This is a genomic window from Escherichia sp. MOD1-EC6021 (assembly GCF_002965245.1).
GTDB classification, from domain to species: domain Bacteria; phylum Pseudomonadota; class Gammaproteobacteria; order Enterobacterales; family Enterobacteriaceae; genus Escherichia; species Escherichia coli_F.
In genome coordinates this window covers 57,672-115,342 of record NZ_PTRU01000013.1, presented here as the reverse complement: position 1 = coordinate 115,342, position 57,671 = coordinate 57,672, and the positions used below count along the sequence as shown (strand labels likewise).

Annotated in this window: 51 protein-coding genes and 1 pseudogene (2 of these 52 cut by a window edge); 30 read left to right on the top strand and 22 right to left on the bottom strand. The window is 51.0% G+C overall.

Annotated elements, in window-relative coordinates:
* On the bottom strand, nt 1-984 hold the 5' portion of the coding sequence (locus BEB54_RS16175; RefSeq protein ID WP_001004472.1) for a PTS fructose transporter subunit EIIC. Its footprint begins 96 nt before the window's first position; the window shows 984 of its 1,080 coding nt (coding positions 1-984); it begins with the start codon at nt 982-984; its stop codon lies beyond the left edge, outside the window.
* Nucleotides 985-1,292: 308 nt separating this feature from the next.
* On the opposite strand from BEB54_RS16175, the gene ptsP reads away from it, so the two are divergent.
* The 4 genes from ptsP (at nt 1,293) to BEB54_RS16155 (ending at nt 6,471) form a co-directional block, all read left to right on the top strand.
* Nucleotides 1,293-3,794 (top strand): phosphoenolpyruvate--protein phosphotransferase, encoded by a 2,502-nt coding sequence (gene ptsP, locus BEB54_RS16170; RefSeq protein WP_105277514.1) that lies wholly within the window; start codon nt 1,293-1,295, stop codon nt 3,792-3,794.
* An 11-nt stretch (nt 3,795-3,805) separates the two neighbouring features.
* Nucleotides 3,806-4,468, top strand: a complete 663-nt coding sequence (gene fsa, locus BEB54_RS16165) for a fructose-6-phosphate aldolase (RefSeq protein ID WP_000424845.1) — start codon at nt 3,806-3,808, stop codon at nt 4,466-4,468.
* 10 nt (nt 4,469-4,478) lie between these two features.
* Nucleotides 4,479-5,582, top strand: a complete 1,104-nt coding sequence (gldA, locus tag BEB54_RS16160) for a bifunctional L-1,2-propanediol dehydrogenase/glycerol dehydrogenase (RefSeq protein ID WP_000373986.1) — start codon at nt 4,479-4,481, stop codon at nt 5,580-5,582.
* Nucleotides 5,583-5,853: 271 nt separating this feature from the next.
* A complete protein-coding gene (locus BEB54_RS16155; RefSeq protein ID WP_032185645.1) occupies nt 5,854-6,471 on the top strand; it encodes a DUF1287 domain-containing protein in 618 nt (205 codons plus the stop codon).
* A 24-nt stretch (nt 6,472-6,495) separates the two neighbouring features.
* Here the strand turns inward: BEB54_RS16155 and yijE are convergent, their stop codons facing one another.
* The 4 genes from yijE to BEB54_RS16135 form a co-directional block, all read right to left on the bottom strand.
* Nucleotides 6,496-7,401, bottom strand: coding sequence for a cystine transporter YijE (gene yijE / locus BEB54_RS16150; protein ID WP_105277515.1), 906 nt, complete (start codon nt 7,399-7,401; stop codon nt 6,496-6,498).
* A 93-nt stretch (nt 7,402-7,494) separates the two neighbouring features.
* Nucleotides 7,495-9,675 (bottom strand): catalase/peroxidase HPI, encoded by a 2,181-nt coding sequence (gene katG, locus BEB54_RS16145; protein ID WP_002431808.1) that lies wholly within the window; start codon nt 9,673-9,675, stop codon nt 7,495-7,497.
* A 327-nt stretch (nt 9,676-10,002) separates the two neighbouring features.
* Nucleotides 10,003-10,893, bottom strand: coding sequence for a methylenetetrahydrofolate reductase (gene metF, locus BEB54_RS16140; RefSeq protein ID WP_000007523.1), 891 nt, complete (start codon nt 10,891-10,893; stop codon nt 10,003-10,005).
* Between the two features lie 382 nt (nt 10,894-11,275).
* Nucleotides 11,276-12,829 (bottom strand): bifunctional metallophosphatase/5'-nucleotidase, encoded by a 1,554-nt coding sequence (locus tag BEB54_RS16135; protein ID WP_105277516.1) that lies wholly within the window; start codon nt 12,827-12,829, stop codon nt 11,276-11,278.
* A 132-nt stretch (nt 12,830-12,961) separates the two neighbouring features.
* On the opposite strand from BEB54_RS16135, the gene BEB54_RS16130 reads away from it, so the two are divergent.
* From BEB54_RS16130 to BEB54_RS16115, 4 genes and pseudogenes are all read left to right on the top strand, one after another.
* Nucleotides 12,962-14,089 carry a hypothetical protein gene (locus BEB54_RS16130; RefSeq protein WP_000067197.1) on the top strand — a complete coding sequence of 376 codons (1,128 nt, stop codon included), beginning with the start codon at nt 12,962-12,964 and terminating at the stop codon, nt 14,087-14,089.
* Between the two features lie 232 nt (nt 14,090-14,321).
* A complete protein-coding gene (locus tag BEB54_RS16125) occupies nt 14,322-15,872 on the top strand; it encodes a bifunctional metallophosphatase/5'-nucleotidase (RefSeq protein WP_001261170.1) in 1,551 nt (516 codons plus the stop codon).
* Nucleotides 15,873-15,912: 40 nt separating this feature from the next.
* A complete protein-coding gene (locus tag BEB54_RS16120) occupies nt 15,913-17,532 on the top strand; it encodes a bifunctional metallophosphatase/5'-nucleotidase (protein WP_105272052.1) in 1,620 nt (539 codons plus the stop codon).
* 77 nt (nt 17,533-17,609) lie between these two features.
* A pseudogene (locus tag BEB54_RS16115) lies at nt 17,610-18,455 on the top strand (nucleoside-specific channel-forming protein Tsx); the annotation flags it as partial.
* Between the two features lie 231 nt (nt 18,456-18,686).
* Here BEB54_RS16115 and metL read toward each other — a convergent pair.
* Together metL and metB are read right to left on the bottom strand one after the other, a co-directional pair.
* Complete coding sequence (gene metL / locus BEB54_RS16110; RefSeq protein WP_000110774.1) at nt 18,687-21,119, bottom strand: bifunctional aspartate kinase/homoserine dehydrogenase II; 2,433 nt, start codon at nt 21,117-21,119, stop codon at nt 18,687-18,689.
* Nucleotides 21,120-21,121: 2 nt separating this feature from the next.
* On the bottom strand, nt 21,122-22,282 hold the full coding sequence (gene metB, locus BEB54_RS16105; RefSeq protein ID WP_105277517.1) for a cystathionine gamma-synthase: 1,161 nt from the start codon (nt 22,280-22,282) through the stop codon (nt 21,122-21,124).
* Between the two features lie 276 nt (nt 22,283-22,558).
* Between metB and metJ the strand changes: the two genes are divergently transcribed.
* The 3 genes from metJ to BEB54_RS16090 are packed head-to-tail and all read left to right on the top strand — an operon-like array spanning nt 22,559 to nt 24,174.
* The gene (metJ, locus tag BEB54_RS16100; RefSeq protein WP_000852812.1) at nt 22,559-22,876 is read left to right on the top strand and encodes a met regulon transcriptional regulator MetJ; all 318 of its coding nucleotides are present in this window, start codon (nt 22,559-22,561) and stop codon (nt 22,874-22,876) included.
* Nucleotides 22,877-22,935: 59 nt separating this feature from the next.
* A complete protein-coding gene (locus tag BEB54_RS16095; RefSeq protein WP_088542124.1) occupies nt 22,936-23,544 on the top strand; it encodes a YiiX family permuted papain-like enzyme in 609 nt (202 codons plus the stop codon).
* 6 nt (nt 23,545-23,550) lie between these two features.
* Nucleotides 23,551-24,174 (top strand): TIGR02117 family protein, encoded by a 624-nt coding sequence (locus BEB54_RS16090; RefSeq protein WP_000720775.1) that lies wholly within the window; start codon nt 23,551-23,553, stop codon nt 24,172-24,174.
* Between the two features lie 54 nt (nt 24,175-24,228).
* Here BEB54_RS16090 and rpmE read toward each other — a convergent pair whose 3' ends face one another.
* Nucleotides 24,229-24,441, bottom strand: coding sequence for a 50S ribosomal protein L31 (rpmE, locus tag BEB54_RS16085; RefSeq protein ID WP_000710769.1), 213 nt, complete (start codon nt 24,439-24,441; stop codon nt 24,229-24,231).
* A gap of 202 nt (nt 24,442-24,643) precedes the next feature.
* Between rpmE and priA the strand changes: the two genes are divergently transcribed.
* From priA to BEB54_RS16045, 8 genes are all read left to right on the top strand, one after another.
* Nucleotides 24,644-26,842: a primosomal protein N' gene (gene priA / locus BEB54_RS16080; protein ID WP_105277518.1), complete on the top strand. Its 2,199-nt coding sequence runs from the start codon at nt 24,644-24,646 to the stop codon at nt 26,840-26,842.
* 155 nt (nt 26,843-26,997) lie between these two features.
* Entirely contained in the window at nt 26,998-28,023 is a 1,026-nt protein-coding gene (gene cytR / locus BEB54_RS16075) for a DNA-binding transcriptional regulator CytR (RefSeq protein WP_000644899.1), read from the top strand.
* A gap of 91 nt (nt 28,024-28,114) precedes the next feature.
* A complete protein-coding gene (ftsN, locus tag BEB54_RS16070; protein WP_001353717.1) occupies nt 28,115-29,062 on the top strand; it encodes a cell division protein FtsN in 948 nt (315 codons plus the stop codon).
* A 92-nt stretch (nt 29,063-29,154) separates the two neighbouring features.
* Entirely contained in the window at nt 29,155-29,685 is a 531-nt protein-coding gene (gene hslV / locus BEB54_RS16065; protein WP_000208242.1) for an ATP-dependent protease subunit HslV, read from the top strand.
* A 9-nt stretch (nt 29,686-29,694) separates the two neighbouring features.
* Entirely contained in the window at nt 29,695-31,026 is a 1,332-nt protein-coding gene (hslU, locus tag BEB54_RS16060) for an HslU--HslV peptidase ATPase subunit (protein ID WP_001293344.1), read from the top strand.
* Between the two features lie 66 nt (nt 31,027-31,092).
* Nucleotides 31,093-32,019: a 1,4-dihydroxy-2-naphthoate polyprenyltransferase gene (gene menA / locus BEB54_RS16055; RefSeq protein ID WP_096002192.1), complete on the top strand. Its 927-nt coding sequence runs from the start codon at nt 31,093-31,095 to the stop codon at nt 32,017-32,019.
* Between the two features lie 92 nt (nt 32,020-32,111).
* Entirely contained in the window at nt 32,112-32,597 is a 486-nt protein-coding gene (gene rraA, locus BEB54_RS16050) for a ribonuclease E activity regulator RraA (RefSeq protein ID WP_000872908.1), read from the top strand.
* 348 nt (nt 32,598-32,945) lie between these two features.
* Complete coding sequence (locus tag BEB54_RS16045; RefSeq protein WP_123057342.1) at nt 32,946-33,572, top strand: hypothetical protein; 627 nt, start codon at nt 32,946-32,948, stop codon at nt 33,570-33,572.
* 38 nt (nt 33,573-33,610) lie between these two features.
* On the opposite strand, the gene zapB is transcribed toward BEB54_RS16045, so the two are convergent.
* Complete coding sequence (gene zapB, locus BEB54_RS16040) at nt 33,611-33,856, bottom strand: septal ring assembly protein ZapB (protein WP_001296623.1); 246 nt, start codon at nt 33,854-33,856, stop codon at nt 33,611-33,613.
* A 424-nt stretch (nt 33,857-34,280) separates the two neighbouring features.
* On the opposite strand from zapB, the gene glpF reads away from it, so the two are divergent.
* The 4 genes from glpF to fpr all read left to right on the top strand — a co-directional run bounded on the left by glpF (nt 34,281) and on the right by fpr (nt 38,741).
* Complete coding sequence (glpF, locus tag BEB54_RS16035) at nt 34,281-35,126, top strand: glycerol uptake facilitator protein GlpF (protein ID WP_000084268.1); 846 nt, start codon at nt 34,281-34,283, stop codon at nt 35,124-35,126.
* Between the two features lie 22 nt (nt 35,127-35,148).
* Nucleotides 35,149-36,657 (top strand): glycerol kinase GlpK, encoded by a 1,509-nt coding sequence (gene glpK, locus BEB54_RS16030; RefSeq protein WP_105277519.1) that lies wholly within the window; start codon nt 35,149-35,151, stop codon nt 36,655-36,657.
* Between the two features lie 230 nt (nt 36,658-36,887).
* Nucleotides 36,888-37,898 (top strand): class II fructose-bisphosphatase, encoded by a 1,011-nt coding sequence (gene glpX, locus BEB54_RS16025; RefSeq protein ID WP_105277520.1) that lies wholly within the window; start codon nt 36,888-36,890, stop codon nt 37,896-37,898.
* Between the two features lie 96 nt (nt 37,899-37,994).
* Complete coding sequence (gene fpr / locus BEB54_RS16020; protein ID WP_000796321.1) at nt 37,995-38,741, top strand: ferredoxin--NADP(+) reductase; 747 nt, start codon at nt 37,995-37,997, stop codon at nt 38,739-38,741.
* Nucleotides 38,742-38,745: 4 nt separating this feature from the next.
* On the opposite strand, the gene uspD is transcribed toward fpr, so the two are convergent.
* The 3 genes from uspD to BEB54_RS16005 form a co-directional block, all read right to left on the bottom strand.
* Complete coding sequence (uspD, locus tag BEB54_RS16015) at nt 38,746-39,174, bottom strand: universal stress protein UspD (RefSeq protein WP_000323553.1); 429 nt, start codon at nt 39,172-39,174, stop codon at nt 38,746-38,748.
* Between the two features lie 26 nt (nt 39,175-39,200).
* Nucleotides 39,201-39,500, bottom strand: a complete 300-nt coding sequence (locus BEB54_RS16010) for a DUF406 domain-containing protein (protein WP_000655986.1) — start codon at nt 39,498-39,500, stop codon at nt 39,201-39,203.
* A gap of 211 nt (nt 39,501-39,711) precedes the next feature.
* Complete coding sequence (locus BEB54_RS16005; protein WP_000155257.1) at nt 39,712-40,152, bottom strand: DUF805 domain-containing protein; 441 nt, start codon at nt 40,150-40,152, stop codon at nt 39,712-39,714.
* Nucleotides 40,153-40,252: 100 nt separating this feature from the next.
* Between BEB54_RS16005 and BEB54_RS16000 the strand changes: the two genes are divergently transcribed.
* Together BEB54_RS16000 and tpiA are read left to right on the top strand one after the other, a co-directional pair.
* Nucleotides 40,253-40,852, top strand: a complete 600-nt coding sequence (locus BEB54_RS16000) for a YiiQ family protein (protein WP_000802214.1) — start codon at nt 40,253-40,255, stop codon at nt 40,850-40,852.
* Nucleotides 40,853-40,959: 107 nt separating this feature from the next.
* The gene (gene tpiA, locus BEB54_RS15995; RefSeq protein WP_001216325.1) at nt 40,960-41,727 is read left to right on the top strand and encodes a triose-phosphate isomerase; all 768 of its coding nucleotides are present in this window, start codon (nt 40,960-40,962) and stop codon (nt 41,725-41,727) included.
* A 54-nt stretch (nt 41,728-41,781) separates the two neighbouring features.
* Here the strand turns inward: tpiA and cdh are convergent, their stop codons facing one another.
* From cdh to cpxP, 5 genes are all read right to left on the bottom strand, one after another.
* Nucleotides 41,782-42,537, bottom strand: a complete 756-nt coding sequence (gene cdh / locus BEB54_RS15990) for a CDP-diacylglycerol diphosphatase (RefSeq protein WP_001355351.1) — start codon at nt 42,535-42,537, stop codon at nt 41,782-41,784.
* A gap of 106 nt (nt 42,538-42,643) precedes the next feature.
* Nucleotides 42,644-43,633 carry a sulfate/thiosulfate ABC transporter substrate-binding protein Sbp gene (sbp, locus tag BEB54_RS15985; protein WP_001045689.1) on the bottom strand — a complete coding sequence of 330 codons (990 nt, stop codon included), beginning with the start codon at nt 43,631-43,633 and terminating at the stop codon, nt 42,644-42,646.
* Nucleotides 43,634-43,942: 309 nt separating this feature from the next.
* Nucleotides 43,943-44,905 carry a 6-phosphofructokinase gene (gene pfkA, locus BEB54_RS15980; protein ID WP_001318165.1) on the bottom strand — a complete coding sequence of 321 codons (963 nt, stop codon included), beginning with the start codon at nt 44,903-44,905 and terminating at the stop codon, nt 43,943-43,945.
* Nucleotides 44,906-45,085: 180 nt separating this feature from the next.
* Entirely contained in the window at nt 45,086-45,988 is a 903-nt protein-coding gene (gene fieF / locus BEB54_RS15975) for a CDF family cation-efflux transporter FieF (protein WP_001076748.1), read from the bottom strand.
* Nucleotides 45,989-46,136: 148 nt separating this feature from the next.
* Entirely contained in the window at nt 46,137-46,637 is a 501-nt protein-coding gene (gene cpxP / locus BEB54_RS15970) for a cell-envelope stress modulator CpxP (protein ID WP_001223800.1), read from the bottom strand.
* Nucleotides 46,638-46,786: 149 nt separating this feature from the next.
* Between cpxP and cpxR the strand changes: the two genes are divergently transcribed.
* Both cpxR and cpxA read left to right on the top strand, forming a co-directional pair.
* Nucleotides 46,787-47,485 (top strand): envelope stress response regulator transcription factor CpxR, encoded by a 699-nt coding sequence (cpxR, locus tag BEB54_RS15965; protein ID WP_105282233.1) that lies wholly within the window; start codon nt 46,787-46,789, stop codon nt 47,483-47,485.
* Nucleotides 47,482-48,855: an envelope stress sensor histidine kinase CpxA gene (gene cpxA, locus BEB54_RS15960; RefSeq protein WP_000580426.1), complete on the top strand. Its 1,374-nt coding sequence runs from the start codon at nt 47,482-47,484 to the stop codon at nt 48,853-48,855. Before cpxR ends, cpxA begins: the two co-directional genes overlap by 4 nt.
* A gap of 105 nt (nt 48,856-48,960) precedes the next feature.
* Here the strand turns inward: cpxA and yiiM are convergent, their stop codons facing one another.
* The 3 genes from yiiM to sodA form a co-directional block, all read right to left on the bottom strand.
* Nucleotides 48,961-49,635, bottom strand: a complete 675-nt coding sequence (gene yiiM / locus BEB54_RS15955) for a 6-hydroxyaminopurine reductase (RefSeq protein ID WP_105282232.1) — start codon at nt 49,633-49,635, stop codon at nt 48,961-48,963.
* Between the two features lie 148 nt (nt 49,636-49,783).
* On the bottom strand, nt 49,784-50,767 hold the full coding sequence (gene kdgT, locus BEB54_RS15950) for a 2-keto-3-deoxygluconate transporter (RefSeq protein WP_001166064.1): 984 nt from the start codon (nt 50,765-50,767) through the stop codon (nt 49,784-49,786).
* 259 nt (nt 50,768-51,026) lie between these two features.
* On the bottom strand, nt 51,027-51,647 hold the full coding sequence (sodA, locus tag BEB54_RS15940; protein WP_005015733.1) for a superoxide dismutase [Mn]: 621 nt from the start codon (nt 51,645-51,647) through the stop codon (nt 51,027-51,029).
* A gap of 284 nt (nt 51,648-51,931) precedes the next feature.
* Between sodA and rhaT the strand changes: the two genes are divergently transcribed.
* Nucleotides 51,932-52,966 carry an L-rhamnose/proton symporter RhaT gene (gene rhaT / locus BEB54_RS15935; protein WP_000063508.1) on the top strand — a complete coding sequence of 345 codons (1,035 nt, stop codon included), beginning with the start codon at nt 51,932-51,934 and terminating at the stop codon, nt 52,964-52,966.
* Here rhaT and rhaR read toward each other — a convergent pair.
* Complete coding sequence (gene rhaR, locus BEB54_RS15930) at nt 52,963-53,811, bottom strand: HTH-type transcriptional activator RhaR (protein WP_001361122.1); 849 nt, start codon at nt 53,809-53,811, stop codon at nt 52,963-52,965. The two genes, rhaT and rhaR, sit on opposite strands and share 4 nt — an antisense overlap.
* Before the next feature lie 73 nt (nt 53,812-53,884).
* Nucleotides 53,885-54,721 (bottom strand): HTH-type transcriptional activator RhaS, encoded by an 837-nt coding sequence (rhaS, locus tag BEB54_RS15925; protein ID WP_000217153.1) that lies wholly within the window; start codon nt 54,719-54,721, stop codon nt 53,885-53,887.
* Nucleotides 54,722-55,008: 287 nt separating this feature from the next.
* On the opposite strand from rhaS, the gene rhaB reads away from it, so the two are divergent.
* On the top strand, nt 55,009-56,478 hold the full coding sequence (gene rhaB / locus BEB54_RS15920; protein ID WP_105277521.1) for a rhamnulokinase: 1,470 nt from the start codon (nt 55,009-55,011) through the stop codon (nt 56,476-56,478).
* On the top strand, nt 56,475-57,671 hold the 5' portion of the coding sequence (gene rhaA, locus BEB54_RS15915; protein ID WP_032185622.1) for an L-rhamnose isomerase. It continues 63 nt past the right edge of the window; only the first 1,197 of its 1,260 coding nucleotides appear in the window; its start codon is at nt 56,475-56,477; its stop codon lies beyond the right edge, outside the window. Before rhaB ends, rhaA begins: the two co-directional genes overlap by 4 nt.

Sequence of the window (57,671 nt, the reverse complement as noted above, 5' to 3'; positions counted from 1 at the left end):
TGCTGTCACTACTGCCCCGACAGCCACTGCTGCGATATAACCCAGCTTGCCTTCAACCACAGGCAGCACAATCAGACCACCCCAGCCTGCATAGCACTGCGCACCGACCAGCGCCGCAGTTACCGCACCACAAACAGAACCGACCATGATGGAAGGAATGACTCGCAACGGATCGGCAGCGGCGAAAGGAATCGCCCCTTCGGTGACACCAACGCACCCCATCACCAGCGCCGCTTTGCCGGTTTCACGCTCTTCTGCAGAGAAATTTTTACGACCAATCAGCGTCGCCAGCCCCATACCCAGCGGTGGAACACAGATCCCCACGGCAGCAATGGCCACCACGGTATAAACGCCCTGAGCCACACAGATCAGCATGAAGGCATAGGCCACTTTGTTAACCGGGCCGCCCATATCAAAGGCCAGCATCAATCCCATGATCACCGCCAGCATCACTACGCTGCCTTGTTGCATGCCCTGAAGCCACTGGGTCAGGCTGTTGGTCAACGCCCCCACCGGCTCGCCCAGTCCCCACATCATGACACCAGCGGTAATCAGTGTGCCGACGATCGGAATGATGAAGATTGGCATCACCGAGCGCAGAACTTTATGCACCGGAATTTTCTTCAGGTAATGCACCACGATGCCGCCGATAATCCCGGCGATCAGCGCGCCAAAGAAGCCCGCACCAAAGCTGTTACCAACCCAGGCACCGATGGCGCACGGAGCCAGCGCAGAACGTTCTGCAATGGAATAACCGATGTACGCTGCGAGGAAAGGCACCATCAGCGTCAACCCCGCAACGCCGATATCAAACAGTTTTTTCAGATTCGGATCGGCTACGGCATCCGGCACTGCGCCTTTGCCATACAACATGACGGAAACCGCCAGCAAAATACCGCCCGATACCACGAAGGGAATCATATGTGAAACGCCCGTCATTAAATGCTGACGGGTATTTTTCAGGATCTGCACCAACTCATTCATAAGCTGCTCCCGGGCTTGCGAAAGCCCATGTCCATATTTTTGATGGAGGAAACAATAGGCAATCGCAGGCGGAGCAAACAGTGGATAAAAAGGCCATTTACTGGACTTTTGTAATATCAGTACAAAAATGCGATCCGCCTCATAACTTGCGATAACCCGGAAGCATGCCGCAGAACGGCGTCTTGTGAGACGCGTCGCAAATTGACGGTTACATTACATTTGTCCAGCTTTTGGCAGATTTGTCACATGGCAGGCCGTTGCCGTGCGCTCTTATCCTGTAAACAGAAAACCGTACCGGGAGAGAGGCAATGGCCCTGATTGTGGAATTTATTTGTGAGCTACCTAACGGCGTACATGCGCGTCCGGCAAGCCACGTTGAAACGCTGTGTAATACTTTTTCATCACAAATTGAGTGGCATAACCTGCGCACTGACCGCAAGGGCAACGCCAAAAGCGCCCTTGCGCTGATTGGCACCGATACGCTGGTGGGCGATAACTGCCAGTTACTGATTTCGGGGGCCGACGAGCAGGAAGCGCACCAGCGTTTAAGCCAATGGCTGCGCGATGAATTCCCCCACTGCGACGCACCGCTGGCAGAAGTAAAATCTGACGAACTGGAGCCGCTGCCGGTTTCACTGACCAACCTGAATCCGCGAATTATCCGCGCCCGCACCGTGTGCAGCGGTAGCGCAGGCGGCATTCTGACGCCGATCTCTTCTTTAGATCTCAATGCGCTGGGTAACCTCCCCGCAACCAACGGCGTTGACGCCGAGCAATCCGCGCTGGAAAACGGCCTGACACTGGTACTGAAAAATATTGAGTTTCGTCTGCTGGATAGCGACGGTGCTACCAGCGCGATTCTGGAAGCGCACCGCTCCCTGGCTGGCGATACTTCCCTGCGCGAACATTTACTGGCAGGCGTCAGCGCCGGATTAAGCTGCGCCGAAGCAATTGTCGCCAGTGCGAATCACTTTTGCGAAGAGTTCGCCCGTTCCAGCAGCAGCTACCTGCAAGAACGCGCGCTGGATGTGCGCGATGTCTGCTTCCAGTTACTCCAGCAAATCTACGGCGAGAAACGCTTTCCGGCACCGGGCAAGCTGACGCAGCCCGCCATTTGTATGGCTGATGAACTGACCCCTAGCCAGTTCCTCGAACTGGATAAAAATCACCTCAAAGGATTGTTGCTCAAAAGCGGCGGCACCACCTCACACACGGTGATCCTTGCCCGTTCGTTCAACATTCCGACGCTGGTTGGTGTGGATATTGATGCCCTTACTCCGTGGCAGCATCAAACGATTTATATCGACGGCAACGCTGGGGCGATTGTGGTTGAGCCTGGAGAAGCCGTAGCCCGTTATTATCAGCAAGAAGCCCGCGTACAGAACGCCCTTCGTGAGCAACAGCGTGTCTGGCTGACCCAACAAGCCCGTACCGCTGACGGTATCCGCATTGAAATTGCCGCTAACATCGCTCACTCCGTCGAAGCGCAGGCCGCATTCGGCAATGGTGCGGAAGGCGTTGGTTTGTTCCGCACTGAAATGCTCTATATGGATCGCACCAGTGCACCGGGCGAAAGCGAGCTGTACAACATTTTTTGTCAGGCGCTGGAGTCCGCCAACGGACGCAGCATTATTGTGCGCACTATGGATATTGGCGGTGACAAACCCGTTGATTATCTGAATATTCCCGCAGAGGCAAACCCGTTCCTCGGTTATCGCGCCGTACGTATTTATGAAGAGTACGCCTCGTTGTTTACCACGCAGCTACGATCGATCCTGCGCGCCTCCGCTCATGGCAGCCTGAAAATCATGATCCCGATGATCTCTTCAATGGAGGAGATCTTATGGGTGAAAGAAAAACTGGCGGAAGCTAAACAGCAGCTCCGTAACGAACACATTCCGTTTGATGAGAAGATCCAGCTCGGTATCATGCTTGAGGTGCCGTCAGTAATGTTCATCATCGATCAATGCTGTGAAGAGATTGATTTCTTTAGTATTGGTAGTAATGACCTGACGCAATATCTGCTGGCAGTGGATCGCGATAACGCTAAGGTAACTCGTCACTACAACAGCCTGAATCCGGCATTCTTACGAGCGCTTGATTACGCCGTGCAGGCAGTGCATCGCCAGGGCAAATGGATTGGTCTGTGCGGTGAACTGGGGGCGAAAGGTTCCGTGCTGCCGTTGCTGGTCGGTTTAGGGCTGGATGAGTTGAGCATGAGTGCACCGTCAATTCCGGCGGCGAAAGCGCGGATGGCGCAACTTGATAGCCGCGAATGCCGCCAGTTACTCAACCAGGCAATGGCCTGCCGTACTTCGCTGGAAGTGGAACACCTGCTGGCACAATTCCGCATGACGCAACAGGACGCACCGCTGGTCACCGCCGAGTGCATCACGCTGGAAAGCGACTGGCGCAGCAAAGAAGAAGTGCTCAAAGGCATGACCGATAACCTGCTGCTGGCGGGCCGCTGCCGCTATCCGCGTAAACTGGAAGCCGATTTGTGGGCGCGCGAGGCCGTTTTCTCTACCGGTCTGGGCTTTAGTTTTGCCATTCCACACAGCAAATCAGAACACATTGAGCAGTCCACCATCATCGTGGCGCGTTTGCAAGCGCCAGTGCGCTGGGGCGATGATGAAGCACAATTCATCATTATGTTAACCCTTAACAAACACGCTGCCGGCGATCAGCATATGCGCATTTTCTCGCGCCTCGCTCGCCGCATCATGCACGAAGAATTCCGTAACGCGCTGGTTAACGCCGCCTCTGCCGACGCTATCGCCAGCCTGCTGCAACATGAACTGGAACTGTAAAAGGAAACATCATGGAACTGTATCTGGACACCGCTAACGTCGCAGAAGTCGAACGTCTGGCACGCATATTCCCGATTGCCGGGGTAACAACTAACCCGAGCATTATCGCTGCCAGCAAGGAGTCCATCTGGGAAGTGCTGCCGCGTTTGCAAAAAGCGATTGGTGATGAGGGTATTCTGTTTGCTCAGACCATGAGTCGTGACGCACAGGGTATGGTGGAAGAAGCGAAGCGCCTGCGCGACGCCATTCCGGGCATTGTGGTGAAAATCCCGGTAACTTCCGAAGGTCTTGCCGCCATTAAAATGCTGAAAAAAGAGGGTATTACTACACTTGGCACCGCTGTATATAGCGCCGCACAAGGGTTATTAGCCGCGCTGGCAGGGGCAAAATATGTTGCTCCGTATGTTAACCGCGTCGACGCCCAGGGCGGTGACGGCATTCGTACGGTTCAGGAGCTGCAAGCGCTGTTGGAAATGCACGCGCCAGAAAGCATGGTGCTGGCTGCCAGCTTTAAAACACCGCGTCAGGCTCTGGATTGTTTGCTGGCAGGATGTGAGTCCATCACCCTACCCTTAGATGTAGCGCAACAAATGCTCAACACTCCTGCGGTAGAGTCGGCTATAGAGAAGTTTGAGCACGACTGGAATGCCGCATTTGGCACTACTCATCTCTAAAGGAGCAATTATGGACCGCATTATTCAATCACCGGGTAAATACATCCAGGGCGCAGATGTCATTAATCGTCTGGGCGAGTACCTGAAGCCGCTGGCAGAACGCTGGTTAGTGGTGGGTGACAAATTTGTTTTAGGTTTTGCTCAATCCACTGTCGAGAAAAGCTTTAAAGATGCTGGACTGGTAGTAGAAATTGCGCCGTTTGGCGGTGAATGTTCGCAAAATGAGATCGACCGTCTGCGTGGCATCGCGGAGACTGCGCAGTGTGGCGCAATTCTCGGTATCGGTGGAGGAAAAACCCTCGATACTGCCAAAGCGCTGGCACATTTCATGGATGTTCCGGTAGCGATCGCACCGACTATTGCCTCTACCGACGCACCGTGCAGCGCGCTGTCTGTTATCTACACCGATGATGGTGAGTTTGACCGCTATCTGCTGTTGCCAAATAACCCGAATATGGTCATTGTCGACACCAAAATCGTCGCGGGCGCACCTGCACGTCTGTTAGCGGCGGGTATCGGCGATGCGCTGGCGACCTGGTTTGAAGCGCGTGCTTGCTCTCGTAGCGGTGCGACCACAATGGCGGGCGGTAAGTGTACTCAGGCAGCGCTGGCGCTGGCTGAACTGTGCTACAACACGCTGCTGGAAGAAGGCGAAAAAGCGATGCTTGCCGCCGAACAGCATGTAGTAACTCCAGCACTGGAACGCGTGATTGAAGCGAACACCTATTTGAGCGGCGTTGGCTTTGAAAGCGGTGGGCTGGCTGCGGCGCACGCGGTGCATAACGGCCTGACTGCAATCCCTGATGCCCATCACTATTATCATGGTGAAAAAGTGGCATTCGGTACGCTGACGCAGCTGGTTCTGGAAAATGCGCCGGTGGAAGAAATCGAAACCGTAGCTGCACTTAGCCATGCGGTAGGTTTGCCAATAACCCTCGCTCAACTGGATATTAAAGAAGATGTCCCGGCGAAAATGCGGATTGTGGCAGAAGCGGCATGTGCAGAAGGTGAAACCATCCACAACATGCCTGGCGGCGCGACGCCAGATCAGGTTTACGCCGCACTGCTGGTAGCCGACCAGTACGGTCAGCGTTTCCTGCAAGAGTGGGAATAATCTATGCCAAACTCCCGGCTTGTCCGGGAGTTTGAACGCAAAATTGCCTGATGCGCTACGCTTATCAGGCCTACGAAATATCTGCAATGCATTGAATTTACGTGTTTTTTATGTCTGACAAGGCGTTCACGCCGCATCCGGCACTCTGTGCCATTAATCTGATACTCCCACGTTGTTCGGGAGTTTTTATCCGCTTCTGGACATTTTCTCCACAGAACAATCGTTAGCCCGGAAGGTCGAATCTGTGAATATTTTTTCACGGACGAAACAGATGAAAGCTTCACTGGCGTTGTTCAGTCTTCTGACGGTATTTACCAGTTACTCCTTAAAATCTCCCGCTGTTCCACCAACCGTGGTACAAATCCAGGCCAACACCAATCTTGCCATCGCAGACGGTGCCAGACAGCAAATTGGCAGCACGCTATTTTACGATCCGGCGTATGTGCAGCTTACTTATCCTGGCGGTGATGTCCCACAAGAACGCGGTGTATGTTCCGATGTGGTGATCCGCGCCCTGCGCAGCCAGAAGGTCGATTTGCAAAAACTGGTTCACGAAGATATGGCGAAGAATTTTGCCGATTATCCGCAAAAGTGGAAGTTAAAGCGCCCGGACAGCAACATCGATCACCGTCGGGTGCCTAATCTGGAAACCTGGTTTACCCGCCACGATAAAACACGCCCCACCAGCAAAAACGCCAGTGACTACCAAGCGGGCGATATTGTCTCCTGGCGATTAGATAATGGGCTGGCGCATATCGGAGTGGTGTCAGATGGCTTTGCCCGCGACGGTACGCCGCTGGTGATACATAACATTGGCGCAGGCGCGCAGGAAGAAGACGTGCTGTTTAGCTGGCGGATGGTGGGGCATTATCGGTATTTTGCTAAATGAGCGCTCGCCCCACCTGTAAAAAATTCAGATCCTTTTTACGCTGACGGCTTCTTTTTTCTTACGGCTCACCAGCGCCAGTGCCAGCACAATCAGCACAATGCCGCTACCTTCAACGGCCCCCGGATTTTCACCGAGCAGCCACCAGGAAAAGAGTACGCCGCAAACGGGAACAGCCAGTGTACTTAAGCTGGCAATACTGGCGGGTAAGTTTTTCAATACAAACAGCCATAAGCTCCAGGCCAGCGCTGTCGCCAGAATCGCACTGTAGGCCAGCGCCCAGAACACGGTGGGTTGCCAGTCAATTTCACGTTGCGGCACCAGCCAAGCGACCGCACTCATCACCAGCGCCGCATACAACATCTGCCAGGATGTTAACGACAATAAATCCACGCGCGGATGACGGGCGTAAAGGCGTTTAGCGACAATGGCACTCGCCCCCCAACTGACACCGGAGAGGATCGCCAGCATGGCGCTTTTCATCGAAGAGAAATTGAGTTGCCACGGCTGCAACACCAAAAAAAGGCCGAAAGCGGCAATGAGAATCGCGAAATATTGCCCGCGTCGCAGGCGTTCACCGAGAAACAACGCGGCGAAAATCACCACCCAGAATGGCATGGTATAGCTCAGGATCGCCACCTTCCCCGCTCCGCCGCTCACCAGCGCCCACTGCGCCAGGCCAACCATCCCGCAGGTTTGTAACAGGGCAATGGCTAAGGTGTATTTAAACGGCGTCGGGCGCATTCCGCGACCACGTAATAAAAGGACGATGAATAAAACGAGAGCGCCGAAAATGCAGCGTAAAGCGGTAAAGTCGAAGGCACCGATGTAGCTGGTGACTTGCTTCATGAAAATCCAGCTATAACTCCAGATAAGTGTGAGCACAACCAGGCCACTGATTGCCAGTGGGTTGCTCTTTCCTGCGGCAGACATGAGAGATCCAGTGTGTAGTTTTCCTGTGGACACTATACGCTGGTAAAGAAACTTCAGCGACTGCCAGACAGACAGTCGCTGAAGAAGGTCAGATTACAGCAGGTCGAAACGGTCGAGGTTCATCACTTTCACCCATGCCGCCACGAAGTCTTTAACAAATTTCTCGTGGGCATCACTGCTGGCATAAACTTCCGCCACCGCACGCAGGACTGAGTTAGAACCAAAGACCAGATCCGCACGGCTGGCCGTGTATTTCACTTCGCCGGTTTCACGGTCACGGCCTTCGAACAGCTCTTTCGATTCGTCGGTCGCTTTCCACTCGTAACGCATATCCAGCAGGTTCACGAAGAAGTCATTGCTCAATACGCCAACGCGGTCAGTGAAGACGCCGTTTTTGCTGCCATCGAAGTTGGCACCCAGTACGCGCATCCCGCCCACCAGCGCGGTCATTTCCGGCGCGGTCAGCGTCAGTTGCTGTGCTTTATCAATCAGCAGTGACTCAGTGGTGGAAACATCCAGACGAGCGCGGTAGTTACGGAAACCGTCAGCAATTGGCTCCAGCAGTTCGAACATTTCAATGTCAGTTTGATCCTGACGCGCATCAACGCGGCCCGGCGTAAACGGGACATGAATGCTCAAACCTGCGGCGCTTGCGGCTTTCTCTACGCCAACCACACCTGCCAGCACGATGATATCCGCCAGCGAAGCTTTGCCAGACTCTTTCTGAATTTTCTCCAGAACTGGCAGAGCACGAACGGCTGCGGCGTTCACATCCCAGTCGCGCTGCGGCATTAATGCCAGACGCGCACCGTTGGCACCACCGCGTTTGTCGCCACCACGGAAGGTAGAAGCAGACGCCCAGGCCACCGACACCAGTTCGCTGACAGACAGACCAGAATCCGCAATCGCGAATTTCAGATCGATAATGTCCTGCTCGGTCGGGTTGTAGATCGGCTGCGGCAGCGGATCTTGCCAGATCAGATCTTCTTTCGGTACTTCCGGCCCGATGTAGCGAGATTTCGGCCCCATATCCCTGTGCGTCAGTTTGAACCAGGCACGGGCAAAAGCTTCGTTGAACGCCTGCGGATCGTTGAGGAAGCGACGAGAGATCTTCTCGAACTCAGGATCAAAACGCAGCGTCAGGTCGGTGACCAGCATTGTCGGTTTACGTTTCTTCGACGGATCGAACGGATCCGGGATAATTTCCGGTGCGTCTACCGCTTCGAACTGGATTGCGCCAGCCGGGCTGCGAGTCTGTACCCACTCATATTTGAACAGGTTCTCGAAGAAATAGTTGCTCCACTGGGTCGGTGTCTGGGTCCAGACCACTTCCAGACCAGAGGTGATGGCATCTGCGCCAACGCCGCTGCCGTAAGTGCTCGCCCAGCCTAAACCTTGTTCTTCAATCGGTGCAGCTTCTGGATCAGGACCTACGTTAGAAGTCGGACCGGCACCGTGGGTTTTACCCAGCGTATGACCACCCGCAATCAGCGCCACGGTTTCTTCGTCGTTCATACCCATGTTGCCGAAGGTCGCGCGGATAGCCGCAGCCGCAGAGAGCGGTTCACCGCTGTGATCCGGGCCTTCTGGGTTAACGTAAATCAGGCCCATCTCGGTTGCGCCCAGCGGTGCTTTCGCCAGCGCTTCCGGATGACGGTGAGTCAGCCAGGCTTTTTCATCACCCCAGTTAACGTCCAGATCCGGTTCCCAGACGTCTTCACGACCGGCACCAAAACCGAAGGTACGGAAGCCGGAGTTTTCCAGCGCCACGTTACCCGCGAGGATAAACAGGTCTGCCCAGGAGATTTTCTGACCATATTTCTGTTTGATTGGCCACAGCAGGCGACGCGCTTTATCGAGGCTTACGTTATCCGGCCAGGAGTTCAGCGGTGCAAAACGTTGCTGACCACGACCCGCGCCGCCGCGACCGTCGATTGAACGGTAAGTACCCGCGCCGTGCCAGGCCATACGAATAAACAGACCGGCGTAGCTGCCCCAGTCGGCGGGCCACCACGGTTGAGATTCTGTCAGCAGGGCTTTCAGATCTTTTTTCAGGCCGTAGTAATCTAATTTGCTGAATTCTTTGCGGTAGTCAAAGTCCTCACCCAGCGGGTTAGAACGATTAGAATGTTGGTTTAACAGGTCAACACGGAGTTGATTTGGCCACCAGTCGCGCGTGGTTGTGCCCCCACCCGCGCTCTGGTCGTGACCGCCCTGATGGAACGGGCATTTGCCAGTGGCTGTCGTGTTATGGATATCGTCTGACGTGCTCATCAATGTGCTCCCCTCTACAGTGTTACCGTTACGATACACAGCGTTAGAGAGAAGTTATAATTGAATTAATCCACGGATGCGATAGTTGAGATCTTACATATTGTTGGTTAAAGAGATGTAGATCAAATTGATCGTAATTAAGCTTTTTTGATTATGTCCGATTTCGGACAAATGCTTTATAAAAAAGGTTTTAGCTTCGTATTCTTCAAGAAATGAGGGAGAAAACAAGGCTGACTACCTTATTTTCTCACTCGCATTTCGAGGCAGCATTTTGTGCTCTGTTTAAAATTTGTGATCACAGTGTGATTTTCACAAAAGGCACACTATTTATAAACCAGGACGAACACCCAGCGTATGGCAAATCGCATAACTCATTTCAGCGCGGTTAAGCGTATAGAAGTGGAAATCTTTCACTCCTTCACGGCTTAAAATCTTCACCATATCCATCGCGATATTTGCGCCCACCAGCTTGCGGGTTTCAGCATCGTCATCCAGGCCGTCGAACATTTGTGCCATCCACGCCGGAATACGCACGTTAGTCATGTCGGCAAATTTCTTCGCCTGTTTAAAGTTAGATACCGGCAAAATGCCCGGAATAATTTCCACATCAATGCCTGCCGAGACGCAGCGATCGCGAAAACGCAGGTAGCTTTCAACATCGAAGAAGAACTGAGTAATGGCGCGGTTGGCTCCGGCATCCACTTTTCGTTTCAGGTTAAGCAAATCTGCCTGGGCGCTTTTCGCTTCCGGATGCACTTCCGGATACGCCGCCACGGAGATATCGAAATCCGCGACCTCTTTTAACAACGTCACCAGGTCAGAAGCATACATTTCTGGCTTACCACTTCCCGGCGGCAGGTCGCCACGCAGCGCCACGATATGGCGAATACCGTTGTTCCAGTAGTCGCGTGCAATGGTGCGCAGCTCGTCGGGCGTCGCATCAATACAGGTAAGATGTGGTGCTGCTTCCAGACCAGTGCGATCTTTAATGCCTTTAATAATGCTGTGCGTACGGTCGCGCTCGCCGGAGTTCGCGCCATAGGTCACCGATACAAACTTCGGTTTCAGACTGCTAAGGCGATCGATGGAGTTCCACAGGGTCTGCTCCATTTCACTGGTACGCGGCGGGAAAAACTCGAACGAAACGTTAATCTGCCCCTGGACTTCTGCCAGACTCTGATTCAGGGCATCCCGCTGGCTGGCGTGAAAAAAGCTCATACCTTACCTCATCAATCGCTTGTAGTTATATGTTGTGTTGTGCACATCTATCCGTTTAGACGTCCAGATGTAAAGATGAAGGAAAAGCTGAAGGGCGTCAACCGAAAAATGACCAATGATGGTGAGGAAAAATCAGGGAAGATGAAAAAAACTCATCTTAATTAGAGGTAATAAAGAGATTTCTTTATAGCGCAATCAACCTCACTCGTTTTGACTGATATACAGGCAACACAACGGCACCTGTTCTCATTCGAAAAACAACGCCCTGCCACCAGATGGTGATGCTAAAGCATCTGATTCGGCCTGCGCTCTCGTGTAGGCCGAATACAGAATCTGCGAAATCAACTGGTAACAAACAGTAGAGTCAACTCAATACGTACTTTTACTTGATATCTTTCACGCGCATACCGTTGATCTGTTCATCCGTGATGGTGTTACCCGCTTTAAAGTAATCAACCACCGCGTGATAAACGTAATAACCGCCCGTCGTATTGCGCGCTTTACCCTCGGTAAACGCGGTAAAACCATCTCCACCATCAGCAAGGAAACTCTGAGTGGCAATGTGGTAAACCGTCGCATCTTCAATCGGTTTGCCATTCAGCGTCAGCGAGATAACCCGCTGACCAACCGGCTTGCTGCTGTCGTACTTCATTTCCAGGCCTTTCGATACCTGTAAAACGCCATTACTCAAACTTGCGCCGTGTTCCATCAAACTGCGTAATTGTTTCCCTGTGAGATCCATCGTCACCAGTTCGTTGGGAAACGGGAAGGTACTGATGACGCCGCCCATCGTAATCGCCCCTGCGGGGATCTCATTGCGAATACCGCCAGAGTTGGTTAAAGCCAATTGAGTGTTTTTACCCGCCGCTACCAGTAAAGCGTCCGCCGCCAGGTTCCCCAGGGATGCTGATTCACCATAGGCACGTTTTAATTCAACTGGCGATTGCGCCACCGTTTGCTGCACGACTTCATCCAGCTTTTTATTCCAACTATCAATCACCTGTTTTGTTTGCGGATCGGGCTTCCACTCATCGGCGTAAAGGGTTTTAAGCTCGAAGTTTTTCACCGTAAAATCATGCGGCTTCTCTTTGTAGTCCAGTACCAGTTTACCCACATCAATCCCACCGCTGTCAGTGGAGAGGATGAGCGTATTGCCGACTTTAATCGGTTCCGGCGTACCCACATGTGCATGCCCGGTGATCAAAATATCCAGCCCTTTCACCTGACTTGCCGTCTGAATATCTTTATCCAGCGCGCGACGCACATCTGTGCCTCCCATACTGGACTGGCGGGCCGGAACACCTTCGTGGATCAGGGCAACGGTCAAATCAACCTTGCCTTTGAGTTCATCGATATAACGTTGTAGCCATTTAATTTCATCACGCGCCTCAATACCCACTCGCGTTGCCGCAGATACCGTATCATTAAAGGCAAATACACCGTGCAAACCTATAACACCAATTTTCACGCCGTCTTTTTCAATGATGGTATAGGGCTTATCCCAGAATGATTTACTGCTGTTCTGATAAAAAACATTACCCTGCACAATCGGGAATTTTGCCTGACTCAACTGTAATAGGGTGTTGTCCCAGCCGTGATCAAATTCATGATTCCCTATAGTGACAGCATCGAACGGCATGGTATTCATAATATCGATAATAGCTTTGCCTTTGGTCAGGCTACTGATATATGGCCCGGTAAAATAGTCACCCGCATCAAAAAACCAGGTCGCTTTGTTTTTAGCTTTTTCTTGTTTAACAAGCGTAGTGATATTTGCCCAGCCGCCAATATCTCGTTTACCGTCAGCAATCCACGGCACTTTATAAGGCTCTACATGTGCATGGAGGTCGTTGGTATAAATGATGGTGACATCTTTGGCGCAAGCCCAAAACGGCAGTGTTAATGCGATACCCGCAGCAAGCATTTTAATTTTCATAAACAATCCCTTCCAGTGAGATAAAGGATTGCTACATTACGTTCTGAAAGGCTTTTTTATGTGAGAATACTCACATCCAGAGGCGATAACTGTAGGACAAAATCAACGACCTTATGAAATCGTTGGTGATATATGTCAAATCTGTTTGCGATTAATGTCTGTAAAACGTTCGGTTGTCGAAATTTGGGATTGGCCTCATCGGAAGATTACAGTTGGCCAGACTATAAACTGGGTTTTCCGGCACTGCACTGCCAGGCATGCGGAAGTTACCCCCCTTTGTTTGATGAACAACAATTTCGTGACTGGTTGTCAGTTCACATGACTGCGTGTGCCATAGAAACAGGGCATTTTTGTCCATCATGCTATTGTAAAGAAAAGATTTTTTATGGCCACAACCCGCAGGGAACACAACGCGTTCAATGCCGTTCATGCAAAAAAGTCTGGACTCCGAAACAGCAGCCAGCAAGAGAAATTACGTATCCCCAGTCCATTGAAACCGTTCAACTGTTCATGCCCTTTCAAGGAGCCAGCGCAGTACAAAAGCTCTATGTTTTAGTCAGTCTTGACGCCACTCGTGGCAACATCCTTCATCTCTCCACGAATTATACGCAACATCAGACAGGAGACAGTCTGCGGTACAGTTACAGAGGCAATACAGAACCAACTGAGCACCATAGCGATATTGTGCAGAGGGTAGATATGCGTGAAGCGCAATTCTTGCGCCGGAGCCAGTTCGATGAAATTCAGTATGGCAGTGCTGTGCTCAAGCGCAACGGCAAGGGAGCCATACTACGCCCGGTTATCACGGCACACGGGCATTTCAGAATACTGAAAATCCGCTTTCCACATGTCAAAACGCATATCATTTCACACGAATGTTTTCTGAGAGGCGCAATTATTACAGCCTGGGCAGATCAGTTCCGCCAACAACAAGGCGAACTTTGGTTCGTAGAAGAAGAAATCAGCGACCGTAACGCTGATATTCCCTGGCATTTTCAGGGAACGACATACCATGGTTGGTGGCAAAATCAGTGGCAACGCTGGGGGCAGGGGAATAACAGCAAGATGGTCTGCCTGCTCACAGGAGTCTCCTTAGAAAGGGGCGCAAATGTTTCTCTGGCAACCAGTCGTTGCTTTATCACATGGCTGACAGACCAACACGACTTTACCCAAAGCGCGTTATTATCCGCAGGTCGCGTAACGAAAATGCTGACCTCACTGGCGTTAAAATACAATGAATCGCTCACTCCATCTTGTTAGTCAATACACTCGACAAACGACCATAAATTAATGGGATCACTATTTCTCATTTAATTAAATATATGAATGTATGACTTAAAAATATAATCACAGTCAATGTTTAATTAATAACATTATTTGTTACTAAGATCACATAATACTTTCCTGACCTATGCTTACATAAAAATAAGACACGGTGTTCCTTTTATTTAAATAATTCAACCAATGTAACAACCCCTATCAAGGAGGGATGATGAGAACTGTATTTACGACTTTATCAGTCATATTCAGCGTGATGTTTTCTCACAGTATACTAGCTCAGGACGTTACTATTTATTATACGAATGATATTCACGCACATGTCAATCCGGCAAAAATTCCCGCTGTTGATAAGAACAGACTTGTAGGTGGTATGGCTAATATTGCAGGCATCGTTAATGAAGCGAAGAAAAAAAACAAAGATGTCTTTTTCTTTGATGCAGGCGACTATTTTACCGGTCCGTATATCAGTACCCTGACCAAAGGTGAAGCTATTATTGATATCATGAACACCATGCCCTTTGATGCGGTGTCCGTTGGTAATCACGAGTTCGATCACGGCGTGCCCAATATGGTATCTCAGTTATCAAAAGCAAAATTCCCCATTCTGCTGGGAAATATTTACTACACCGATACAAATAAACCAGTTTGGGATCATCCGTGGACCATTATCGAAAAAGATGGTTTAAAGATTGGTGTGATTGGATTGCATGGTGCATTCGCTTTCTATGATACAGTCGCGGCAAAAGCACGTGAAGGCGTAGAAGCCAGAGACGAAATTAAATATTTAAATAAAGCACTTGCAGAATTAAAAGGTAAAGTCGACATTACCGTTTTGCTAATTCACGAAGGTGTTCCGGCGCGTCAATCAAGCTTTGGTAGTAAAGATGTGGAGCGGCTACTACAGGCAGATATTGAGACAGCTAAAAAAGTGAATGGTGTTGATGTCTTAATTACCGGTCACGCACATGTCGGAACACCGCAACCAATAAAAGTTAATAACACATTAATTGTATCTACCGATGCATACGGCACCGACATCGGAAAACTTGTGCTTGATTACAATCCGAAAACAAAGAAAATTGATAGTTATAATGGTGAGTTAATCACCATCTTTGCAGATCAATTTAAACCTGACACCATCGTTCAAAATACTATCGATAAATGGAGCATAAAGCTTAACAAAATAACACAGGAAGTTGTCGGCCATTCTCCCGTAGTTTTAACACGTGAGTATGGCAGTTCTTCTTCTACCGGTAACCTTATTCTAGATGCAATGATGGAAAAAACACCTGATGCCATTGCCGGATTTCAAAATAGCGGTGGGATGCGAGCTGATTTTCCTAAAGGTGATATCACACTGGGAGATGTTATTAGCACATTCCCCTTTAATAATGACCTCATCGAGATGGATTTGACGGGCCGCGATCTCAAATCATTGATGACGCATGCAACCAATCTAACTAACGGTGTGTTACAGGTTTCAAAAAGCGTTGCGGTTGTCTATGACAGCAAAAAACCACTCAACCAACGGTTAATCTCTTTCACCATTAACGGCAAACCCGTGGAAGATAATCAAACATATCGTATTGCCACGCACTCCTTTTGTGCCAGTGGTGGTGACGGTTTTGAAGCATTTTTGAATGGAAAAAATGTGAAGACGATACCGGGAACAACCTCGGCGGAATCTATCATCGATTATTTCAAAAATCATAAACCTGTCACCCCAGACTTAACTAAACGAGTCATGGACGTCGCCAAATAAAATATCATTTATCAGTCTATTTATTTAACAAGGAATGCGAATGAAAACAGTGCAGCGTACTTTACTTGCCGCAACATTGCTGACTATTTTTTCGGTCTCGGTCATGGCGCAGGATGTCACGATTATTTATACAAATGATCTTCACGCTCATGTGGATTCTTATAAAGTGCCGTATATCGCAGACGGAAAACGCGACATTGGCGGCTTTGCCAATATATCTACTTTAGTAAAACAAGAGAAAGCGAAAAATAAAGCCACCTTTTATTTTGATGCTGGAGACTATTTCACCGGCCCTTATATCAGCAGTCTGACAAAGGGCGAAGCAATAATTGACATTATGAATACCATGCCTTTTGACGCAGTATCAATCGGTAATCATGAGTTTGACCATGGCTGGGATAATGCCCTGCGACAATTAAGCAAAGCGAATTTTCCTGTTTTATTGGGCAATGTTTATCATAAAGAGAGTGAGAAACCCTTCTGGAACAAGCCCTACACCATCCTGGAAAAAGATGGCATCAAGATTGGTATTATTGGGCTACACGGCGTATTTGCATTTAATGATACGGTCTCGGAGCTCTCTCTCCAGGGACTCGATAATGACAATAATAACCGCTTTGATAAATCTTCCGAGACCCTTAAGAATCAGGGGATTGAAGCACGTGATGAAGTGAAGTATTTGCAGCATTATATCGACGAGTTACGTGATAAGGTTGACCTCACTGTGGCGCTGGTTCATGAAGGCGTTCCGGCGCGTCAGTCCAGCATTGGCAATACAGATGTTAGACGCGCTCTTGATAAAGATATTCAAACCGCTAGCAAGGTGAAAGGATTGGATATTCTGATTACCGGGCATGCCCACGTCGGAACGCCAGAACCAATCAAAGTCGGCAACACCTTAATCCTTTCGACTGATAGTGGCGGTATCGATATTGGTAAATTAGTCCTTGATGTCAACCCTACAGCTCGTACCCATAAAATGAAGAGCTTTGAGCTGAAAACAGTTTATGCCGATGAATGGATACCCGATCCAACGACACAAAAAGTTATCAATGGCTGGAATAAAAAACTGGCGGATATTGTACGCCAACCAGTGGGTGAATCATCGATTGCATTAACTCGCGCCTATGGTGAGTCATCGCAACTAGGCAACCTGTTTACCGATGCAATGCTTGTCGCTGCTCCGACTGCACAGATTGCATTGATAAACTCCGGCAGCTTACGTGCGGATATAAATGCAGGCACGATTACCTTTGGCGACATTACCAGTACATTCCCCTTCAAGAATGAACTTACTGAAATGGATCTCAGCGGTAAGGATCTGCGTAACCTACTGGAACACGGGGCATCGCTTACCAATGGCATCCTGCAAATGTCAAAAGGCGCAGAAATGCGCTATACCCCGCAAAAACCAGTAGGTCAGCGCATAGTATCTTTTAAAATTAATGGTGAAGAGATCGTTGATACGAATATTTACCATGTTGCAACAACGACTTTCCTTGCACTGGGGGGCGATGGTTTTCTGGCATTCAAAGAAGGGAAAAATGTTCAGGTCCGCGCCGGAAATAACATGTCCGATGTCGTGATCGATTATTTGAAGAAAGGCCACAAGATTACGCCTGCACAGGTAAATGAAATGCGGGTGGACGTTAGCAAATAATAAAAAAATTATAATGCCATTCATTCACTGAATGGCATTATTTTCTCTAAATCAACAATAGATAATGAGATATATTTATGTGTATAAAAAAGCACGGGATAGCTTTATCGATTCTATTAATACCTTGCATTGGAAACGCTCAGGAAATTAAAAGTGAGGAAGGCTGGTTACATCAAAGCTTGAATGTCATTGGTCGCACAGACTCTCGCTTTGGCCCAAGGCTGACTAACGACCTCTACCCTGAATATACTGTAGCAGGAAGAAAAGACTGGTTTGATTTTTATGGTTATGTTGATCTACCAAAATTCTTTGGCGTCGGCAGTCACTATGATGTTGGGATCTGGGATGAGGGCTCACCACTATTTACGGAAATAGAACCTCGGTTTTCCATTGACAAATTGACCGGATTAAATCTTGCGTTCGGCCCTTTTAAAGAATGGTTCATTGCAAACAACTATGTCTATGATATGGGTGACAACCAGTCATCCCGGCAAAGTACATGGTATATGGGGCTTGGTACAGATATCGACACGGGTCTACCAATTAAGCTTTCTGCCAATATATACGCCAAGTATCAGTGGCAAAACTATGGTGCCGCTAATGAAAATGAATGGGACGGATATCGATTCAAAATAAAATATAGCATTCCTCTTACCCATTTCTTCGGAGGGCGATTGGTATACAATAGTTTTACTAACTTTGATTTTGGCTCCGATCTTGCGGACAAATCACACAATAATAAACGAACCAGTAATGCTATTGCTTCAAGCCATATCCTTTCCCTGCTATATGAACACTGGAAATTTGCATTTACACTACGTTATTTTCACAACGGTGGACAATGGAATGCTGGGGAGAAAGTTAACTTCGGAGATGGTCCATTTGAATTAAAAAACACAGGATGGGGAACCTATACTACTATTGGTTATCAATTTTAAATCAGGTGATGTTTTAGATATTTTTACTTAATGCCATTTTGTAATTGTCATAAATAACTTCACCATTCACACTGTGAATTCATCGCTCAACACAAAAGCCCCCTTATTACCGGGGCACTGACCAAAGGCAAAATGACAATCAATCACCACCTCCGCAGGAGGTGGTTTAGAGGTGACAACAAAAGCTGGCAACTGCCAGCTTTTGTTCAATAATCACTACAACAACTGCGCCAGACGGTTAATATCCGACTGAATCGCCCCGGCGGTGACGTCGCGCCCTGCACCTGGCCCGCGGATCACCAGCGGGTTGTCGCGATACCAGCGGCTTTCGATGGCAAAGACGTTATCGCACGGTAGTAGTGATGCCAGCGGATGGTCTTCTCGCACCGCTTCCACGCCTACTCGCGCTTTGCCGTTGGCATCGAAACGCGCCACGTAGCGCAACACCAGCCCCATTTCACGGGCCGCTTCCAACCGTTGTACCATCTGCTCATTAAGTTCATCGCCATTTTCAAAGAAATGGTCGATGCTTCCACCTTCGCAATGGGTTGGCACCAGTGATTCAACACGCACCTGGTCCGGTTCAATGTTGTAACCCGCTTCACGCGCCAGAATCACCAGCTTGCGCATCACGTCTTTGCCGGAGAGGTCATCACGCGGGTCAGGTTCAGTTAAGCCCTGCTGCCACGCCTGATCCACCAGCTCGGTAAACGGCACGCTACCGTCGAATTGCAGGAACAGCCAGGAGAGTGTGCCGGAGAAGATCCCGCTGATCGACAAAATAGTGTCGCCGCTGTCGATCAGATCGCGCACGGTATGGTTGATCGGCAAACCTGCGCCGACGGTGGCGTTGTATAGCCAGTGACGCCCGGTTTTTTCGAACGCGTCGTGGATCTGGCGATATTTATTGCTGTCGCTCGCTCCCGCCAGTTTGTTGGCACTGATGACGTGGAAACCGTGGCTGGCGAAATCGAGGTATTGATCGGCCAGTTGCTGACTGGCGGTAACGTCCAGCACCACTAAATCATCATACGGATGGGCACGCATCCACAGGAATAGCGACTCTTCATCCTGTTCGACGGCTTCATCATTAAAGAAGGCTAGCGCACGGCTGGCGTCCAGCCCGTCATAGCTCAACAGGCTGCGACGGCTGTCCACCACGCCTGCCAGCACAAATTCAAAGCCGGTGCGCGCCGAGAGCGTGCTCTGCTCACGGGCGAACAGTTCCAGCCAGCGGGAACCGATATTGCCCTTACCGAACAATACCAGGCCGATGCGTTTTTCTGCGCGGAAGACGGACTGATGCAGCCCCTGAATCAGGCTTTCGGTCGGCCCGGTGCGCAGTACTGCCACCAGGCTGATGCCGTCATCGGACTGCCAGGTAAACTCGACCGGCTGGCCTTTCAGTTGCTGCCAGAAGCGGTGGCAATGCAGCGGGTTACGGGTGACGCCCGCCCCAACCATCGCCACCAGCGCCAGCCCCTGACGCAGGCGCAGTTCGCCAGGTAATCCTGCTTCGTCGAGGATTTTCAGCGCACTATCGGCCACTTCCGAGGTGTAGCAAAATTGCAGCAACTGGCGATCGTTATGCACGCCAACCGCCAGTGGGCGCACCTGAGCACGTTTCAGGATTTGGTCGATCTCTTTATGCGCCAGTTTGAAATCCTGACTGGCGGGCACCTGAAACTCAATCAAACAGACATCATCGTGGCTGGTGACAATACGCGCACCTGTACCTGAGGCCAGCACGCGTTCAATGCGCGTGGAACCTTGATCCGGCGTGTAGCTACAGCGCAGCTGCAGGTCGATTTCACTGCCAGAAACTGGCTGTAAAGTACGGGCGTGCAACACTGGCGCGGCAAGACGCGCCAGTTCGCTGGCCTCATCCAGACGCAGCAATGGCAGCAGGCAGGCATCTTTCACTTTACGCGGGTCAGCGCTGTATACCCCGGCGACGTCGCTCCAGATGGTTACGCGGGAAACTCCCGCCAGCGCACCGATTTGTGTCGCGGAATAGTCGGAACCGTTACGCCCCAGCAGCACCGTTTCACCGGCGTTGTTACGGCTGATAAACCCGGTCACCACCAGACGTTTGCCCGGATGTTGTACCAGTAGCTGTTGCAGCAACGGGTAAGAAAGCCCTTCATCAACCTGCGGCTGCGCGGCGCGTTCAGCGCGTAAAAACTCGCGGGCATCAAGCCAGGCCGCAGGCAATCCTTGTTGATTAAGTACCGCAGACATCAGGCGCGCCGACCACACTTCACCGTGGCCCACCACTTCCGCATACACCGCATCGTTAATACCGCTGTCGAGCAGCGCCGCCAGGCGTTCCAGATCGCTGACAAAAGCGCTAATGAGGCTATCGGCTTCTTCAGCGGGTAGCAGGCCGCTAATCAGATCGCACTGATAGCGACGCAGCGTTTGTTGAACCTGATGCGCAGAGAGACGATCGGTCTGGCTTAGTTTTAACCAGTTAATCAACTGGTTAGTGGTGCTACCGGCGGCGGAAACCACCATCATATCGTCAGGCTGAGAGTACTCCGCCATAATGCCCGCGACACGCAAATAACACTTCACATCAGCCAGACTACTGCCACCAAATTTATGCAGTTGACGACCTTTCGCCCCTGCCTGCGCAATCACACTCATTTTTACCCCTTGTTTGCAGCCCGGAAGCCATTTTCCAGGTCGGCAATTAAATCTTCGCCATCTTCAATACCGGTGGAGATACGCAGCAGCGTCTCGGAGATCCCGGCGGCAGCACGCGCTTCTGGTGCCATGCCTGCATGTGTCATGGTTGCGGCGTGAGAGATTAAACTTTCCACTCCCCCTAATGATTCCGCCAGCGTAAACAACGACACCCCGCCCAGGAAACGACGCAGCGTCTGCTCATCGCCATCCAGTTCAAAACTCAACATTGCGCCAAAGCCTTTTTGCTGGCGCGCGGCAATTTCATGCCCCTGATTTTCCGGCAGCGACGGGTGATACAGTTTTTTCACTAACGGCTGGGTTTGCAGATATTTCACTATCGCCTGCGCGTTGCGCTGCGCCAGCTCCATACGCGGCACCAGCGTTCGCAAACCGCGCAGCAACAAATAACTGTCAAACGCGCCGCCCGTCACGCCAATATTGTTTGCCCACCAGGCCAGTTCGGTGACAACGTCCGGGTCTTTAGCAATCACCACGCCAGCCACTACATCTGAGTGACCGTTCAGATATTTCGTACATGAATGCAACACCAGATCGGCACCTAATGCCAGTGGATTTTGTAATGCCGGGCTTAAGAAGGTGTTATCCACCACGCTCACCGCCCCAACTTCCCTTGCCAGATGGCAGATTTTCGCAATATCCACGACGCGTAACAATGGATTACTGGGGCTTTCTACCAGTACCAGTTTGGGTTTTTCTGCCAGCGCCGCCCGTAATGCCTGTTCATCGCCCTGATCAACAAACAACACGCGATAGCAACCACGTTTCGCCAGGCTGTCGAACAGGCGATAGCTGCCGCCATAGCAGTCGTGCGGCGCAACCAGCAGATCGCCAGGTTTCAAAAAGACGGTCGTTACCAGGTGGATCGCGGACATGCCGGTATTAGTAAGTACTGCACCAGCACCGCCTTCCAGTTCAGCCAGCGCACGCTGAACCACATCGCGCGTTGGGTTGCCGCGACGCGAGTAATCATGCGCGCGCGGTTCATTAAATCCGGTAAAGTTATAGGTGCTGGAAAGATGGATTGGAGGGACAACGCAACCATACTGTTCGTCGTCATTTAACCCGCTACGCACTGCGATGGTGGCCTGTTTACGCGTCATGTGATGAAGTTCCCTGGGCTTGGTCGGTGAAATGTCAGGCACCAGAGTAAACATTGTGTTAATGGACGTCAATACATCTGGACATCTAAACTTCTTTGCGTATAGATTGAGCAAATCCCAAATAGCCGTTAAAATTATATGCATTATCACGCCGACAGGTGCATTACACGATGTCACGGTAACGCCTGTACGGTAAACTATGCGGGTTTACGGTCAGTACCCACATAAATTGTGTGGTCTGGTCTCAATTTATTGACGAAGAGGATTAAGTATCTCATGGCTGAATGGAGCGGCGAATATATCAGCCCATACGCTGAGCACGGCAAGAAGAGTGAACAAGTCAAAAAGATTACGGTTTCCATTCCTCTTAAGGTGTTAAAAATCCTCACCGATGAACGCACGCGTCGTCAGGTGAACAACCTGCGTCACGCTACCAACAGCGAGCTGCTGTGCGAAGCGTTTCTGCATGCCTTTACCGGGCAACCTCTGCCGGATGATGCCGACCTGCGTAAAGAGCGCAGTGACGAAATCCCGGAAGCGGCAAAAGAGATCATGCGTGAGATGGGGATTAACCCGGAAACGTGGGAATACTAAAGCGGAAAAGAGCGGCGCGGAGTTAACCAGCCGCTTTTTTCATACATGGACGTTTAACTATGAAATACAGGCTACTGATCCTCAGCATGCTGGTTTCTGTGCCTGCCCTTGCCTGGCAGCCGGAAACTGGCGACATCATCTTTCAAATCTCTCGCTCATCGCAAAGTAAAGCGATCCAACTGGCGACCCATTCCGATTACAGCCACACCGGTATGCTGGTGATGCGTAACAAAAAGCCCTACGTTTTTGAAGCGGTCGGCCCGGTGAAATACACCCCGCTCAAGCAGTGGATCGCCCATGGTGAAAAGGGCAAATACGTTGTTCGCCGCGTTGAAGGCGGACTGAGTGTTGAACAACAGCAAAAACTGGCGCAAACGGCAAAACGTTATCTCGGCAAACCGTACGATTTCAGCTTCTCGTGGAGCGACGATCGCCAGTACTGTTCGGAAGTAGTGTGGAAGGTTTACCAGAATGCGCTGGGGATGCGCGTGGGTGAACAGCAAAAACTGAAAGAGTTCGATCTCAGCAACCCGCTAGTTCAGGCGAAGCTCAAAGAACGTTACGGGAAAAATATTCCGCTTGAGGAAACGGTGGTCTCGCCACAAGCCATTTTCGATGCGCCACAACTCACCACGGTTGCCAAAGAATGGCCGCTGTTTTCGTGGTAATGGATGATGAAAAAAATAATTCCCGCCGTAGTCTGTTTGTTGCTTTGTAGTTGCACGACCTTTCCGCAAGCTGTCGCTCCGGCAAACAATGACTTTGCAGGCCAGCATAACATTTATATTGTCAGTCACGGCTGGCATACCGGAATTGTGGTGCCCGCCGCAAACGTTAATCGCGTTTTACCGCAACTCGACGCGAGATTTGCGCAACCAAAATGGTATGAAATCGGCTGGGGCGATAAAGGCTTTTATCAGGCACAGGAAATTACCAGCAGCCTGACATTACAGGCGATGTTCTGGTCTACTGGCGCAGTAATGCATGTGGTGGCGTTCTCTGCCCCACCTGAACGCTATTTTCCTGGCAGTGATGTTAAGCCACTGACAATTAACAACGGTCAACTTTCGACCTTAATGTTATTTATTGGTCGGAGCTTTTCCCGTAGCGACGCGGGAAATATTATTCCGCTCAAAAAAGGCATTTATGGTGACAGCCAGTTTTATGCCGCGAATGGTCGCTATGGGATTTTAAATACCTGTAATAAATGGACGGCAAAAGGGTTACAAAGCGCGGGGATAGAGATTGAACCAGCTTTAAAATTGACGGCAGGAAGTGTGATGAGCGCAATGCCTTAAAGTTTTTCAGGCACAAAAAAAGCGCCGTGCGGCGCTTTTTTCGGAAATCCGGTCTTATTTGCTGCCCGGGATGTTGAAACGCTTGTTGAAGCGGTCAACACGGCCACCGGTAGCAACATCACGCTGTTTGCCAGTGAAGAACGGGTGGCACTTGCTGCACACGTCGAGGTTCAGATCATGACCAACGGTGGAGCGGATTTTCATTACGTTACCGCAAGAGCAGCTAGCAGTAATTTCTTCGTATTTCGGGTGAATATCTTTTTTCATGGGAAAACCTCGGTTTAAGGCCGCGTCGCTCTTCCAGCCCTAACGCCAGACACCACGCGATGTTAAAAGTATAGCTTCAATACGATCATTTCGTACGAAGGCGCGAAATCATACAGAAATTAACCAGCGTATGCAAACTGATCCGCACTCTTCTACGGCAATGTGTATACTAACCCACCGAATTTCAAGTCAGGATGATGCTATGCCCGTTGCCCACGTTGCCTTGCCCGTTCCGCTTCCTCGTACCTTTGACTATCTGCTGCCAGAAGGCATGACGGTTAAAGCCGGGTGTCGCGTGCGCGTGCCGTTTGGCAAACAGCAGGAGCGTATCGGGGTTGTGGTGTCAGTTAGCGACGTCAGCGAGCTGCCGCTCAACGAGCTGAAAGCGGTAGTAGAAGTGCTGGACGTTGAGCCGGTATTTACTCACTCCGTCTGGCGATTACTGCTCTGGGCGGCAGATTACTATCATCATCCAATTGGCGATGTGCTGTTTCATGCCTTGCCGATTTTACTGCGCCAGGGGCGGCCTGCGGCGAACGCGCCGATGTGGTATTGGTTTGCCACTGAACAAGGTCAGGCGGTGGATCTGAACAGCCTGAAACGTTCACCCAAGCAACAACAGGCGCTGGCAGCGTTACGGCAAGGCAAAATCTGGCGTGATCAGGTTGCCACGCTCGAATTTAATGATGCCGCGTTGCAGGCGCTGCGCAAAAAAGGTCTGTGTGATTTAGCAAGTGAAACACCAGAGTTTAGCGACTGGCGCACGAACTATGCCGTTTCTGGTGAACGGTTGCGATTGAATACTGAACAGGCCACCGCCGTTGGCGCAATTCATAGTGCGGCAGATACTTTTTCTGCCTGGCTGCTGGCGGGTGTTACCGGTTCCGGTAAAACAGAAGTTTATTTGAGCGTACTGGAAAACGTGCTCGCTCAGGGCAAACAGGCGCTGGTGATGGTGCCGGAAATCGGCCTGACACCGCAAACTATTGCCCGTTTTCGTGAGCGGTTTAATGCGCCAGTGGAAGTTCTGCATTCCGGCCTGAACGACAGCGAGCGTCTTTCGGCGTGGTTGAAAGCGAAAAATGGTGAGGCGGCGATTGTGATCGGCACCCGCTCCGCGCTGTTTACGCCGTTTAAAAATCTCGGTGTGATTGTCATTGATGAAGAGCATGACAGTTCCTATAAACAGCAGGAAGGTTGGCGCTACCATGCCCGCGACCTGGCGGTGTACCGTGCGCACAGCGAGCAAATCCCGATTATTCTTGGCTCCGCAACGCCCGCGCTGGAAACGTTATGCAACGTGCAGCAGAAAAAATATCGCCTGCTGCGCCTGACCCGTCGGGCAGGGAATGCGCGCCCCGCAATTCAACACGTGTTGGATTTAAAAGGCCAGAAGGTACAGGCGGGGCTGGCTCCGGCGTTAATCACCCGTATGCGCCAGCATTTACAGGCCGACAACCAGGTTATCCTCTTTCTTAACCGCCGTGGCTTTGCGCCTGCCTTGCTGTGCCACGACTGCGGCTGGATTGCCGAATGCCCACGTTGCGATCACTACTACACGCTGCATCAGGCGCAACAGCATTTGCGCTGTCACCACTGTGACAGTCAGCGTCCGGTGCCGCACCAGTGCCCTTCCTGCGGTTCCACGCACCTGGTCCCCGTGGGGCTGGGCACCGAACAGCTTGAACAGACGCTTGCGCCGATGTTCCCCGGCGTGCCCATTTCTCGTATCGACCGCGATACCACCAGCCGCAAAGGGGCGCTTGAACAACAACTGGCGGAAGTGCATCGCGGCGGCGCGAGGATTTTGATCGGCACGCAAATGCTGGCGAAAGGTCACCACTTTCCGGATGTGACGCTGGTGGCATTACTGGACGTAGACGGCGCGCTGTTTTCTGCCGATTTTCGCTCGGCAGAGCGTTTCGCCCAGCTTTACACCCAGGTCGCCGGTCGTGCCGGGCGTGCGGGTAAACAGGGTGAAGTGGTGCTGCAAACGCACCATCCGGAACATCCTCTGTTGCAAACATTGCTCTATAAAGGCTACGACGCCTTTGCCGAACAGGCGCTGGCTGAACGACGCATGATGCAACTGCCGCCGTGGACCAGCCATGTGATTGTGCGTGCGGAAGATCATAACAATCAGCACGCGCCATTGTTCCTGCAACAACTGCGTAATCTCATCCTCTCCAGCCCGCTGGCAGACGAGAAACTCTGGGTTCTCGGCCCGGTTCCGGCGCTGGCCCCTAAACGTGGTGGCCGCTGGCGCTGGCAGATATTGTTGCAGCACCCTTCCCGCGTGCGCTTGCAACACATCATTAGTGGTACGCTGGCGCTCATCAATACAATACCGGATTCCCGTAAGGTGAAATGGGTGCTGGATGTCGATCCCATCGAGGGCTAATGCGCAAACGATGCGAGGCGGATCGAAAAATTCAATATTCATCACACTTTTCATGAAAATTCTGTAACCGTTTTCACGCGCTATCTGCTAAAAATGTTGCCGATGTGAAGTAAACATGGAAGTAGTACGCCTGCCGTGCCGGGCGAGGAGTGAGTGTGAAAGCGAAGAAGCAGGAAACTGCCGCGACCATGAAAGACGTTGCCCTGAAGGCAAAAGTCTCTACAGCGACCGTCTCCCGAGCATTAATGAATCCCGATAAAGTCTCCCAGGCCACCCGTAATCGGGTTGAAAAAGCGGCCCGGGAAGTAGGTTATTTGCCGCAGCCTATGGGGCGCAACGTCAAGCGTAATGAATCCCGTACCATTCTGGTGATTGTCCCGGATATCTGCGATCCCTTCTTTAGCGAAATTATTCGCGGTATCGAAGTTACGGCGGCAAATCACGGATATCTGGTGCTGATTGGCGACTGTGCGCATCAAAATCAGCAGGAAAAAACCTTTATCGATTTGATCATCACCAAGCAAATTGATGGCATGTTGCTGCTGGGTTCAAGGCTGCCGTTTGATGCCAGCATTGAGGAACAGCGTAATCTGCCGCCGATGGTGATGGCGAACGAATTTGCACCGGAACTGGAGCTACCTACAGTTCATATCGACAATCTGACCGCGGCATTTGATGCAGTAAATTATTTATATGAGCAAGGGCATAAACGGATTGGCTGTATAGCCGGTCCCGAAGAGATGCCGCTGTGTCACTACCGCCTGCAAGGCTACGTTCAGGCGCTGCGTCGCTGCGGCATTATGGTTGATCCGCAATACATCGCCCGGGGCGACTTCTCCTTTGAAGCCGGAAGCAAAGCGATGCAACAGCTGCTTGCTCTTCCGCAACCGCCTACTGCTGTCTTCTGCCATAGCGATGTAATGGCGCTCGGCGCACTTTCTCAGGCAAAACGCCAGGGGCTGAAAGTCCCGGATGATCTGTCCATAATCGGTTTTGATAACATCGACCTGACGCAATTTTGTGATCCGCCACTGACAACCATCGCGCAGCCGCGTTACGAAATCGGTCGGGAAGCTATGCTGTTATTGCTTGATCAAATGCAGGGGCAACACGTTGGCAGTGGCTCTCGTTTAATGGACTGCGAACTTATCATCCGGGGATCAACGCGCGCGTTACCTTAAAGTAAACCTTTAAGACTGCCGTGACTGGTCAAAGGCCCGCCGCTTAAGTAACATGGCGGGCTGACGAACGAATAAATACAGCGAAACGATAGTGGCACAACGAGATTATGTACGCCGCAGCCAACCGGCACCTTCGCGGCGAAAAAAAAGCACCTCACGGAAAAAGCAACGAAATCTGCCTGCGGTTTCTCCCGCAATGGTCGCTATTGCTGCCGCCGTTCTTGTGACCTTTATCGGTGGTCTGTACTTCATTACGCATCACAAGAAAGAAGAGTCCGAGACGCTGCAAAGCCAGAAAGTGACCGGAAACGGATTACCACCGAAACCAGAAGAACGCTGGCGCTACATTAAAGAGCTGGAAAGTCGCCAGCCGGGTGTGCGTGCGCCCACAGAACCTTCTGCCGGTGGTGAAGTGAAAACGCCGGAGCAACTGACACCAGAACAACGTCAGCTTCTTGAACAAATGCAGGCTGATATGCGCCAGCAGCCAACGCAACTGGTTGAAGTCCCATGGAATGAACAGACGCCGGAACAGCGTCAGCAAACGCTTCAACGTCAGGCACAACAGCGTCAGATTCAGGCGGCTCAACAGCAGCAGCGTCAGGCTGAGCAGGCATATCAACAACCGCGTACCGCGCAAGCGCAGCAACCACCGCGCCAGACGCAGCAGACTCGCCAGGCGGCTCAGCAGCCGTACCAGGATCTCCTGCAAACGCCAGCACACACTGCCGCGGCGCAGCCGAAGTCACAGCAAGTCGCGCCTGTTAGCCGGGCCGCTGACGCGCCAAAACAGACGGCGGAGAAAAAAGACGAGCGGCGCTGGATGGTACAGTGCGGTTCGTTCCGAGGCGCGGAACAGGCAGAGACGGTACGTGCTCAGCTGGCGTTCGAAGGCTTTGACTCGAAAATTACCACCAACAATGGCTGGAATCGTGTGGTGATTGGCCCGATTAAAGGGAAAGAAAATGCCGACGGCACCCTGAATCGCCTGAAGATGGCGGGTCATACAAACTGTATTCGACTCGCTACCGGGGGTTGAAACCCTCAAAATCCCCCCCATCTATAATTGCATTATGCCCCGTACTTTTGTACGGGGTTTGTACTCTGTATTCGTAACCAAGGGGTCAGCTCGTGACAACTATAGTAAGCGTACGCCGTAACGGCCATGTGGTCATCGCTGGTGATGGTCAGGCCACGTTGGGCAATACCGTAATGAAAGGTAACGTGAAAAAGGTCCGCCGTCTGTACAACGACAAAGTCATCGCGGGCTTTGCGGGCGGTACTGCGGATGCTTTTACGCTGTTCGAACTGTTTGAACGTAAACTGGAAATGCATCAGGGCCATCTGGTCAAAGCCGCCGTTGAGCTGGCAAAAGACTGGCGTACCGATCGCATGTTACGCAAACTTGAAGCACTGCTGGCAGTCGCGGATGAAACCGCTTCACTGATCATCACCGGTAACGGTGACGTGGTGCAGCCAGAAAACGATCTTATTGCTATCGGCTCCGGCGGCCCTTACGCCCAGGCTGCGGCGCGCGCGCTGTTAGAAAACACTGAACTAAGCGCCCGTGAAATTGCTGAAAAGGCGTTGGATATTGCAGGCGACATTTGCATCTATACCAACCATTTCCACACCATCGAAGAATTAAGCTACAAAGCGTAAGGATCTCCCATGTCTGAAATGACCCCACGCGAAATCGTCAGCGAACTGGATAAACACATCATCGGCCAGGATAACGCCAAGCGTTCCGTGGCGATTGCACTGCGTAACCGCTGGCGTCGCATGCAGCTTAACGAAGAGCTGCGCCATGAAGTGACCCCGAAAAATATCCTGATGATCGGCCCGACCGGTGTCGGTAAAACTGAAATCGCTCGTCGTCTGGCTAAGCTGGCGAATGCGCCGTTCATTAAAGTTGAAGCGACCAAATTCACCGAAGTGGGCTATGTAGGTAAGGAAGTGGATTCTATTATCCGCGATCTGACCGATGCCGCCGTGAAAATGGTACGCGTCCAGGCTATCGAGAAAAACCGTTATCGCGCTGAAGAACTGGCAGAAGAACGTATTCTCGACGTGCTGATCCCACCGGCTAAAAACAACTGGGGACAGACCGAACAACAGCAGGAACCGTCCGCTGCTCGTCAGGCATTCCGCAAAAAACTGCGTGAAGGCCAGCTCGATGACAAAGAAATCGAGATCGATCTTGCCGCAGCACCGATGGGCGTTGAAATTATGGCGCCTCCGGGAATGGAAGAGATGACCAGCCAGCTGCAGTCCATGTTCCAGAACCTGGGTGGTCAGAAACAAAAAGCGCGTAAGCTGAAAATCAAAGACGCCATGAAGCTGCTGATTGAAGAAGAAGCGGCGAAACTGGTGAATCCGGAAGAGCTGAAGCAAGACGCTATCGACGCCGTTGAACAGCACGGGATCGTGTTTATCGACGAAATCGACAAAATCTGTAAGCGCGGCGAGTCTTCCGGTCCGGATGTTTCTCGTGAAGGTGTTCAGCGTGACCTGCTGCCGCTGGTAGAAGGTTGCACCGTTTCCACCAAACACGGGATGGTCAAAACTGACCACATTCTGTTTATCGCTTCTGGCGCGTTCCAGATTGCGAAACCGTCTGACCTGATCCCGGAACTGCAAGGTCGTCTGCCAATCCGCGTTGAACTGCAGGCACTGACCACCAGCGATTTCGAGCGTATTCTGACCGAGCCGAATGCCTCTATCACCGTGCAGTACAAAGCACTGATGGCGACTGAAGGCGTAAATATCGAGTTCACCGACTCCGGTATTAAGCGGATCGCGGAAGCAGCATGGCAGGTGAACGAATCTACCGAAAACATCGGTGCTCGTCGTTTACATACTGTTCTGGAGCGTTTAATGGAAGAGATTTCCTACGACGCCAGCGATTTAAGCGGTCAAACCATCACTATTGACGCAGATTATGTGAGCAAACATCTGGATGCGTTGGTGGCAGATGAAGATCTGAGCCGTTTTATCCTATAATCGCGTTCAATCATTTTCATCATTGTTTGATGGGGCTGAAAGGCCCCATTTTTATTGGCGCGTATTATGACTGAACAACAAATTAGCCGAACTCAGGCGTGGCTGGAAAGTTTACGACCTAAAACCCTCCCCCTCGCCTTTGCTGCAATTATCGTCGGGACGGCGCTGGCATGGTGGCAAGGTCACTTCGATCCGCTGGTCGCCCTGCTGGCACTGATTACCGCCGGACTGCTTCAAATTCTCTCTAACCTCGCTAATGATTACGGCGATGCAGTAAAAGGCAGCGATAAACCTGACCGCATTGGCCCGCTACGTGGCATGCAAAAAGGGGTCATTACCCAGCAAGAGATGAAACGGGCGCTCATTATTACCGTCGTGCTCATCTGTCTCTCCGGGCTGGCGTTGGTTGCAGTGGCGTGCCATACGCTGACCGATTTTGTTGGCTTCCTGATTCTTGGCGGGTTGTCGATCATTGCCGCTATCACCTACACCGTGGGCAATCGTCCTTATGGTTATATCGGTCTGGGTGATATTTCCGTACTGGTTTTCTTTGGCTGGTTAAGCGTCATGGGCAGCTGGTATTTACAGGCTCATACGTTGATTCCGGCGTTGATCCTTCCGGCGACCGCCTGTGGCCTGCTGGCAACAGCGGTTCTGAACATTAATAACCTGCGTGATATCAATAGCGACCGCGAGAATGGCAAAAACACGCTGGTAGTGCGCTTAGGTGAAGTGAACGCGCGTCGTTATCATGCCTGCCTGCTGATGGGCTCTCTGGTGTGTCTGGCGCTGTTTAATCTCTTTTCACTGCATAGCCTGTGGGGCTGGCTGTTCCTGCTGGCGGCACCATTACTGGTGAAGCAAGCCCGTTATGTGATGCGGGAAATGGACCCGGTGGCGATGCGACCGATGCTGGAACGCACTGTCAAGGGAGCGTTACTGACTAACCTGCTGTTTGTTTTAGGGATATTCCTAAGCCAGTGGGCAGCATAACTGACAAATATCAATTAACAATTGATGATTTTGCCAACAGCCCACATAGCGCGATATACTGAAAATTCTCGCAGCAACTGAATGTTAAGCCTATGAAATACGATACTTCCGAGCTTTGTGACATCTATCAAGAAGATGTTAACGTCGTGGAACCGCTGTTCTCCAACTTTGGCGGACGGGCGTCGTTTGGCGGACAAATAATCACGGTAAAATGTTTCGAGGACAACGGGTTGCTGTACGATCTGCTCGAACAGAATGGCCGTGGTCGTGTTCTCGTCGTTGATGGCGGTGGTTCTGTTCGTCGCGCACTGGTCGATGCTGAGCTGGCGCGTCTGGCAGTACAAAATGAATGGGAAGGCCTGGTCATTTACGGCGCGGTGCGTCAGGTAGATGACCTGGAAGAGCTGGATATCGGCATCCAGGCGATGGCAGCAATTCCAGTCGGTGCCGCTGGCGAAGGCATTGGCGAAAGCGATGTCCGCGTTAATTTTGGCGGCGTCACTTTCTTCTCCGGTGACCATCTTTATGCCGACAATACCGGAATTATTCTTTCAGAAGATCCGCTGGATATTGAATAAGTACCTGCCATGCGTTAAAAGGGGAATTAAATTCCCCTTTTTTATATGCAAAATATTCATAAAGACTATCGTTTGTTTTTATTTAATTCATTTTAAATATCAATAGTTCACATCTGACAATATAAATTAATTATCGATAAATCATTTCATAAAAATATGCAGCATTAAAAATTAATGCTATATGGTAAATTAACTATTCTGGGAATAGGGATATGAATCATCGTTAGTAGCGAACGTATTATATAATAAGGGATTGATATGAGATACGTTATCTTATTAATACTATGGATAATAACTACTTTTCTTAGTCATCTTCAGCACAGCAACCTACTGTCTGGAGATCCTGGCATGGTTGGCGAGTATATCGGTTCAGTATTTCTGGGGCCGTTGTTACTTCCCGTGCTTGTGTCAGGTATTCTGTGCGCATTTATTAAAAAAAAACGTAACTTCGCCAGTTTTACTCGCGGGTGCTGTTGGGTATTGGGAATCCTGCTTTTATCCAAAGTCGGCAATACGTTTCGTATGTTTACCCCGTGGCAATATACCTTTGAGAATGCTGCGATAACCGTGACTATCCCGAACCGACACTGGAATACGGTTTCCATTAGTACTAATAAAACCATTGATATAAGAAGTGAGGATAATAGCGTCTTCATTTCTGCTTTCCGCCTGCCCGCAGGACGTAGCGCCGATGACCCGCTGGAAGCGTTAAAGAAGAAGCAGCGAGACAATCTCAAGGATCAATACAATGAGGAAGCCTTCCAGTTTCATGATTGTAATGCCAAACATTTCACCTGTAAGTATCAGGATGTGTTGATAAATTTTGATGGTCAGCAGAAAAGAACCATCAGTGTTTATCTTGAAGACACCCCCAGGGCTGTGGGGATCATTGCATTAATGGCGCCAGATACGGCAGATAAATATCGCCAACAGGCGATGGAGATTATGCTTTCCGCTAAAAATGCAGTGAAGTAAAAAATAAGGCGCCTTGCGGCGCCTCTGCGTGGAAGAGATTAAACCTCTTCCATGCGACCCAGCAGGGCCTGCAGACGTTCCTGCCAGCCGTTCTGCTGTTCTTTCAGATGGTTGTTCTCACGCTCCAGCTCTTCGCGCTGATGCTGGGCATTTTGAACTTCCTGCGACAGTGAGTTGTTTTTTTCTTTCAGCTCTTCGATTTCCATCTGCAACAGAGTGATGGTATCAATCGCCTGCTGTACTTTTGCTTCCAGTTTCTCAAACACTTCTAATGACATTGTCATACCTCTCCTGAATTGCAAGGCGTTGATGGATAAAAATCCTCGTCCCGATTACCGGTGACGCCTTAATAAATACGAGCGCACTTTAGTTAGCTCCGATTGTATGAAGCCGCGCCATCGCTGTCCAGCGGCACGCCTTGCAGATTACGGTTTGCCACACTTTTCATCCTTCTCCTGGAGACATAATCCACGCAAATCGAAAATGTTAATAAATTTGTTGCGCGAATGATCTAACAAACATGCATCATGTACAATCAGATGGAATAAATGGCGCGATAACGCTCATTTTATGACGAAGCACACACATTTTAAGTTCGATATTTCTCGTTTTTGCTCGTTAACGATAAGTTTACAGCATGCCTACAAGCATCGTGGAGGTCCGTGACTTTCACGCATACAACAAACATTAACTCTTCAGGATCCGATTATGAGTCAAACATCAACCTTGAAAGGCCAGTGCATTGCTGAATTCCTCGGTACCGGGTTGTTGATTTTTTTCGGTGTGGGTTGCGTTGCAGCACTAAAAGTCGCTGGTGCGTCTTTTGGTCAGTGGGAAATCAGTGTCATTTGGGGACTGGGGGTGGCAATGGCCATCTACCTGACCGCAGGGGTTTCCGGCGCGCATCTTAACCCCGCTGTTACCATTGCATTGTGGCTGTTTGCCTGTTTCGACAAGCGCAAAGTTATTCCTTTTATCGTTTCACAAGTTGCCGGCGCTTTCTGCGCTGCGGCTTTAGTTTACGGGCTTTACTACAATTTATTTTTCGACTTCGAGCAGACTCATCACATTGTTCGCGGCAGCGTTGAAAGTGTTGATCTGGCTGGCACTTTCTCTACTTACCCGAATCCTCATATCAATTTTGTGCAGGCTTTCGCAGTTGAGATGGTGATTACCGCTATTCTGATGGGGCTGATCCTGGCGTTAACGGACGATGGCAACGGTGTACCACGCGGCCCTTTAGCTCCCTTGCTGATTGGTCTACTGATTGCGGTCATTGGCGCATCTATGGGCCCATTGACGGGCTTTGCCATGAACCCAGCGCGTGACTTCGGTCCGAAAGTCTTTGCCTGGCTGGCGGGCTGGGGCAATGTCGCCTTTACCGGCGGCAGAGACATTCCTTACTTCCTGGTGCCGCTTTTTGGCCCTATCGTTGGCGCGATTGTAGGTGCATTTGCCTACCGCAAACTGATTGGTCGCCATTTGCCTTGCGATATCTGTGTTGTGGAAGAAAAGGAGACCACAACTCCTTCAGAACAAAAAGCTTCGCTGTAATATGACTACGGGACAATTAAACATGACTGAAAAAAAATATATCGTTGCGCTCGACCAGGGCACCACCAGCTCCCGCGCGGTCGTAATGGATCACGATGCCAATATCATTAGCGTGTCACAGCGCGAATTTGAGCAAATCTACCCAAAACCAGGCTGGGTAGAACACGACCCAATGGAAATCTGGGCCACCCAAAGCTCCACGCTGGTAGAAGTGCTGGCGAAAGCCGATATCAGTTCCGATCAAATTGCAGCTATCGGTATTACGAATCAGCGTGAAACCACTATTGTTTGGGAAAAAGAAACCGGCAAGCCTATCTATAACGCCATTGTCTGGCAGTGCCGTCGTACCGCAGAAATCTGCGAGCATTTAAAACGTGACGGTTTAGAAGATTATATCCGCAGCAATACCGGTCTGGTGATTGACCCGTACTTCTCTGGCACCAAAGTGAAGTGGATCCTCGACCATGTGGAAGGCTCTCGCGAGCGTGCACGTCGTGGTGAATTGCTGTTTGGTACGGTTGATACGTGGCTTATCTGGAAAATGACTCAGGGCCGTGTCCATGTGACCGATTACACCAACGCCTCTCGTACCATGTTGTTCAACATCCATACCCTGGACTGGGACGACAAAATGCTGGAAGTGCTGGATATTCCGCGCGAGATGCTGCCAGAAGTGCGTCGTTCTTCCGAAGTGTACGGTCAGACTAACATTGGCGGCAAAGGCGGCACGCGTATTCCAATCTCCGGGATCGCCGGTGACCAGCAGGCGGCGCTGTTTGGTCAGTTGTGCGTGAAAGAAGGGATGGCGAAGAATACCTACGGCACTGGCTGCTTTATGCTGATGAACACCGGCGAGAAAGCGGTGAAATCAGAAAACGGCCTGCTGACCACCATCGCCTGTGGCCCAACTGGCGAAGTAAACTATGCGCTGGAAGGTGCGGTGTTTATGGCGGGCGCATCCATTCAGTGGCTGCGCGATGAGATGAAGCTGATTAATGACGCCTACGATTCCGAATATTTCGCCACGAAAGTGCAAAACACCAACGGTGTGTATGTGGTTCCGGCCTTTACCGGGCTGGGTGCGCCGTACTGGGATCCGTATGCGCGCGGGGCGATTTTCGGTCTGACCCGTGGAGTGAACGCTAACCACATTATACGCGCGACGCTGGAGTCTATTGCTTATCAGACGCGTGACGTGCTGGAAGCGATGCAGGCCGATTCTGGTATTCGTCTGCACGCCCTGCGCGTGGATGGCGGCGCAGTGGCGAACAATTTCCTGATGCAGTTCCAGTCCGATATTCTCGGCACGCGCGTTGAGCGCCCGGAAGTGCGCGAAGTCACCGCATTGGGTGCGGCCTATCTTGCTGGTCTGGCGGTTGGCTTCTGGCAGAACCTCGACGAGCTGCAAGAGAAAGCGGTGATTGAGCGCGAGTTCAGTCCTGGCATCGAAACCACCGAGCGTAATTACCGTTACGCAGGCTGGAAAAAAGCGGTTAAACGCGCGATGGCGTGGGAAGAACACGACGAGTAATATCAGGCATCTGAACCAATTGCCTGATACTGATCGCCTGATGCGACGCTTACGCGTCTTATCAGGCCTACGAGCCGATGCCATTTTGTGTAGGCCGGATAAGGCGTTCACGCCGCATCCGGCATGTCGTAGACTCTGAAATCGTGCGGGGGCAACCCCCGCACACATCAATAATCCTGCCCTTCCCCTGTGCTACACTTCGCGCCATTCCTTACTGCTTAGAGTTTGCTATGAGACGAGAACTTGCCATCGAATTTTCCCGCGTCACCGAATCTGCGGCGCTGGCTGGCTACAAATGGTTAGGACGCGGCGATAAAAACACCGCGGACGGCGCAGCGGTTAACGCCATGCGCATTATGCTCAACCAGGTCAACATTGACGGTACCATCGTCATTGGTGAAGGTGAAATCGACGAAGCGCCGATGCTCTACATTGGTGAAAAAGTCGGTACCGGTCGCGGCGATGCGGTAGATATTGCTGTTGATCCGATTGAAGGCACGCGCATGACGGCGATGGGCCAGGCTAACGCGCTGGCGGTGCTGGCAGTAGGCGATAAAGGCTGCTTCCTCAACGCGCCGGATATGTATATGGAGAAGCTGATCGTCGGACCGGGAGCGAAAGGCGTCATTGATCTGAACCTGCCGCTGGCGGATAACCTGCGCAATGTTGCGGCGGCGCTCGGCAAACCGTTAAGCGAACTGACGGTAACGATTCTGGCGAAACCACGCCACGATGCTGTTATCGCAGAAATGCAGCAACTCGGCGTACGCGTATTTGCTATTCCAGACGGCGACGTTGCGGCCTCAATTCTCACCTGTATGCCAGACAGCGAAGTTGACGTGCTGTACGGTATTGGTGGCGCGCCGGAAGGCGTGGTTTCTGCAGCGGTGATCCGCGCATTAGATGGTGACATGAACGGTCGTCTGCTGGCGCGTCATGACGTCAAAGGCGACAACGAAGAGAATCTTCGCATTGGCGAGCAGGAGCTGGCGCGCTGCAAAGCGATGGGCATCGAAGCGGGTAAAGTGTTGCGTCTGGGCGATATGGCACGCAGCGACAACGTCATCTTTTCTGCCACTGGCATCACCAAAGGTGATCTGCTGGAAGGTATTAGCCGCAAAGGCAATATCGCCACCACCGAAACACTGCTGATCCGCGGTAAATCACGCACCATTCGTCGCATTCAATCCATCCACTATCTGGATCGTAAAGACCCAGAAATGCAGGTGCACATTCTCTGAGTGATTTGATCGATTGAGCCTTCCAGTCCTTCGGGACTGGAATTTTTTTGTTCGGAGAACGAAGATAAGGCAAGTCAATCAAAACAGGAGAAAAACATGGCTGATTGGGTAACAGGCAAAGTCACTAAAGTGCAGAACTGGACCGACGCCCTGTTTAGTCTCACCGTTCACGCTCCCGTGCTTCCATTTACTGCCGGGCAATTCACCAAACTAGGCCTTGAAATTGATGGCGAACGCGTCCAGCGCGCCTATTCCTACGTTAACTCGCCCGATAATCCCGATCTGGAGTTTTACCTGGTCACCGTCCCCGATGGCAAATTAAGCCCACGACTGGCGGCACTGAAACCGGGCGATGAAGTGCAGGTGGTTAGCGAAGCAGCTGGCTTCTTTGTGCTGGATGAAGTACCAGATTGCGAAACGCTATGGATGCTGGCAACCGGTACAGCGATTGGCCCTTATTTATCAATTCTGCAACTGGGCAAAGATTTAGATCGCTTCAAAAATCTGGTTCTGGTTCACGCCGCACGTTATGCCGCCGACTTAAGTTATCTGCCACTGATGCAAGAACTGGAAAAACGCTACGAAGGGAAACTGCGCATTCAGACGGTGGTCAGTCGGGAAACGGCGGCGGGTTCGCTCACCGGGCGAATACCGGCGTTAATTGAAAGTGGTGAACTGGAAAGTGCGGTGGGCTTGCCGATGGATAAAGAAACCAGCCATGTGATGCTGTGCGGCAATCCACAGATGGTTCGCGATACGCAACAGTTGCTAAAAGAAACCCGGCAGATGACGAAACATTTACGTCGTCGACCGGGCCATATGACAGCGGAGCATTACTGGTAAGCGGTTACTTATCGATAAACGGCACGATGAGCAGATCCGCTTTCAACTTATTGATCATCCCGCGGTATGCCGGCATCAAACGGTTGATAAATGAGTGGTGATGACCACAGACAAGGAGGTCGCACTGCTCTTGTTGCATAATATCCAGCAGTGTTTCCGGCATTTCCCCACGTTCAATACGCAGTTTTGTCTTCGGCCATTGAATATTTTTCGTCAGTTTATACAGCTTGTTATCCGACTTATTCTTCAACAATTGAAGAATATCCTCTGTTGCAGGGAAGTAGATACCCGGATACAACTCGCTTAAGCCATCATCAATATGAATTAACGTCAGGTGAGCGTCATTATGTCTGGCGAGCTCCAGGGCTTTATTCACCAGTAAGGCATCTTCTTCATTCCCGGAAATTGCCACGCCAATGTGTTTATAAGCCATGTTTAACTCCTTCTAAAGCAACTCCATCAAGCTAACGAACGCAGTGATAACTCAAAAATAATCATCTCGGCCTGGCATGAGAAGGTGAAGGCCGCATCAAGCTCAACTTGCCCCTCCAGATCCTTAATCTTATAGGCCACGCTGGCCCCTTCATCCGCAGAGGATGCAGCGGCAGCAAGCTCTTTCAGTTTGGTCATAAAGGACTCTGCTTCTTCGCGGGTGGCAAAAAAGCGCGAAAACTTACTGGTACAGTTGTCGTTATCAATCACCGTACCGATATCAATCGCACATCCTTTAGTACTGCATTTATCTACGACATCTTTCATAGGGCACCTCTGTATATTCGCCTCTCTGTCGATTACGACTTAAGAATAATGCGCCGTTAAGGGAAGAACAAACAAGTAATGATCTTATGGATTACCATTTTTTTTGATATTGCTTAAGGTGAAGAGATCAGAAGGATTTTCCGGGCATTGTCATTTTCAACGTGGAAATAACAAACCCGGAAAAAAATAGCAGTAAGAGATATATTAAAGGTTAATTACTTGATTTATTGTCGGCTTTATACTTCACATCCTGAGTGTCTTTACCATATTTATTTTCGCCTTGTGTGCCAACAAACGCACCAAGATCGATAAGCATCATCACCAGAATCAACGTCGGGACAAAACGCCCCACCGCCCATTGCCAGACACCAGGTAAAATCGCCCAGTTACCCGCCAGCAGCATCCACGCCACAATCATCAGAAATGCCCATGCGCCGGAACGCCCGCGATCATGCAAGCGCTTAACGGTTACTGCCGCTGTTGGCCAAAGCAAGCACACAAGGCAAAACGCCGCGGTCTGAATATCGAGTAAATTTTTACCCGCCAGTGAGAAAAGCACCAGCATGCCTGCGAACCACAGGCCTATCCAAATCCAGAAATCACGGCGTCCAATACGCCCTTTAAATGAAAATAACCATTGCTGTATGGTCATGTAAGTTCCTTGATGGTTGTCTTTTCCAGGATTCTACCCTTTTGACAAGGGCGACAGATATCGTTTTAATCGGAGCCAGTCATAACAAAAGGTACTGTCAATGAAGCCAGGGTGTACGCTGTTTTTTCTCTTATGTTCTGCATTAACCGTTACAACAGCGGCGCATGCACAAACACCAGATACGGCAACGACCGCGCCTTATCTGCTGGCTGGAGCCCCTACTTTCGATCTCTCCATCAGCCAGTTTCGAGAAGACTTTAACAGCCAGAATCCCAGCCTGCCACTGAACGAATTTCGTGCCATCGACAGCAGTCCCGACAAAGCCAATCTCACTCGTGCTGCAAGTAAAATTAATGAGAACTTGTATGCTTCTACAGCGCTGGAGCGCGGTACCTTAAAAATCAAAAGCATTCAAATGACCTGGCTACCCATCCAGGGGCCAGAGCAAAAAGCCGCGAAAGCGAAAGCTCAGGAATACATGGCAGCGGTGATCCGCACACTCACCCCATTAATGACCAAAACACAAAGCCAGAAAAAACTGCAGTCGCTACTAACGGCGGGGAAAAACAAACGTTATTACACCGAGACCGAAGGTGCACTGCGTTATGTTGTCGCGGACAACGGCGAAAAGGGGCTGACCTTCGCTGTTGAACCGATTAAGCTGGCGCTATCTGAATCGCTTGAAGGTTTGAATAAATGACAAAAAGCAAAGCCTTTGTGCCGATGAATCTCTATACTGTTTCACAGACCTGCTGCCCTGCGGGGCGGCCATCTTCCTTTATTCGCTTATAAGCGTGGAGAATTAAAATGCGACATCCTTTAGTGATGGGTAACTGGAAACTGAACGGCAGCCGCCACATGGTTCACGAGCTGGTTTCTAACCTGCGTAAAGAGCTGGCAGGTGTTGCTGGCTGTGCGGTTGCAATCGCACCACCAGAAATGTACATCGATATGGCGAAGCGCGAAGCTGAAGGCAGCCACATCATGCTGGGTGCGCAAAACGTGGACCTGAACCTGTCCGGCGCATTCACCGGTGAAACCTCTGCTGCTATGCTGAAAGACATCGGCGCACAGTACATCATCATCGGCCACTCTGAACGTCGTACTTACCACAAAGAGTCTGACGAACTGATCGCGAAAAAATTCGCGGTGCTGAAAGAGCAGGGGCTGACTCCGGTTCTGTGCATCGGTGAAACCGAAGCTGAAAACGAAGCGGGCAAAACTGAAGAAGTTTGTGCACGTCAGATCGACGCGGTACTGAAAACTCAGGGTGCTGCAGCATTCGAAGGTGCGGTAATCGCTTACGAACCAGTATGGGCAATCGGTACTGGCAAATCGGCAACTCCGGCGCAGGCACAGGCTGTTCACAAATTCATCCGTGACCACATCGCTAAAGTTGACGCTAACATCGCTGAACAAGTGATCATCCAGTACGGCGGCTCTGTAAACGCGTCTAACGCTGCAGAACTGTTTGCTCAGCCAGACATCGACGGCGCGCTGGTTGGCGGTGCTTCTCTGAAAGCTGACGCTTTCGCAGTGATCGTTAAAGCTGCAGAAGCGGCTAAACAGGCTTAAGTCTGACAGGTGCCGGATTTCATATCCGGCACTTACTTTCCTTAACTCCTCGCCTTAACGCAAAATCTCACACTGATGATCCTGGATTTCCTCGGCTGAAGCACGGTTCAGCGTCAGTAGATTTCGTTGTGTCGCCAGCAACACAAACGAATTATCACTCTGCCGCACCATCGCCAGCCCGTAGCTTCCCATATGTTCCCGCGCCTCAGGCACTTCTTCTGCAAGCATCATAAATGGGCTGCGTTGTACCAGTTCGCTTTCCGTTACCCGACGCGCCAGGTATTCATGCCCGTGCAAACCACCTGGCAGTGGCAACCAGCGGCTGCTGATGTTCGCCAGATTGTTATCCAGCTGTTCGCGCACATCAGGACGAATACAAGAGATATGAATATGAAAATGGTTTTGCGTACGCCCGGTGCGAGAGTTGATCGCCAAAGAAACCGCGCGATCGGGAACCGGCTGGCCGTATTTTTTGCTCATAAAATCACGCGCCTGCCAGGCCAACCAAAAGAAGTTCGGCGTTGAAGGATCGGTCAACAAAGGACTTTCAGTACCGTTAATACGATACGTTGGCATCAACAGATATTGCAGTGGGCCATTAAGATCTTTTAAAACCACGTATCCGGCATTAGGTTTGACTTCCGCACATGGCGAAGGATTTTGATTTTGCTGCTGATTGGGCAAACATTCCTCAAGGACAATCTTACGTAATGTATCCGACTCTTCACCGGTTAATTTCCAGTAACCAATACCGGCAGCCACAACGGCGATAACTATCATCACCAAAAAAAGAAGACCCGCTTTTTTCATCTTTTTTTCCCTGTACCTCAAAGAGATGCAAGGGTAACGCAAAATCGTGACAAATAAAAAACCCGGTCGCGAGAAACCACCGGGTTTGATAATTATCCTGGGGAAATCAGCGTTTGCTGATCTGATCGAACGTACCGCCGTTAGCAAAATGCTCTTTTTGCGCTTTCGTCCAGCCGCCGAACTCTTCATCAATGGTGAATAACTTCAATTTTGGAAACGCATTTTCGTACTTTTTCGCTACCTCAGCGTCGCGCGGACGGTAGTAGTTTTTCGCGGCAATTTCCTGACCTTCTGGCGAGTAGAGATATTTCAGGTAGGCTTCCGCCACCTCTTTAGTACCTTTTTTCTCAACCACTTTATCGACCACCGACACGGTTGGCTCTGCGAGGATAGACTCACTCGGCGTGACGATTTCGAATTTATCTTTCCCCAGTTCATTCGCTGCCAGCAGAGCTTCGTTTTCCCAGGCAATCAGTACATCGCCAATTCCGCGCTCGACAAAAGTGTTAGTGGAGCCGCGCGCGCCAGAATCCAGAACTTCGACGTTTTTATACAGTGCCCGAACAAAATCCTGCGCTTTTGCCTGATCGTTGTTGTTGTGGTGCAGCGCGTAGCCCCAGGCAGCCAGGTAGTTCCAGCGCGCGCCACCAGAGCTTTTCGGATTAGGCGTGATCACCGAAACACCCGGTTTAATCAGATCGTTCCAGTCATGGATCTGCTTCGGATTGCCCTTACGTACCAGGAAAACAATGGTGGAAGTGTACGGTGCGGAGTTATCCGGCAGACGTTTGATCCACTCTTTATCAATCCGCCCGCGTTCCGCAATTGCGTCCACGTCATAGGCCAGAGCCAGAGTGACAACATCAGCTTCTATGCCATTGATTACTGACGTCGCTTGTTTACCGGAACCACCATGAGACTGGCGGATTACCACATTGTCGCCGGTTTGCTGTTTCCAGTGGGCGCTGAATGCCTTGTTGTACTGTTCGTACAATTCGCGCGTTGGATCATATGAAACGTTAAGAAGCTGAATATCCTTTGCCATAACGCTGGTTGCCGCCAGCAAAAATGTTAACCCTACGCCCCACTTGTTCATCGCCCGACTCTCTTATGTTGTGTTGTGATGAGCAAAGCGTGCCAGAAGGTTAACCAAACATTAAAGAATAAAAAAAGATTGGCTATAACTTGCGGGTATATGTTGGGGGATTAAAAAGGCGGAAGAAATCCGCCTCATATTGCTGACAAAGTGCGCTTTGTCCATGCCATATGCGCTTACACGGCCTACAAAAGTTTGCAAATTCAATAAATTGCAGAATTCATGTAGGCCTGATAAGCGAAGCGCATCAGGCATTTTTGCTTCTGTCATCGGTTTCAGGCTAAAGGAATCTGCCTTTTTCCGAAATCATTAATACAGTTTTTTCGCGCAGTCCAGCCAGTCGCCTTTGAACGGACGCTTCATGTTTTCGATAGCGTCGATGATGTCGTGGTGAACCAGCTGTTCGTTCTGGATACCTACACAACGACCGCCGTAACCTGCCAGCAGCAGTTCAATGGCGTAAGCACCCATACGGGAAGCCAGAATACGGTCGTAAGGCACCGGAGAACCACCACGCTGAATGTGGCCCAACACAGTTGCACGGGTTTCACGACCAGTTTCTTTCTCGATGAAATGCGCCAGTTCGTCAACATCACACATGTGTTCGGTAATCGCCACGATCGCGTGTTTTTTACCTTTCGCGATACCCGCTTTGATTTCGTTTACCAGGTCTTCACGGCTGAATTCAACTTCCGGAACTACAACGAATTCACAGCCACCGGCAATGGCCGCAGCCAGGGTCAGATCGCCACAGTAACGCCCCATCACTTCCACCACGGAAATACGCTGGTGAGAAGAAGAGGTGTCACGCAGGCGGTCGATCGCTTCTACAACGGTGCTCAGCGCAGTGAAGAAACCGATAGTGTAGTCAGTGCCTTTGATGTCGTTGTCGATAGTGCCCGGCAGGCCGATGCACGGGAAGCCCATTTCGGTCAGACGCATTGCACCCATGTAGGAACCGTCACCGCCGATAACCACCAGCGCGTCGATACCACGTTTTTTCAGGTTTTCGATAGCCACGGCGCGGATGTTCTCGTCGCGGAATTCCGGGAAACGCGCAGAACCGAGGAACGTACCGCCACGGTTGATCATGTCAGACACGCTGTAACGGTCTAGCTGTACCATACGGTCTTCATACAGACCCAGATAGCCGTCATAAATACCCATTACTTCCAGACCTTCTGTCAGCGCAGAACGAACAACCCCGCGAATTGCGGCGTTCATGCCTGGCGCATCACCGCCGCTTGTCAACACACCGATTTTCTTAATCATGACTACCTCTGAACTTTGGAATGCAAAATGAAATCTGTTGCCGGAAGTCTTCTTGCACATCGAAGTGATCCAACGAATGTGCAAATAGTATAACAATCACTTCCTGCTGAATTGATTCAGGTCAGGCCAAATGGCGGTATTTTATACACAAAATGCGGGTCTGGCTCTCTTTTATACTGATTATGAAAGCATAGACCGTTTACCCTCCCTGGGTACGACGGAACAGGGGTCCTGATGGATAATCACATCCGATCCCGGAAAACGCCGTAAAATAGCCTGCTCTACCTGATCCGCCACCATATGTGCCTGAACCAAAGGCAGAGAGTCTTCCATTTCCAAATGAATCTGAATAAAGCGGGTCGGCCCTGACTGCCGCGTGCGAAGATCGTGAGCGCCGCTAACACCCGGCCAGGAAGTCACGATATCAATAATTTCTTGCCGTTCCTCATCAGGTAATGCGCGATCCAGTAATGACTGTACCGCCTCATATCCCATGCGTAACGCGCTATATAAAATATAGATGCCGATTCCCAATGCAAACAGAGCATCGGCGCGATGCCAGCCGTACCAGGACAACCCCAGCGCCAGCAGAATTGCGCCGTTCATCATAACATCAGACTGGTAATGTAGCATATCAGCCCGCACCGCCTGGCTTTGCGTCCGGCGCACCACCCACCGCTGAAACGAGACAAGGATAATCGTACAAATTAGCGCCACAATTGTCACGATAACCCCGACGCCTGGATCTGTCATCGGTGTTGGAGATACCAGATGTTGAATACCCGTCAAAAACAGGAATAGTGCCGAACCGGAGATAAACATACTTTGCGCCAGCGCCGCGAGGGACTCAGCTTTACCGTGACCAAACGAGTGATTATCGTCGGCAGGTTGCAGGGAATATCGCACCACCAGTAAATTCGTCAACGACGCGCCGATATCCACCAGCGAATCCACCAGCGCGGCGAGAATACTCACCGACCCGGTATACCACCATGCAAAAATTTTAATCAGCAATAGCAGCGAAGCCATCGCCGTTGCAGCAATCGCCGCCCGACTGACCAGCCGTCCATAAGATTGATTCATAAATACTCCCGCTATCAACTGACGGTAGTATAACGGAAGCAAATCATCTGCAATGCATTAAGCAGTAGGCAAATTGAGGATAAAAAAAACCCCCACATCATGTGGGGGAAGACAGGGATGGTGTCTATGGCAAGGAAAACAGGGTTTACTACTGGGAACGTGAGTTGCTACTACTCAATAGCTTCAACGATGAACTTTTTTGCCATTGCGTCACGTCGCGCAACTGCTCCATTCGTTGTTGATGTTTCTCGTTTAAAACCGCTTGCTGCTCCGGCGTTAACAGGCGATACATTTGGTTGCGGACTTTTGCCATCTCAACCTGACGAGCAATTTGCTCATTCGCCATTTTTTCTGCCTGTGCGCGCACAGCGTTTTCATCAAAATTTTCTGCGGTGACAAGGCGATGCATTGTCTCCAGTTCGCTAACATTAACAGGAGGCTGTTCGTGCCGGGCCTGTTGCATAAGATCTCGCATCTGCTGACGCTGATGTTCGGTTAAACTTATGCCGTCGAACATATGGCTCTGCGTACTGCGCTGCGTAAGTTCTTCACCCGGATGCCAGTTATCGCCTGAACCGACTTCAGCAGCGTGGCTTAATGAACTGACTGCCAGCGTTGAGGCCATGACGGCAGCGGTAACTATGCGCATCATTTGCTCCCAAAATCTTTCTGTCGCGATTCAACGATAGAGAGTTTACGATTCAGGCTGCAAACATGCGTCAGGGGGTGTAAAACAACGTAAAGTCATGGATTAGCGACGTCTGATGACGTAATTTCTGCCTCGGAGGTATTTAAACAATGAATAAAATCCTGTTAGTTGATGATGACCGAGAGCTGACTTCCCTGTTAAAGGAGCTGCTCGAGATGGAAGGCTTCAACGTGATTGTTGCCCACGATGGGGAGCAGGCGCTTGATCTTCTGGACGACAGCATTGATTTACTTTTGCTTGATGTCATGATGCCGAAGAAAAATGGTATCGACACATTAAAAGCACTTCGCCAGACATACCAGACGCCTGTCATTATGTTGACGGCGCGCGGCAGTGAACTTGATCGCGTTCTCGGCCTTGAGCTGGGCGCAGATGACTATCTCCCGAAACCGTTTAATGATCGTGAGCTGGTGGCACGTATTCGCGCGATCCTGCGCCGTTCGCACTGGAGCGAGCAACAGCAAAACAACGACAACGGTTCACCGACACTGGAAGTTGATGCCTTAGTGCTGAATCCAGGCCGTCAGGAAGCCAGCTTCGACGGGCAAACGCTGGAGTTAACCGGCACTGAGTTTACCCTGCTCTATTTGCTGGCACAGCATCTGGGTCAGGTGGTTTCCCGTGAGCATTTAAGCCAGGAAGTGCTGGGCAAACGCCTGACGCCTTTCGACCGCGCTATCGATATGCACATTTCCAACCTGCGTCGTAAACTGCCGGATCGTAAAGATGGTCACCCGTGGTTTAAAACCTTGCGTGGTCGCGGCTATCTGATGGTTTCTGCTTCATGATAGGCAGCTTAACCGCGCGCATCTTCGCCATCTTCTGGCTGACGCTGGCGCTGGTGTTGATGTTGGTTTTGATGTTACCCAAGCTCGATTCACGCCAGATGACCGAGCTTCTGGATAGCGAACAGCGTCAGGGGCTGATGATTGAGCAGCATGTCGAAGCGGAACTGGCGAACGATCCGCCCAACGATTTAATGTGGTGGCGGCGTCTGTTCCGGGCGATTGATAAGTGGGCACCGCCAGGACAGCGTTTGTTATTGGTGACCACCGAGGGCCGCGTGATCGGCGCTGAACGCAGCGAAATGCAGATCATTCGTAACTTTATTGGTCAGGCCGATAACGCCGATCATCCGCAGAAGAAAAAGTATGGCCGCGTGGAACTGGTCGGTCCGTTCTCAGTGCGTGATGGCGAAGATAATTACCAACTTTATCTGATTCGTCCAGCCAGCAGTTCTCAATCCGATTTCATTAACTTACTGTTTGACCGCCCGCTATTACTGCTGATTGTCACCATGCTGGTCAGTACGCCGCTGCTGTTGTGGTTGGCCTGGAGTCTGGCAAAACCGGCGCGTAAGCTGAAAAACGCGGCCGATGAAGTTGCCCAGGGAAACTTACGCCAGCACCCGGAACTTGAAGCGGGGCCACAGGAATTTCTTGCCGCTGGTGCCAGTTTTAACCAGATGGTCACCGCGCTGGAGCGCATGATGACCTCTCAGCAGCGTCTGCTTTCTGATATCTCTCACGAACTGCGCACGCCACTGACGCGCCTGCAACTGGGTACGGCGTTATTGCGCCGTCGTAGTGGTGAAAGCAAGGAACTGGAGCGTATTGAAACCGAAGCCCAGCGTCTGGACAGCATGATCAACGACCTGTTGGTGATGTCACGTAATCAGCAGAAAAACGCGCTGGTGAGCGAGACATTGAAAGCTAACCAGTTGTGGGGTGAAGTGCTGGATAACGCGGCGTTCGAAGCGGAACAAATGGGCAAGTCGTTTACGGTTAACTTCCCGCCTGGGCCGTGGCCTCTGTATGGCAACCCGAACGCTCTGGAAAGTGCGCTGGAAAACATTGTTCGTAATGCTCTGCGTTATTCCCATACGAAGATTGAGGTGGGCTTTGCGGTAGATAAAGATGGTATCACCATTACGGTGGACGACGATGGTCCTGGCGTTAGCCCGGAAGATCGCGAGCAGATTTTCCGTCCGTTCTATCGCACCGATGAAGCGCGCGATCGTGAATCTGGCGGTACGGGCTTAGGGCTGGCGATTGTCGAAACAGCTATCCAGCAGCACCGTGGTTGGGTGAAGGCAGAAGACAGCCCGCTGGGCGGTTTGCGGCTGGTGATTTGGCTGCCGCTGTATAAGCGGAGTTAAACTCCGCATTTGTAGGCCGGATAAGGCGTTTACGCCGCATCCGGCGTTTGAGCAGAATGCCTGATGCGACGCTGATAGCGTCTTATCAGGCCTACTCTCCGGGGGTTATTTTCCCCACAACCGCCGTGAAAAATCTTCAATCTTGCCGCTAAGTCGGCGCTTCTGCATCGTTCGCGTCCAGCTTTTCGATAGTCCGGCTGCGGAAAGCAAACGGTGATACTGCTCATCATCAAACGGCATATGCCATGCGATGGCGGCAGCCTCCTGCACGGTCACATCACTGACACGGAAAACCAACTCCAGCGGCGCATCAGCAGATACCAACCCTGGTGCAATTACGCTATACAACCACCCCACTTTACCCGTGTTTTGCATCAACTGCGCTATGTCGCTGATATCAAAATGGTAATTGAGTTTATAGCAAGGTGAGCGTGGCTGGCTGACCTGAATTAATGCCTCTCCCCAGCGGAAAATATCGCCAATATAAACATTACTTTCCGTCAGACCGTCGGTTGAGAGATTTTCGCCAAACGCAGGCGCAACAAACAACTCCGCCTGTTCCGGAAATTCCCGCGCCCAGTAGAGATAGTGCTCACGAGGATAATGACACAGCGCTCTGTCTGGCCCGCCGTGAACCTTCTTCTCCGCCTGCTCGTCACCTTCCAGCCCCAGCTCCGTCAGCATCAACTCACCATCAACCTGGATTTTGGCAATTGCGCTGGGTTTGCCTTCGGGATAAGCCTGAATCTTGCCCGTGTATACATCAACCGGATATCGCATCTGTTCCCTCTCCACGAGAAATTTCCCCATTAGACCATATTTATTTTATGTCAGGCGTGCTGTTTTCGCGGTATGTATCCAGGCAGGAGCTCAATAGCAAACCGGACGAACGTTAGTTCATCCGGCTGTGGGGATTAAGGAAGCAGGTTTATTTTACCGTGCCTAAAATTTCGATTTTCGCCACTCTGGCTTTGACTTTACGTGACCAGATAGAGGTAAGAATTGGCACCAGAATCGAAGTCACAATGACCGCCGTCGCGACCAGCGAAGTTGCTGCCGGAGCCATCGGTTTAAACGCAGGCACCATTTCAGCAATCAGCACAGGTGTCGCTACCGCGGCCCCTGCGGAACTGGAAGCGGCAATTCCGGCAGTGCCATCGCCACCGCCAATCAATTTATCGGCGATAATCAACGGAATACCGGTCACGATAATTACTGCCACACCCAACAGGATCCCCAGCAAACCTGTCTGGGCAATTACAGTCAAATCAATGGTATTGCCCAGCGCGAAGGCAAAGAATGGAATCAGCGTCTGCACCGCTTTGCTGAAAAATTCTCGTAATTCAGGGTCAAGGTTCCCAAGGGCAAAGCCCACCAGGAACGGTAATACTGCGCCGACGAAAACATGCGGTTCAAACGAGGCAATCCCGGCAGTGCCCAGAATAATCATCGTCATGAGCGGCCCGGACTCCAATGACATCAACACAAATGCCCCAGCTTCTTCTTTCGTACCGTACTGCTGCATGATGGAAGCGTAAAGTCCGCCGTTGGTCATATCCATCGCCGCCACCAGCGCCAGCGTTGAAAGTCCGGCAAAGAATCCAACTTCAACACCATGTTCCGGAATAATGCGCGAGGCAATTGCCGCAACCACCCACGCGACGGCAATTTTTGTTACCACCAGCGTACCGGATTTACGCAATACCGTTCCCGTCGCGCTTAATTTTATTGACGCCCCCATGCAAAAAAACCACACCGCCAGAATGGGCACCGTACCGGTAATCATCCCGTTGGTGAATGATCCAAAATATTTCCCCGCCCCCGGCGAGAAGGTGTGGCACAGTGCGCCAAGGAATAGCGGGACGAGCATCATCCCCCCCGGGATTTTTTCAATCGAGCGTTTTATCTGCATTTCCATCACCTGTCGGCATATTTTTAAGGGCTGATGCGTAATTCCTCAACGGAGCATCAGTGTTGATGAAAACGAAGATAGACATTCATTTAATCAATAAAAGTGATCAAAACCACATCAATTGAAACACTGTTTTATTTTTATCGGATCATTGTTTTTATTTTGAAATTGATCACAAAAAAACCACCGCCGTTGGCGATGGTTCATTTTTTAAGCTGATATGCGGCGTAAACGCCTCATTGCAGCAGGCGGCAAATGATTATTTTTTCGCCGCGAAACGTGCCGCTGCTTCGTCCCAGTTCACCACGTTCCAGAACTCTTTGATGTAGTCAGGACGGCGGTTCTGGAATTTCAGGTAGTAAGCATGTTCCCACACATCCAGGCCCAGAATCGGGAAGCCGGAAGCGCCAGAAATAGCTTCACCCATCAGCGGGGAGTCCTGGTTAGCAGTAGAAACCACCGCCAGTTTATCGCCTTTCAGCACCAGCCATGCCCAGCCGGAACCAAAGCGGGAAGCTGCCGCTTTCTCAAATTCTGCTTTGAAGTTATCAACGGAGCCGAAGTCACGTTCGATAGCCGCTTTCAGGTCACCCTGTAAGGTGGTGCCTTTTTTCAAACCTTTCCAGAACAGGCTGTGGTTAGCGTGACCGCCAGCGTTGTTGCGCAGTACGGTTTTCTTGTCTGCTGGCAGCTGCTCCAGTTTGGTGATCAGCTCTTCAACCGGCAGGTTGGCAAATTCTGGCAGGCTTTCCAGCGCCGCGTTGGCGTTGTTGACGTAGGTCTGATGGTGTTTGGTGTGGTGGATTTCCATGGTCTGCTTATCGAAGTGCGGTTCCAGGGCATCGTAAGCATACGGCAGGGATGGCAGGGTATAGCTCATATTCATCTCCAGTATTGTCGGGCGGCCGATTGTTAATGCCGCGTAAGCAGTTGGTTCATTATAGTTAATTAAATGATATTGAAAATGATTATCAATGCCGTACTTTTCGTAAGGGTATGGTTTTGCAGGAAAATGCCCGAGATGTGAAGCAAATCACCCACTTAATGCCGTGATTGCCAGTAAATCGACAACGGCGGCAACAGGCGAAAGGTTAATCGACAGCACGATTTTTACACTCATCTCGTCGGAGATGTGACGCGGCGAAAAATGATGAGGATAAGAAGATGAGTAACGCGATTACGATGGGGATATTTTGGCATTTGATCGGCGCGGCCAGTGCAGCCTGTTTTTACGCGCCGTTCAAAAAAGTAAAAAAATGGTCATGGGAAACCATGTGGTCAGTCGGTGGGATTGTTTCGTGGATTATTCTGCCGTGGGCCATCAGCGCCCTGTTACTACCGAATTTCTGGGCGTATTACAGCTCGTTTAGTCTCTCTACGCTGCTGCCTGTTTTTCTGTTCGGCGCTATGTGGGGGATCGGTAATATCAACTACGGCCTGACCATGCGTTATCTCGGCATGTCGATGGGAATTGGCATCGCCATTGGCATTACGTTGATTGTCGGTACGCTGATGACGCCAATTATCAACGGCAATTTCGATGTTCTGATTAATACCGAAGGCGGACGCATGACGTTGCTCGGCGTTCTGGTGGCGCTGATTGGCGTAGGGATTGTAACTCGCGCCGGGCAGTTGAAAGAGCGCAAGATGGGCATAAAAGCCGAAGAGTTCAACCTGAAAAAAGGGCTGGTGCTGGCGGTGATGTGCGGCATTTTCTCTGCCGGGATGTCCTTTGCGATGAACGCCGCAAAACCGATGCATGAAGCAGCTGCCGCACTGGGCGTCGATCCACTGTATGTCGCTCTGCCAAGCTATGTTGTCATCATGGGAGGCGGCGCGATCATCAACCTCGGTTTCTGCTTCATTCGTCTGGCAAAAGTGAAGGATTTGTCGCTAAAAGCCGACTTTTCACTGGCAAAACCGCTGATCATTCACAACGTGTTACTCTCGGCACTGGGCGGTTTGATGTGGTATCTGCAATTCTTTTTCTATGCCTGGGGCCACGCCCGCATTCCGGCGCAGTATGACTACATCAGCTGGATGCTGCATATGAGCTTCTATGTATTGTGCGGCGGTATCGTCGGGCTGGTGCTGAAAGAGTGGAACAATGCAGGTCGCCGTCCGGTAACGGTGTTGAGCCTCGGTTGTGTGGTGATTATTGTCGCCGCCAACATCGTCGGCATGGGCATGGCGAATTAATCTTTCTGCGAATTGAGATGACGCCACTGGCTGGGCGTCATCCCGGTTTCCCGGGTAAACACCACCGAAAAATAGTTACTATCTTCAAAGCCACATTCGGTTGAAATATCACTGATTAACAGGCGGCTATGCTGGAGAAGATATTGCGCATGACACACTCTGACCTGCCGCAGATATTGATTGATGGTCATTCCAGTCTGCTGGCGAAATTGCTGACGCAAAACGCGCTCACTGCACGATGCCTCATCACAAAATTCATCCAGCGCAAAGGGACTTTTCAGGCTGGCCGCCAGCCGGGTAATCAGCTTATCCAGCAACGTTTCGCTGGATGTTGGCGGCAACGAATCACTGGTGTAACGATGGCGATTCAGCAACATCACCAACTGCCCGAACAGCAACTCTGCCATTTCGTTAGCAAACGGCACATGCTGACTACTTTCATGCTCAAGCTGACCGATAACCTGCCGCGCCTGTGCCATCCCCATGCTACCTAAGCGCCAGTGTGGTTGCCCTGCGCTGGCGCTAAATCCCGGAATCGCCCCCTGCCAGTCAAGATTCAGCTTCAGCCGCTCCGGGCAATAAATAATATTCTGCAAAACCAGATCGTTAACGGAAGCGTAGGAGTGTTTATCGTCAGCATGAATGTAAAAGAGATCGCCACGGGTAATGCGATAAGGGCGATCGTTGAGTACATGCAGACCATTACCGCGCCAGACAATTACCAGCTCACAAAAATCATGTGTATGTTCAGCAAAGACATCTTGCGGATAACGGTCAGCCACAGCGACTGCCTGCTGGTCGCTGGCAAAAAAATCATCTTTGAGAAGTTTTAACTGATGCGCCACCGTGGCTACCTCGGCCAGAGAACGAAGTTGATTATTCGCAATATGGCGAACAAATACGTTGAGAAGATTCGCGTTATTGCAGAAAGCCATCCCGTCCCTGGCGAATATCACGCGGTGACCAGTTAAACTCTCGGCGAAAAAGCGTCGAAAAGTGGTTACTGTCACTAAATCCGCAGCGATAGGCGATGTCTGTAACGCTGGCCTCGCTGTGGCGTAGCAGATGTCGGGCTTTCATCAGTCGCAGGCGGTTCAGGTAACGCTGAGGCGTCAGTCCCGTTTTCTGCTTAAGCTGCCGATGTAGCGTACGCAGCGAAAGAGAAAATTGATCCGCCACGGCATCCCAATTTACCTCATCGGCAAAATGGTCCTCCAGCCAGGCCAGAAGCAAGTTGAGACGTGATGCGCTGTTTTCCAGGTTCTCCTGCAAACTGCTTTTACGCAGCAAGAGCAGTAATTGCATAAACAAGATCTCGCGACTGGCGGTCGAGGGTAAATCATTTTCCCCTTCCTGCTGTTCCATCTGTGCAACCAGCTGTCGCACCTGCTGCAACACGCTGTGGTTAACGCGCCAGTGAGACGGATACTGCCCATCCTGCTCTTGTGGCAGCAACTGATTCAGCCCGGCGAGAAACTGAAATCGATCCGGCGAGCGATACAGCACATTGGTCAGACACAGATTATCGGTATGTTCATACAGATGCCGATCATGATCGCGTACGAAACAGACAGTCCCACCGGTGATGGTATAGGGCTGCCCATTAAACACATGAATACCCGTGCCATGTTCGACAATCACAATTTCATGAAAATCATGATGATGTTCAGGAAAATCCGCCTGCGGGAGCCGGGGTTCTATCGCCACGGACGCGTTACCAGACGGAAAAAAATCCACACTATGTAATACGGTCATACTGGCCTCCTGATGTCGTCAACACGGCGAAATAGTAATCACGAGGTCAGGTTCTTACCTTAAATTTTCGACGGAAAACCACGTAAAAAACGTCGATTTTTCAAGATACAGCGTGAATTTTCAGGAAATGCGGTAAGCATCACATCACCACAATTCAGCAAATTGTGAACATCATCACGTTCATCTTTCCCTGGTTGCCAATGGCCCATTTTCCTGTCAGTAACGAGAAGGTCGCGAATTCAGGCGCTTTTTAGACTGGTCGTAATGAAATTCAGCAGGATCACATTATGACCTTTCGCAATTGTGTCGCCGTCGATCTCGGCGCATCCAGTGGGCGCGTGATGCTGGCGCGTTACGAGCGTGAATGCCGCAGCCTGTCGCTGCGCGAAATCCATCGTTTTAACAATGGCCTGCATAGCCAGAACGGTTATGTCACCTGGGATGTGGATAGCCTGGAAAGTGCCATTCGCCTTGGATTAAACAAGGTGTGCGAGCAAGGGATTCGTATCGATAGCATTGGGATTGATACCTGGGGCGTGGACTTTGTGCTGCTCGACCTACAGGGTAAGCGTGTGGGTCTGCCCGTTGCTTATCGCGATAGCCGCACCAATGGCCTGATGACGCAGGCACAACAGCAACTCGGCAAACGCGATATTTATCAGCGTAGCGGCATCCAGTTTCTGCCCTTCAATACGCTTTATCAGTTGCGTGCGCTGACGGAGCAACAACCTGAGCTTATTCCACACATTGCTCACGCTCTGCTGATGCCGGATTACTTCAGTTATCGCCTGACCGGCAAGATGAACTGGGAATATACCAACGCCACCACCACGCAACTGGTCAATATCAATAGCGACGACTGGGACGAAACGCTACTGGCGTGGAGCGGGGCCAACAAAGCCTGGTTTGGTCGCCCGACGCATCCGGGTAATGTCATTGGTCACTGGATTTGCCCGCAAGGTAATGCAATTCCTGTCGTCGCCGTTGCCAGCCATGATACCGCCAGCGCGGTTATCGCCTCGCCGTTAAACGGTTCCCGCGCTGCGTATCTCTCTTCTGGCACCTGGTCATTGATGGGCTTCGAAAGCCAGACACCATTCACCAATGACACAGCGCTGGCAGCCAACATCACCAATGAAGGCGGGGCGGAAGGTCGCTATCGGGTGCTGAAAAATATTATGGGCTTATGGCTGCTTCAGCGGGTGCTTCAGGAGCGGAAAATCAGCGATCTTCCGGCGCTTATCGCCGCGACACAGGCACTGCCGGCTTGCCGCTTCACCATCAATCCCAATGACGATCGCTTCATTAATCCTGACGAGATGTGCAGCGAAATTCAGGCTGCGTGTCGGGAAACGGCGCAACCAATCCCGGAAAGTGATGCTGAACTGGCGCGCTGTATTTTCGACAGTCTGGCGCTGCTGTATGCCGATGTGTTGCATGAGCTGGCGCAACTGCGCGGTGAAGATTTCTCACAACTGCATATTGTCGGCGGCGGCTGCCAGAACACGCTACTCAATCAGTTATGTGCCGATGCCTGCGGTATTCAGGTGATTGCCGGGCCTGTTGAAGCCTCGACGCTCGGCAATATCGGCATCCAGTTAATGACGCTGGATGAACTCAACAATGTGGATGATTTCCGTCAGGTCGTCAGCACCACCGCGAATCTGACCACCTTTACCCCTAATCCTGACAGTGAAATTGCCCACTATGTGGCGCGGATTCACTCTACACGACAGACAAAGGAGCTTTGCGCATGACCACTCAACTGGAACAGGCCTGGGAGCTGGCGAAACAGCGTTTCGCGGCGGTGGGGATTGATGTCGAGGAGGCGCTGCGCCAACTTGATCGTTTACCCGTTTCAATGCACTGCTGGCAAGGCGATGATGTTTCCGGTTTTGAAAACCCGGAAGGTTCGCTGACCGGTGGGATTCAGGCTACTGGCAATTATCCGGGCAAAGCGCGTAATGCCAGCGAGCTACGTGCCGATCTGGAACAAGCTATGCGGCTGATTCCGGGTCCGAAACGGCTTAATTTACATGCCATCTATCTGGAATCAGATACGCCAGTCGCGCGCGACCAAATCAAACCAGAGCACTTCAAAAACTGGGTTGAATGGGCGAAAACCAATCAGCTCGGTCTGGATTTTAACCCCTCCTGTTTTTCGCATCCGCTAAGCGCCGATGGCTTTACGCTTTCCCATGCCGACGACAGCATTCGCCAGTTCTGGATTGATCACTGCAAAGCCAGCCGCCGTGTTTCAGCCTATTTTGGCGAGCAACTCGGCACACCGTCGGTGATGAACATCTGGATCCCGGATGGCATGAAAGATATCACCGTTGACCGTCTCGCCCCGCGCCAGCGTTTACTGGCAGCACTGGATGAGGTGATCAGCGAGAAGCTGGATCCGGCGCACCATATCGACGCCGTTGAGAGCAAATTGTTTGGTATTGGCGCGGAGAGCTACACGGTTGGCTCCAATGAGTTTTACATGGGGTATGCCACCAGCCGCCAGACGGCGCTGTGCCTGGATGCCGGACATTTCCACCCAACTGAAGTGATTTCCGACAAGATTTCCGCCGCCATGCTGTATGTGCCGCAGTTGCTGCTGCACGTCAGCCGTCCGGTTCGCTGGGACAGCGATCACGTAGTGCTACTGGATGATGAAACTCAGGCGATTGCCAGTGAGATTGTTCGTCACGATCTGTTCGACCGGGTACATATCGGTCTCGATTTCTTTGATGCCTCTATCAACCGCATTGCCGCGTGGGTCATTGGTACACGCAATATGAAAAAAGCCCTGCTGCGTGCGTTACTGGAACCTACCGCTGAGCTGCGCAAGCTGGAAGCAGCTGGCGATTACACTGCGCGTCTGGCGCTACTGGAAGAGCAGAAATCGTTGCCGTGGCAGGCGGTGTGGGAAATGTATTGTCAGCGTCACGATACCCCAGCA

What these genes read in the sequence shown, in the direction of transcription:
- rhaB (WP_105277521.1), top strand. Translation starts at nt 55,009, where the DNA reads ATGACCTTTCGCAATTGTGTCGCCGTCGATCTCGGCGCATCCAGTGGG.
- fsa (WP_000424845.1), top strand. Translation starts at nt 3,806, where the DNA reads ATGGAACTGTATCTGGACACCGCTAACGTCGCAGAAGTCGAACGTCTG.
- menA (WP_096002192.1), top strand. Translation starts at nt 31,093, where the DNA reads ATGACTGAACAACAAATTAGCCGAACTCAGGCGTGGCTGGAAAGTTTA.
- sbp (WP_001045689.1), bottom strand. Translation starts at nt 43,633, where the DNA reads ATGAACAAGTGGGGCGTAGGGTTAACATTTTTGCTGGCGGCAACCAGC.
- glpK (WP_105277519.1), top strand. Translation starts at nt 35,149, where the DNA reads ATGACTGAAAAAAAATATATCGTTGCGCTCGACCAGGGCACCACCAGC.
- BEB54_RS16090 (WP_000720775.1), top strand. Translation starts at nt 23,551, where the DNA reads ATGAAAAAAATAATTCCCGCCGTAGTCTGTTTGTTGCTTTGTAGTTGC.
- hslU (WP_001293344.1), top strand. Translation starts at nt 29,695, where the DNA reads ATGTCTGAAATGACCCCACGCGAAATCGTCAGCGAACTGGATAAACAC.
- BEB54_RS16045 (WP_123057342.1), top strand. Translation starts at nt 32,946, where the DNA reads ATGGTTGGCGAGTATATCGGTTCAGTATTTCTGGGGCCGTTGTTACTT.
- rraA (WP_000872908.1), top strand. Translation starts at nt 32,112, where the DNA reads ATGAAATACGATACTTCCGAGCTTTGTGACATCTATCAAGAAGATGTT.
- cdh (WP_001355351.1), bottom strand. Translation starts at nt 42,537, where the DNA reads ATGAAAAAAGCGGGTCTTCTTTTTTTGGTGATGATAGTTATCGCCGTT.
- BEB54_RS16010 (WP_000655986.1), bottom strand. Translation starts at nt 39,500, where the DNA reads ATGAAAGATGTCGTAGATAAATGCAGTACTAAAGGATGTGCGATTGAT.
- sodA (WP_005015733.1), bottom strand. Translation starts at nt 51,647, where the DNA reads ATGAGCTATACCCTGCCATCCCTGCCGTATGCTTACGATGCCCTGGAA.
- pfkA (WP_001318165.1), bottom strand. Translation starts at nt 44,905, where the DNA reads ATGATTAAGAAAATCGGTGTGTTGACAAGCGGCGGTGATGCGCCAGGC.
- rpmE (WP_000710769.1), bottom strand. Translation starts at nt 24,441, where the DNA reads ATGAAAAAAGATATTCACCCGAAATACGAAGAAATTACTGCTAGCTGC.
- uspD (WP_000323553.1), bottom strand. Translation starts at nt 39,174, where the DNA reads ATGGCTTATAAACACATTGGCGTGGCAATTTCCGGGAATGAAGAAGAT.
- fieF (WP_001076748.1), bottom strand. Translation starts at nt 45,988, where the DNA reads ATGAATCAATCTTATGGACGGCTGGTCAGTCGGGCGGCGATTGCTGCA.
- BEB54_RS16155 (WP_032185645.1), top strand. Translation starts at nt 5,854, where the DNA reads ATGAAAGCTTCACTGGCGTTGTTCAGTCTTCTGACGGTATTTACCAGT.
- metJ (WP_000852812.1), top strand. Translation starts at nt 22,559, where the DNA reads ATGGCTGAATGGAGCGGCGAATATATCAGCCCATACGCTGAGCACGGC.
- rhaT (WP_000063508.1), top strand. Translation starts at nt 51,932, where the DNA reads ATGAGTAACGCGATTACGATGGGGATATTTTGGCATTTGATCGGCGCG.
- katG (WP_002431808.1), bottom strand. Translation starts at nt 9,675, where the DNA reads ATGAGCACGTCAGACGATATCCATAACACGACAGCCACTGGCAAATGC.
- yiiM (WP_105282232.1), bottom strand. Translation starts at nt 49,635, where the DNA reads ATGCGATATCCGGTTGATGTATACACGGGCAAGATTCAGGCTTATCCC.
- fpr (WP_000796321.1), top strand. Translation starts at nt 37,995, where the DNA reads ATGGCTGATTGGGTAACAGGCAAAGTCACTAAAGTGCAGAACTGGACC.
- gldA (WP_000373986.1), top strand. Translation starts at nt 4,479, where the DNA reads ATGGACCGCATTATTCAATCACCGGGTAAATACATCCAGGGCGCAGAT.
- metB (WP_105277517.1), bottom strand. Translation starts at nt 22,282, where the DNA reads ATGACGCGTAAACAGGCCACCATCGCAGTGCGTAGCGGGTTAAATGAC.
- BEB54_RS16000 (WP_000802214.1), top strand. Translation starts at nt 40,253, where the DNA reads ATGAAGCCAGGGTGTACGCTGTTTTTTCTCTTATGTTCTGCATTAACC.
- kdgT (WP_001166064.1), bottom strand. Translation starts at nt 50,767, where the DNA reads ATGCAGATAAAACGCTCGATTGAAAAAATCCCGGGGGGGATGATGCTC.
- BEB54_RS16135 (WP_105277516.1), bottom strand. Translation starts at nt 12,829, where the DNA reads ATGAAAATTAAAATGCTTGCTGCGGGTATCGCATTAACACTGCCGTTT.
- cpxR (WP_105282233.1), top strand. Translation starts at nt 46,787, where the DNA reads ATGAATAAAATCCTGTTAGTTGATGATGACCGAGAGCTGACTTCCCTG.
- priA (WP_105277518.1), top strand. Translation starts at nt 24,644, where the DNA reads ATGCCCGTTGCCCACGTTGCCTTGCCCGTTCCGCTTCCTCGTACCTTT.
- ptsP (WP_105277514.1), top strand. Translation starts at nt 1,293, where the DNA reads ATGGCCCTGATTGTGGAATTTATTTGTGAGCTACCTAACGGCGTACAT.
- metF (WP_000007523.1), bottom strand. Translation starts at nt 10,893, where the DNA reads ATGAGCTTTTTTCACGCCAGCCAGCGGGATGCCCTGAATCAGAGTCTG.
- BEB54_RS16005 (WP_000155257.1), bottom strand. Translation starts at nt 40,152, where the DNA reads ATGACCATACAGCAATGGTTATTTTCATTTAAAGGGCGTATTGGACGC.
- BEB54_RS16130 (WP_000067197.1), top strand. Translation starts at nt 12,962, where the DNA reads ATGTCAAATCTGTTTGCGATTAATGTCTGTAAAACGTTCGGTTGTCGA.
- BEB54_RS16095 (WP_088542124.1), top strand. Translation starts at nt 22,936, where the DNA reads ATGAAATACAGGCTACTGATCCTCAGCATGCTGGTTTCTGTGCCTGCC.
- zapB (WP_001296623.1), bottom strand. Translation starts at nt 33,856, where the DNA reads ATGACAATGTCATTAGAAGTGTTTGAGAAACTGGAAGCAAAAGTACAG.
- tpiA (WP_001216325.1), top strand. Translation starts at nt 40,960, where the DNA reads ATGCGACATCCTTTAGTGATGGGTAACTGGAAACTGAACGGCAGCCGC.
- cpxA (WP_000580426.1), top strand. Translation starts at nt 47,482, where the DNA reads ATGATAGGCAGCTTAACCGCGCGCATCTTCGCCATCTTCTGGCTGACG.
- yijE (WP_105277515.1), bottom strand. Translation starts at nt 7,401, where the DNA reads ATGTCTGCCGCAGGAAAGAGCAACCCACTGGCAATCAGTGGCCTGGTT.
- glpX (WP_105277520.1), top strand. Translation starts at nt 36,888, where the DNA reads ATGAGACGAGAACTTGCCATCGAATTTTCCCGCGTCACCGAATCTGCG.
- glpF (WP_000084268.1), top strand. Translation starts at nt 34,281, where the DNA reads ATGAGTCAAACATCAACCTTGAAAGGCCAGTGCATTGCTGAATTCCTC.
- cpxP (WP_001223800.1), bottom strand. Translation starts at nt 46,637, where the DNA reads ATGCGCATAGTTACCGCTGCCGTCATGGCCTCAACGCTGGCAGTCAGT.
- BEB54_RS16120 (WP_105272052.1), top strand. Translation starts at nt 15,913, where the DNA reads ATGAAAACAGTGCAGCGTACTTTACTTGCCGCAACATTGCTGACTATT.
- metL (WP_000110774.1), bottom strand. Translation starts at nt 21,119, where the DNA reads ATGAGTGTGATTGCGCAGGCAGGGGCGAAAGGTCGTCAACTGCATAAA.
- BEB54_RS16125 (WP_001261170.1), top strand. Translation starts at nt 14,322, where the DNA reads ATGAGAACTGTATTTACGACTTTATCAGTCATATTCAGCGTGATGTTT.
- rhaS (WP_000217153.1), bottom strand. Translation starts at nt 54,721, where the DNA reads ATGACCGTATTACATAGTGTGGATTTTTTTCCGTCTGGTAACGCGTCC.